The sequence below is a fragment of the Candidatus Cryosericum terrychapinii genome, from assembly GCF_003570925.1.
GTDB classification, from domain to species: domain Bacteria; phylum Caldisericota; class Caldisericia; order Cryosericales; family Cryosericaceae; genus Cryosericum; species Cryosericum terrychapinii.
Genome location: NZ_QXIS01000004.1, coordinates 1 through 57671, shown reverse-complemented (window position 1 = coordinate 57671; position 57671 = coordinate 1). Strand labels below are relative to the sequence as shown.

At 54.9% G+C, this 57671-nt stretch carries 54 protein-coding genes, 2 tRNA genes, 1 other RNA gene and 1 pseudogene (1 of these 58 running past the window's edge); 35 read left to right on the top strand and 23 right to left on the bottom strand.

Going from position 1 to position 57671, the window contains the following annotated elements; genetic code table 11:
- The 9 genes from fabG to dnaX all read right to left on the bottom strand — a co-directional run.
- Positions 1–728 carry the 5' portion of a 3-oxoacyl-[acyl-carrier-protein] reductase gene (fabG, locus tag SMC7_RS00830; RefSeq protein WP_119088495.1) on the bottom strand. It extends 16 nt beyond the left edge of the window, so 728 of the gene's 744 nt are visible here — the first part of the coding sequence; its start codon is at positions 726–728; the stop codon falls past the left edge of the window.
- The gene (fabD, locus tag SMC7_RS00825) at positions 725–1624 is read right to left on the bottom strand and encodes an ACP S-malonyltransferase (protein WP_119088488.1); all 900 of its coding nucleotides are present in this window, start codon (positions 1622–1624) and stop codon (positions 725–727) included. Before fabD ends, fabG begins: the two co-directional genes overlap by 4 nt.
- 212 nt (positions 1625–1836) lie before the next feature.
- The gene (locus tag SMC7_RS00820) at positions 1837–3579 is read right to left on the bottom strand and encodes a 30S ribosomal protein S1 (RefSeq protein WP_165845024.1); all 1743 of its coding nucleotides are present in this window, start codon (positions 3577–3579) and stop codon (positions 1837–1839) included.
- A 99-nt stretch (positions 3580–3678) separates the two neighbouring features.
- Entirely contained in the window at positions 3679–4029 is a 351-nt protein-coding gene (locus SMC7_RS00815) for a hypothetical protein (protein WP_279386252.1), read from the bottom strand.
- A gap of 347 nt (positions 4030–4376) precedes the next feature.
- Positions 4377–4754 (bottom strand): hypothetical protein, encoded by a 378-nt coding sequence (locus tag SMC7_RS00810; protein WP_207798672.1) that lies wholly within the window; start codon positions 4752–4754, stop codon positions 4377–4379.
- 37 nt (positions 4755–4791) lie between these two features.
- Positions 4792–4941 (bottom strand): lmo0937 family membrane protein, encoded by a 150-nt coding sequence (locus SMC7_RS07585; RefSeq protein ID WP_119088485.1) that lies wholly within the window; start codon positions 4939–4941, stop codon positions 4792–4794.
- A 157-nt stretch (positions 4942–5098) separates the two neighbouring features.
- Positions 5099–5701 carry a recombination mediator RecR gene (gene recR / locus SMC7_RS00800; protein WP_119088484.1) on the bottom strand — a complete coding sequence of 201 codons (603 nt, stop codon included), beginning with the start codon at positions 5699–5701 and terminating at the stop codon, positions 5099–5101.
- A gap of 3 nt (positions 5702–5704) precedes the next feature.
- Positions 5705–6016, bottom strand: coding sequence for a YbaB/EbfC family nucleoid-associated protein (locus SMC7_RS00795; protein ID WP_119088483.1), 312 nt, complete (start codon positions 6014–6016; stop codon positions 5705–5707).
- A 20-nt stretch (positions 6017–6036) separates the two neighbouring features.
- On the bottom strand, positions 6037–7638 hold the full coding sequence (dnaX, locus tag SMC7_RS00790; protein ID WP_119088482.1) for a DNA polymerase III subunit gamma/tau: 1602 nt from the start codon (positions 7636–7638) through the stop codon (positions 6037–6039).
- 93 nt (positions 7639–7731) lie between these two features.
- On the opposite strand from dnaX, the gene SMC7_RS00785 reads away from it, so the two are divergent.
- The 8 genes from SMC7_RS00785 (at position 7732) to SMC7_RS00750 (ending at position 11526) form a co-directional block, all read left to right on the top strand.
- On the top strand, positions 7732–8328 hold the full coding sequence (locus tag SMC7_RS00785) for a YdcF family protein (protein WP_119088481.1): 597 nt from the start codon (positions 7732–7734) through the stop codon (positions 8326–8328).
- 362 nt (positions 8329–8690) lie between these two features.
- Entirely contained in the window at positions 8691–9956 is a 1266-nt protein-coding gene (gene hisS, locus SMC7_RS00780; protein WP_165845023.1) for a histidine--tRNA ligase, read from the top strand.
- Positions 9957–10021: 65 nt separating this feature from the next.
- Positions 10022–10197, top strand: a non-coding RNA gene (ssrS, locus tag SMC7_RS00775) — 6S RNA.
- A gap of 30 nt (positions 10198–10227) precedes the next feature.
- On the top strand, positions 10228–10674 hold the full coding sequence (locus tag SMC7_RS00770; RefSeq protein ID WP_119088479.1) for a SoxR reducing system RseC family protein: 447 nt from the start codon (positions 10228–10230) through the stop codon (positions 10672–10674).
- A complete protein-coding gene (locus SMC7_RS00765; RefSeq protein WP_119088478.1) occupies positions 10665–11060 on the top strand; it encodes a hypothetical protein in 396 nt (131 codons plus the stop codon). Before SMC7_RS00770 ends, SMC7_RS00765 begins: the two co-directional genes overlap by 10 nt.
- The gene (locus tag SMC7_RS00760; protein ID WP_119088477.1) at positions 11057–11302 is read left to right on the top strand and encodes a YtxH domain-containing protein; all 246 of its coding nucleotides are present in this window, start codon (positions 11057–11059) and stop codon (positions 11300–11302) included. Before SMC7_RS00765 ends, SMC7_RS00760 begins: the two co-directional genes overlap by 4 nt.
- A gap of 70 nt (positions 11303–11372) precedes the next feature.
- Positions 11373–11446 (top strand) — tRNA-Gln (locus SMC7_RS00755).
- A 5-nt stretch (positions 11447–11451) separates the two neighbouring features.
- A tRNA-Glu gene (locus SMC7_RS00750) sits at positions 11452–11526 on the top strand.
- Here the strand turns inward: SMC7_RS00750 and SMC7_RS07580 are convergent.
- From SMC7_RS07580 to SMC7_RS00730, 3 genes are all read right to left on the bottom strand, one after another.
- Positions 11486–13012, bottom strand: a complete 1527-nt coding sequence (locus SMC7_RS07580; RefSeq protein WP_413814579.1) for a recombinase family protein — start codon at positions 13010–13012, stop codon at positions 11486–11488. The two genes, SMC7_RS00750 and SMC7_RS07580, sit on opposite strands and share 41 nt — an antisense overlap.
- A complete protein-coding gene (locus SMC7_RS07305) occupies positions 13005–13181 on the bottom strand; it encodes a hypothetical protein (protein ID WP_165845022.1) in 177 nt (58 codons plus the stop codon). The genes SMC7_RS07580 and SMC7_RS07305 overlap by 8 nt, the downstream gene beginning before the upstream one ends.
- Before the next feature lie 306 nt (positions 13182–13487).
- Positions 13488–14987 (bottom strand): hypothetical protein, encoded by a 1500-nt coding sequence (locus SMC7_RS00730; RefSeq protein ID WP_126850683.1) that lies wholly within the window; start codon positions 14985–14987, stop codon positions 13488–13490.
- Between the two features lie 1218 nt (positions 14988–16205).
- Here SMC7_RS00730 and SMC7_RS00725 point away from each other — a divergent pair.
- Positions 16206–16481 (top strand): hypothetical protein, encoded by a 276-nt coding sequence (locus tag SMC7_RS00725; RefSeq protein ID WP_119088474.1) that lies wholly within the window; start codon positions 16206–16208, stop codon positions 16479–16481.
- A gap of 368 nt (positions 16482–16849) precedes the next feature.
- Here SMC7_RS00725 and SMC7_RS00720 read toward each other — a convergent pair whose 3' ends face one another.
- Positions 16850–17254, bottom strand: coding sequence for a hypothetical protein (locus tag SMC7_RS00720; RefSeq protein ID WP_119088473.1), 405 nt, complete (start codon positions 17252–17254; stop codon positions 16850–16852).
- A gap of 340 nt (positions 17255–17594) precedes the next feature.
- On the opposite strand from SMC7_RS00720, the gene SMC7_RS00715 reads away from it, so the two are divergent.
- The 9 genes from SMC7_RS00715 to SMC7_RS07300 all read left to right on the top strand — a co-directional run bounded on the left by SMC7_RS00715 (position 17595) and on the right by SMC7_RS07300 (position 27139).
- Complete coding sequence (locus tag SMC7_RS00715) at positions 17595–18620, top strand: YaaC family protein (protein ID WP_119088472.1); 1026 nt, start codon at positions 17595–17597, stop codon at positions 18618–18620.
- Positions 18621–18686: 66 nt separating this feature from the next.
- Positions 18687–19730 carry a hypothetical protein gene (locus tag SMC7_RS00710; protein WP_119088471.1) on the top strand — a complete coding sequence of 348 codons (1044 nt, stop codon included), beginning with the start codon at positions 18687–18689 and terminating at the stop codon, positions 19728–19730.
- Positions 19731–20354: 624 nt separating this feature from the next.
- Entirely contained in the window at positions 20355–20720 is a 366-nt protein-coding gene (locus SMC7_RS00705) for a hypothetical protein (RefSeq protein ID WP_119088470.1), read from the top strand.
- 815 nt (positions 20721–21535) lie between these two features.
- The gene (locus SMC7_RS00695) at positions 21536–22138 is read left to right on the top strand and encodes a hypothetical protein (RefSeq protein ID WP_119088468.1); all 603 of its coding nucleotides are present in this window, start codon (positions 21536–21538) and stop codon (positions 22136–22138) included.
- Between the two features lies 1 nt (position 22139).
- Positions 22140–24461, top strand: a complete 2322-nt coding sequence (locus tag SMC7_RS00690) for a hypothetical protein (RefSeq protein WP_119088467.1) — start codon at positions 22140–22142, stop codon at positions 24459–24461.
- Between the two features lie 252 nt (positions 24462–24713).
- A complete protein-coding gene (locus SMC7_RS00685) occupies positions 24714–25394 on the top strand; it encodes a hypothetical protein (protein ID WP_119088466.1) in 681 nt (226 codons plus the stop codon).
- A gap of 103 nt (positions 25395–25497) precedes the next feature.
- Positions 25498–25857, top strand: a complete 360-nt coding sequence (locus tag SMC7_RS00680) for a hypothetical protein (RefSeq protein ID WP_119088465.1) — start codon at positions 25498–25500, stop codon at positions 25855–25857.
- 10 nt (positions 25858–25867) lie between these two features.
- Complete coding sequence (locus SMC7_RS00675) at positions 25868–26647, top strand: helix-turn-helix domain-containing protein (RefSeq protein WP_119088464.1); 780 nt, start codon at positions 25868–25870, stop codon at positions 26645–26647.
- A 327-nt stretch (positions 26648–26974) separates the two neighbouring features.
- On the top strand, positions 26975–27139 hold the full coding sequence (locus SMC7_RS07300) for a hypothetical protein (protein ID WP_207798671.1): 165 nt from the start codon (positions 26975–26977) through the stop codon (positions 27137–27139).
- Positions 27140–27438: 299 nt separating this feature from the next.
- Here SMC7_RS07300 and SMC7_RS00665 read toward each other — a convergent pair whose 3' ends face one another.
- Both SMC7_RS00665 and SMC7_RS00660 read right to left on the bottom strand, forming a co-directional pair.
- Complete coding sequence (locus SMC7_RS00665) at positions 27439–27792, bottom strand: DUF6884 domain-containing protein (protein WP_119088462.1); 354 nt, start codon at positions 27790–27792, stop codon at positions 27439–27441.
- A 12-nt stretch (positions 27793–27804) separates the two neighbouring features.
- Positions 27805–28587, bottom strand: coding sequence for an iron-sulfur cluster loop (locus tag SMC7_RS00660; RefSeq protein WP_119088461.1), 783 nt, complete (start codon positions 28585–28587; stop codon positions 27805–27807).
- A 498-nt stretch (positions 28588–29085) separates the two neighbouring features.
- On the opposite strand from SMC7_RS00660, the gene SMC7_RS00655 reads away from it, so the two are divergent.
- The 8 genes from SMC7_RS00655 (at position 29086) to ptsP (ending at position 36902) form a co-directional block, all read left to right on the top strand.
- On the top strand, positions 29086–31143 hold the full coding sequence (locus SMC7_RS00655; RefSeq protein WP_119088460.1) for a BglG family transcription antiterminator: 2058 nt from the start codon (positions 29086–29088) through the stop codon (positions 31141–31143).
- 355 nt (positions 31144–31498) lie between these two features.
- Complete coding sequence (locus SMC7_RS00650) at positions 31499–32977, top strand: PTS transporter subunit IIC (RefSeq protein ID WP_119088459.1); 1479 nt, start codon at positions 31499–31501, stop codon at positions 32975–32977.
- A 27-nt stretch (positions 32978–33004) separates the two neighbouring features.
- Complete coding sequence (locus SMC7_RS00645; protein ID WP_119088458.1) at positions 33005–33367, top strand: hypothetical protein; 363 nt, start codon at positions 33005–33007, stop codon at positions 33365–33367.
- Between the two features lie 64 nt (positions 33368–33431).
- Positions 33432–34067: a class II aldolase/adducin family protein gene (locus SMC7_RS00640; RefSeq protein ID WP_119088457.1), complete on the top strand. Its 636-nt coding sequence runs from the start codon at positions 33432–33434 to the stop codon at positions 34065–34067.
- Positions 34021–34407 carry a hypothetical protein gene (locus SMC7_RS00635; protein ID WP_126850681.1) on the top strand — a complete coding sequence of 129 codons (387 nt, stop codon included), beginning with the start codon at positions 34021–34023 and terminating at the stop codon, positions 34405–34407. The genes SMC7_RS00640 and SMC7_RS00635 overlap by 47 nt, the downstream gene beginning before the upstream one ends.
- A gap of 24 nt (positions 34408–34431) precedes the next feature.
- Positions 34432–34878 (top strand): PTS sugar transporter subunit IIA, encoded by a 447-nt coding sequence (locus SMC7_RS00630; RefSeq protein ID WP_119088455.1) that lies wholly within the window; start codon positions 34432–34434, stop codon positions 34876–34878.
- A gap of 138 nt (positions 34879–35016) precedes the next feature.
- Positions 35017–35286: an HPr family phosphocarrier protein gene (locus SMC7_RS00625; RefSeq protein WP_119088454.1), complete on the top strand. Its 270-nt coding sequence runs from the start codon at positions 35017–35019 to the stop codon at positions 35284–35286.
- Positions 35283–36902, top strand: a complete 1620-nt coding sequence (gene ptsP / locus SMC7_RS00620; protein WP_119088453.1) for a phosphoenolpyruvate--protein phosphotransferase — start codon at positions 35283–35285, stop codon at positions 36900–36902. The genes SMC7_RS00625 and ptsP overlap by 4 nt, the downstream gene beginning before the upstream one ends.
- 1781 nt (positions 36903–38683) lie before the next feature.
- On the opposite strand, the gene SMC7_RS00615 is transcribed toward ptsP, so the two are convergent.
- From SMC7_RS00615 to tsaE, 5 genes are all read right to left on the bottom strand, one after another.
- On the bottom strand, positions 38684–39430 hold the full coding sequence (locus tag SMC7_RS00615) for an alpha/beta hydrolase (RefSeq protein WP_119088452.1): 747 nt from the start codon (positions 39428–39430) through the stop codon (positions 38684–38686).
- Positions 39431–39546: 116 nt separating this feature from the next.
- A complete protein-coding gene (gene tsaD, locus SMC7_RS00610) occupies positions 39547–40584 on the bottom strand; it encodes a tRNA (adenosine(37)-N6)-threonylcarbamoyltransferase complex transferase subunit TsaD (RefSeq protein ID WP_119088451.1) in 1038 nt (345 codons plus the stop codon).
- The gene (gene rimI / locus SMC7_RS00605) at positions 40565–41041 is read right to left on the bottom strand and encodes a ribosomal protein S18-alanine N-acetyltransferase (RefSeq protein WP_119088450.1); all 477 of its coding nucleotides are present in this window, start codon (positions 41039–41041) and stop codon (positions 40565–40567) included. Before rimI ends, tsaD begins: the two co-directional genes overlap by 20 nt.
- Positions 41038–41739: a tRNA (adenosine(37)-N6)-threonylcarbamoyltransferase complex dimerization subunit type 1 TsaB gene (gene tsaB, locus SMC7_RS00600; protein WP_165845020.1), complete on the bottom strand. Its 702-nt coding sequence runs from the start codon at positions 41737–41739 to the stop codon at positions 41038–41040. The genes rimI and tsaB overlap by 4 nt, the downstream gene beginning before the upstream one ends.
- A complete protein-coding gene (gene tsaE / locus SMC7_RS00595; protein ID WP_119088448.1) occupies positions 41711–42235 on the bottom strand; it encodes a tRNA (adenosine(37)-N6)-threonylcarbamoyltransferase complex ATPase subunit type 1 TsaE in 525 nt (174 codons plus the stop codon). The genes tsaB and tsaE overlap by 29 nt, the downstream gene beginning before the upstream one ends.
- A gap of 204 nt (positions 42236–42439) precedes the next feature.
- Between tsaE and groES the strand changes: the two genes are divergently transcribed.
- The 5 genes from groES (at position 42440) to SMC7_RS00570 (ending at position 48984) form a co-directional block, all read left to right on the top strand.
- The gene (gene groES, locus SMC7_RS00590) at positions 42440–42730 is read left to right on the top strand and encodes a co-chaperone GroES (RefSeq protein ID WP_119088447.1); all 291 of its coding nucleotides are present in this window, start codon (positions 42440–42442) and stop codon (positions 42728–42730) included.
- 12 nt (positions 42731–42742) lie between these two features.
- Complete coding sequence (groL, locus tag SMC7_RS00585) at positions 42743–44359, top strand: chaperonin GroEL (protein WP_119088446.1); 1617 nt, start codon at positions 42743–42745, stop codon at positions 44357–44359.
- Between the two features lie 1094 nt (positions 44360–45453).
- Positions 45454–47043: an ABC transporter substrate-binding protein gene (locus SMC7_RS00580; RefSeq protein WP_119088445.1), complete on the top strand. Its 1590-nt coding sequence runs from the start codon at positions 45454–45456 to the stop codon at positions 47041–47043.
- A gap of 60 nt (positions 47044–47103) precedes the next feature.
- Complete coding sequence (locus SMC7_RS00575) at positions 47104–48108, top strand: ABC transporter permease (RefSeq protein ID WP_119088444.1); 1005 nt, start codon at positions 47104–47106, stop codon at positions 48106–48108.
- 9 nt (positions 48109–48117) lie between these two features.
- Entirely contained in the window at positions 48118–48984 is an 867-nt protein-coding gene (locus SMC7_RS00570) for an ABC transporter permease (protein WP_119088443.1), read from the top strand.
- Positions 48985–49140: 156 nt separating this feature from the next.
- Here SMC7_RS00570 and SMC7_RS07510 read toward each other — a convergent pair whose 3' ends face one another.
- The gene (locus SMC7_RS07510) at positions 49141–49269 is read right to left on the bottom strand and encodes a hypothetical protein (RefSeq protein ID WP_279386251.1); all 129 of its coding nucleotides are present in this window, start codon (positions 49267–49269) and stop codon (positions 49141–49143) included.
- 259 nt (positions 49270–49528) lie between these two features.
- Between SMC7_RS07510 and SMC7_RS00565 the strand changes: the two genes are divergently transcribed.
- Positions 49529–50977, top strand: a complete 1449-nt coding sequence (locus tag SMC7_RS00565) for a glucose-6-phosphate isomerase (protein ID WP_119088442.1) — start codon at positions 49529–49531, stop codon at positions 50975–50977.
- On the opposite strand, the gene SMC7_RS00560 is transcribed toward SMC7_RS00565, so the two are convergent.
- A complete protein-coding gene (locus tag SMC7_RS00560) occupies positions 50949–51929 on the bottom strand; it encodes an ROK family protein (protein WP_119088441.1) in 981 nt (326 codons plus the stop codon). The two genes, SMC7_RS00565 and SMC7_RS00560, sit on opposite strands and share 29 nt — an antisense overlap.
- A gap of 93 nt (positions 51930–52022) precedes the next feature.
- Complete coding sequence (locus SMC7_RS00555; protein WP_119088440.1) at positions 52023–53243, bottom strand: ROK family transcriptional regulator; 1221 nt, start codon at positions 53241–53243, stop codon at positions 52023–52025.
- 227 nt (positions 53244–53470) lie between these two features.
- Here SMC7_RS00555 and pheS point away from each other — a divergent pair, with 227 nt between their 5' ends.
- The 3 genes and pseudogenes from pheS to SMC7_RS00540 all read left to right on the top strand — a co-directional run.
- A complete protein-coding gene (gene pheS, locus SMC7_RS00550) occupies positions 53471–54475 on the top strand; it encodes a phenylalanine--tRNA ligase subunit alpha (RefSeq protein WP_119088439.1) in 1005 nt (334 codons plus the stop codon).
- A gap of 9 nt (positions 54476–54484) precedes the next feature.
- Entirely contained in the window at positions 54485–56914 is a 2430-nt protein-coding gene (gene pheT / locus SMC7_RS00545) for a phenylalanine--tRNA ligase subunit beta (RefSeq protein ID WP_119088438.1), read from the top strand.
- 65 nt (positions 56915–56979) lie between these two features.
- Positions 56980–57671 (top strand): annotated as a pseudogene (locus SMC7_RS00540) (hypothetical protein); the annotation flags it as partial.

The following is a 57671-nucleotide window of genomic DNA, read 5'->3' as shown; positions in this document are numbered from 1 at the left end:
CCGTCGACCACGAGCACTTGGCCGGTAATGTACGAAGCGTCTTCACTTGCAAGGAACGCCACAACTTTGGCAACGTCGCCCGGTGTCCCGGCCCGCCTGAGTGGAATACTGGCAAGATACGAGGATACGGCCTTATTGTCAAGCGGGCTCGTCATGTCTGTCTCCACAAATCCAGGCGCAACGACGTTGACGGTGACCCCGCGTGGTCCTAGCTCCTTCGCTGCTGTCTTCGCAAGAGCTATAACGCCTGCCTTGCTCGCAGCGTAGTTGGCTTGTCCGGCGTTCCCTCCCAGCCCAACTACCGACGAGATCAGCACAATGCGCCCGGATCTCTGAGACATCATATGACGGGCAGCTGCCCGCGTTACGTTGAACGTGCCGGTAAGATTCGTTCGCAGCACGTCGTTCCACTTCTCATCCGTCATCCGGACAAGCAAGGCGTCTCGGGTGATACCGGCGTTGCTGACCAAGATGTCCAGCGAACCTGTCAGCATGATACTCCGCGCAACCAGGCTGTCGGCCTCAGCGACGTCCCCGACGTCCGCTTGGACTGCTTCACAGACCCGACCCATCGCAGTGATAGCCGTGACGACTTCTTCTGCCGCCACGCGGTTCTGGTGAAAATCGATGATGACAGTGGCTCCCTGCGTGGCCAGCTCGAGAGCAATGCCTCTACCGATGCCTCGGGATCCACCCGTAACCAGGGCCGTCTTTCCTTCGAGCGTCATTGCCATATCTCGTCTTCCACGGCTCTGACGTTTCCTCCAGGAACCGCCTTCCGACCAAGCGCCGTCAGCACACCTTTCGGCCCGACCTCCAAGTACTCGCTCGCTCCCATGCTCTGGAGTGCCTCCATCGTACGCACCCACTGCACCGGGCTCTTGAACTGCGCAACAAGGCACTCCCTGATTGCCTCGGGGTCATCTTCTGATAACGCTGCCACATTGTTCACAACGGGAAAACGAGGCCGGGAAAACGGGATATCATGTACAATCGCCTCAAACTCGGCGGCACCACCAGCCATGATGGACGAATGAAATGGGGCACCCACCCGGAGCTTGATCGCACGTCCTCTGCCGATCTCCTTCACGGCCCCAACGACGCGGTCCACAGCAGCCATCTCGCCAGACACGACCGTCTGGTCGGAAGCGTTGTAGTTGGCGACTTCCACGATTCCGGACCGACGTCCCTCAGCAAGAACACACTGCAGATCGTTGTCGTCCAATCCTACGACGGCAGCCATCGTACCCGGCGACCCAGATACAGCTCTTGCCATGATCTCTCCACGTTGTCGCACGAGTCGAATGCCATCTTCAAACGTGAAGACGCCGGCACAACACAGCGCGCTGAACTCCCCCAGGCTGTGACCGGCGGCAACATCGCAGCTCATACCCCTGCTCGCAAGTGCCTCGACCCATGCCATCTCGGTCGCAAAGAGGGCAGGCTGGGTGTTCTCGGTACGAGTCAGCGCCGCCTCGTCACCTGCTTCGACGAGGTTCCATAGGTCAAGACCAAGCACGTCACTTGCCTGTCCAAACAGCCTGCGACTCAGAATCGGGTCGATTACTTTACCGGCCATTCCCACGTATTGCGAACCCTGCCCGGGAAACAGAAATGCTATCATGACTGCCTCCTTCTGTTGTCAGCGCCCATTACTACTTCTTACACCAAGGAACCGCGAGGAGGCCAGAACCCATCATTCGTCGATGCCACCCACGGTAAAAAAAGACAGAGTCCAGTTGCCACACATCTCTGCGTGGTACTGCGACCCCGTCAATCTGAACCTATCTGGAAGTATTCTTCTGGAGAAGCAGACCAAAAGGCCAGGGTCGCCAGTTAGGCCTCTGCAGGCCCTTCTGTCTCTTCGTGCCGGACAGCCTCTTCGGTCGACATGGGTTCGGCTGCCCCGGACTCGACGGGTTCGACGACTTCGGGCTCGACATTGTCAACGGCGGGGGCTTCGGGCTGGACGACTTCGGGTTCCACGGGCTTGGCCTCGACGACTTCGGGTTCGACATTGTCAACGGCGGGGGCTTCGGGCTGGACGACTTCGGGCTCGACATTGTCAACGGCGGGGGCTTCGGGCTGGACGACTTCGGGTTCGGCCACCGCGGACTCGACGGGTTCGACGACTTCCGGCTCGACATTGTCAACGGGGGGGACTTCGGGCTCGACGTTCTCAACGGCGGGGGCTTCGGGCTGGACGACTTCGGGCTGGACAAACGTGCTGCCAGTTGCATCCGTATCCGAACCAGTTTCCACCGACGGCGTCTCCTGCCCGGGCTCACGTCCGAACAAGCTCTCGTTGCCTTCCACGCCCTTCATGCTGAGCTTGACCTTGCGTTCGTCCTTCAGGACCTCGAGCACACGAACTTTGAGAATGTCTCCCACATTCAGCACATCCTCGACCTTGCGAATTTTGTCGTTGGAGATCTGTGAAATGTGCAGGAGCCCGGTAACTCCTTCTGAAAGTTCGATGATTGCTCCAAAGGTCAGGATGCGAATCACTGCCCCCTCGAGGATCATGCCGACGGGATAGTCTTCCTCGATGGTTTCCCAAGGATGTGGCTTCGTCTGCTTGATGCTCAAGGAGACCTTTCCCGTCTCCGGGTCGACCTTGAGAACCTTAACCTTGACCTTGTCCTTCTTCTGGACGACCTCCTCGACAGGACGGCGGCGACCGTAAGTCAGCTCTGAAAGATGGACCAGACCTTCGACCCCGTACCCGATGTCCACGAACGCACCAAACTCAGCGATACCGTTGACAGTGCCCTCATAGATATCTCCTGGCTGGATCTTTGTGAAGAACTCCTTCTTCTGCTTCTGGCGGATAACCTGCATCGCTGCACGATGAGAGGCGATAATCCGGCGAAGTTTCTTGTCGAACTCGGTGACCTTGACAGGAATGTCCTGGCCAACCAGTGAAGGCAGGTTATTGCGGTAGTCGCTGGCGACCTGTGATTGAGGCAGGAAACAGGGCACCCCGATGTCAACAAGCAGACCACCCTTGATGGCCTTGGTAACTTTGGCAGTGACGATCGTCTGTTCGTCGAAGTACTTCTCGACATCGGCCCAGACCTCTTCCTGATCAGCCTTCAGCTTGGAAAGGACTGCCGTACCTTGTTCATCCTCTTCCTTGACGACGGCCACCTTCATCGTTTCGCCAACGTGCGCGATTTCGCCGACAGCTACATCGGTTCGCATAGTCAAGCGGTTGAGCGGGATATAGTAGTCTCCCTTTCCACCGGCATTGACCATGACCCCGTCACGCTCGAGCTTGACGACGGAGACGTCAATGACGTCCCCACGCCGTAGCAGGCGTGGCGCGTATCCCGCCTTGGGTGACAAGTCTGCGGCAAGGGCTGCCTCACGCTCGGACGCCTTGATCTCGTCATCTGCAGCCTCGACTTGTTCGGTCTCGGTTTCGGCCTTCTCTGGTGTGGCCGCTTCTTCTGGAGTCTTTTCCTCTGCCACGTCGGCAGCCGGTTTGATCGGCTGTGCGATTTCGTCAAGCAGGTTTTTCACATCAAAGAGTCCGTCCGTTTCACCTGTAGTTTCTGTTGCAACGTGTTTATCCATGTCCACCATGTTAACCCCTCTAGATTAAGGATGAATGAAAATCAGTCTTTGAGTATAAAGCAAAAATGGATGCTTGTCAAACCCTTGAAAACCGCGTCACTACCCGCTGACATTGGATTTGTCAGCAAGAACGGTCGTGCCGGAAAACCGGGCAGCTCCGCCAAAATCATCCTCGATCTCCGGCAACCGATTGTATTTCTCGATACACTCCGATCTCGACAATGACCCAGTCTTGATCTGCCCGATGTTGAGACCGACGACCAGGTCAGCAATGAATGTGTCTGACGTCTCACCGGAACGGTGAGAAATGACAGCCTTCCAACTGTTGCTGACCATCATCCCAGTCTTGTCCGGCGTTCTGGACAGCGTCCCCGGCCAATTGAGTTTGATAAGGACTGCGTTCAAGGCGTTGTCTGCAATGTCCCGCGCCACACGCGGGGGTGAGACCACATAATTGATGCCAACTAAAACTTCTTATAGGTGGATTGACGCAATAGATGTATGTTGGACCTTTTCACATCATTCATGTGCCTTGGACAGGTAAGAAAAGAACTTATCTCTGCATCTAGTCCTCCAAGAACACGGACCTCTGCATCCGTTCTGCAGAGACATTCTTACTAATGCCGATTCTTCTCGAAATTATACCCAGTTGAGTCATTATCTGGTGTTCATTCTTAGAGGACCGGGACACATTTGACCTATAAACAATAAAAAGGCAGATTGGCAAAAAGCCCACTCTGCCTGGCTACTACTCAGTGTCAATCTCGTACAAATCAGCGACTCGTTTGACTAGGCGCTCACTTTCCCTGTACGTCGTGCCCGGTGGTCTCCGTCCTCTCCACGCGGGTTCCTGTGTGCGGCGTCATCAATCTCAGGACTCCCCATGCAATCAGGCCAATGACTACCATCACGATGAGAGTTGCAGGCTCAAAGATCGCCGTGGTCTCTGCGCCGGCGGTAGTGCCCCGGGAGAAGATGCCTTCAAAGATGCTCACAAGAAACTGAGTGACACCATAGATGCCACGTACAAAACCATTGTTCGGGTTTGCTCCAAGCCCTTTGAAAATCAAGCGAAAGGCCAGAACAACTTCAATTACAGCGAAGATTACGCCAACAATTCGTTTTGAGGTATTGCTTTCGGCTTTGGTATCTTGTGTCTCCGTCTGCTGGGTCACTGTTCTACCTCCTGGTAGCTAGAGTGTCCTCTTCCCGCTAATCGTGTCTATTCCCTCTAATCAGGTTTACCACAACTGCAATGATCGCAAGTACGAGGAGAATGTGAATCCATCCGCCCAACGTATACGAAGAAACCATACCGAGGATCCACAAGACTACGAGAATAACCGAAATTGTCCATAACATACTGTGTCACTTCTCCTTTGTCGATATTCTGCGCAGAAGGTTCTTGCGCGCTGAATATTTTGGCCAATACAACTTTGTTAATTGTACCACTAAACTGGAGAACTTCCATTTTATCCCATAAACCTGCATCCACATACATTCCTGACAACGCGAGATTTCAGGTTTGGACGTCTGTCCTCTTCTCGAGCGCCTGAGTCAGCGTGAATATATCAGCAAACTCCAGGTCACTCCCCTTGGGGATACCCGTGGCAATGCGCGTGACGCGCACTTCCGATGCAGCCAGCAACTTTGCGATGTACATCGCAGTGATGTCGCCGTTGAAGTTGGGATTTGTGGCAACAATGACCTCGCGCACATCGTCCAGGTGTATGCGTTCGACAAGGCGGCCCAGCTGCAGTTCTCCGGGCCCCACACGAGCTATCGGGTCGATCCGGCCGTGCAGAACATGGTAGAGGCCACGGTAGGCCCCGGTTTTCTCAATCGCAGAGAGGTCGCGTATCTCCTCGACAACACACAGCACTTTCGCGTCTCGCGACGAATCTTGGCACACTTCACACAGATCGCCTTGAGCAAAATTGCCGCACCGTCTGCAGAAGGTTATCTCGCGCTTCGCAGCCATCAGAGATTCAGCAAGGGCACGTATGTCGTCCTCGGGCTGGTCCAGTAGATAGAACACCAGCCTGTCAGCAGCCTTCGGTCCGATGCCGGGCAGACTGCTCAGTCTGGCAGAAACCTCGATGAAACGCTTGGGCAGGAACACCGCTTACCCGAGTCCGGGAATATGGGGCATGCCGGCCGTGACTTTCTTCATGATCTCTTCGGCCTGACGGTCCGCCTCCGTCTGAGCTTCGCGCACGGCAGCGACGACAAGATCGGCAGCCATCTCAGCGTCGCCAAGATCGAAATCCGCCTGGATGCTGATACCGATGAGGTCTTTCTTGCCATTGACGACAGCCGTGACGGCACCTCCCCCGGAGGTGGCAGATATCCTGCGATCCAGCAGCTCCTGGTCGGCGTGTGCTGCATCTTCCTGCATCTTCTGGGCCTGTTTCATAAGATTGTTGACGTTGTACATATGGCTCCTCCCGTATCACCTCAGGAGTCGAACAGCGACTCCGTCGCGTCGAACGTCTTCTTGAGCAATTCCAGCTTGTCGTCCACCGGAACCTCTGCCACGGGTTCCTGCTGCGCAGGCTCCTGGGATCCCTCCTCGACCAGCCTGACCTGGTCGACTGCATAGGCGGACCGCGCCGCTGGGACAAGAACTTCGTCCTGCTTCTGCTCGAGCATTGTACGGAACAGCTTGGTCTTGGGACCGAGAACAATCCGCAGGACGCCCTGGTCGACCCCGACTTCGCGAACATCGAGCGCCTGCAGCATCACCCCGATGGGCTTGCTGGCGTCAGAGACAAGTGCCTTGAAGTGCGTCCACTGGTCTGCAGGCCCCCCTGCGGATGTGCTTCTGGATTCTGGAACTGTATCGTCAAAACCGTTGGAAGACACTTCAACAATCTTCTGTACAGTCTCCATCTGCCGAACCGCAGGCCTCGGCGCATCCTGACTACTCGTGAACTGCACTCCACGGGAAACCTCTTCATGCGAACGATCGAGACCCATTGGCAGGTCGAGGGCTATTGCAAGTAGGAACGCCTGGACAAGAGGGTATGGATCCGACAGGTAAGCTGACTGCTGCTGGATTCGTGCAAAGGCCGCTGCAAGGTCCACCAGAGTTGTGTCCTGGAACGCCTTGAGACGATTCGTCGAAGCGTCATTTGAACTCCGAGTCCGGAGCGTCACCCTATCAAGAATGTACCCGCTGATGAGAGCAATTGTCCTCTCAAGTAGGTCAGCAGGCTCAATTCCGCTTCGTTCCAACTGGTCGAGAACGGAACTGACTGTCTTCGGATCGCGAGAGAGCAGAGCCTCGACAAGCAAGGAAATGTTCTCTTCAGTTGGCAGCCCCAGCAGGTCCAGCACCGCCGCGCCAGACACGGCTTCGGCCCCAAACACGGAGAACTGGTCGACAAGACCTATAGCGTCTCTCATCGAACCCGCGCTCAGCGCAACAATCTGGTGAAGGGCCTCGTCGGTTATGTTTGGAGCCTCAATGTTCCGAAGGCCCTGAAGGTATTGGAACATAGCCGTTTCCGAAATCCGCTTGAAGTCGAACCGCTGACACCGGGACAGGATCGTCTCGGGCAGTTTCTGAGGTTCCGTCGTTGCGAGGATGAACACGACGTAGTCGGGCGGCTCCTCGAGCGTCTTCAGAAGTGCGTTGAATGCCTGGACGGTGAGCATATGGGCCTCGTCGATGATGAAGACCTTCTTGCGACTGCGAGCCGGCACGAACCTCGTCGACTCGCGCAGATCCCTGATCTCGTCGATACCCCGGTTGCTGGCGGCATCGATCTCGATGACGTCGATGTCCGTCCCTGAGGTGATCGCCCTGCAGTGCTCGCACTCCATGCACGGATGGCTGTTCGGTCCCTTGTCACAATTCAGGGCTTTGGCCAGAATACGGGCAACGGTCGTCTTGCCGGTACCCTTGGGACCGGCAAACAAGTATGCATGGGAGGTCCTGCCAGTGTCGACAGACCCTTTCAGTATACGTACGACCGTCTCCTGACCAATGACACCGTCAAACGTGGTGGGACGATACTTTCGGTATAGTGAAACGTAGCGCTCAGTGGATTCCATGGTGTCTGTAGTATATTACCCGCACACGTCATTGCAAGAAAAGCTCCGACCACGACTTCTTGAGGCGCTGAGGCGACAGCCTATACTATTTGAGTGAAACGATTCTTCCAAACACTCATCATACTCATATGTACGGCAGGCGCCGTTCTCGCTCTGACCTACGCGGGCATCGACTTGTATGGGTACAAACAGCAATCCGAGCGGGCTGACGTGATTTGTCTGTTCGGAGCTGCGGTCTGGGGAGACAATCCATCGCCGGAGCTCGAAGCGCGCATCTTGTGGGCAGCTCGGCTGTATCGCGAAGGACGCGCTCCGCTGCTTTTTCTGTCCGGAGGCCCTACGGGGTCCAATCTGACCGAATCGGACGTCATGGGGGCTGTCGCTATCGAGCAGGGGGTCCCTCGCAGCGCCCTGATATTCGACAACGCAGGCGTCACCACAGCTCAAACGCTGATAAACCTCAAGCGCTACATGCAGGGGAACGCCCTGACCTCTTGCCTGATGGTCTCATCGCCCTTCCACATGGCGCGAATCATGGTGCTGGCCCGCCTGAACCGCCTGCAAGCATTCACCTGCCCACCCGCTGAGACACCTGTCTGGCTCAGTGTCCACCAGAGAGCAAGGGCAATAGCCCGCGAGGAGCTTGCACTGTTCAAGGACCTGCTTGTCTTCGCCGTGTCGCCTGATTAGCGGAAACGCCTTGTCAATGCGATACGGACAAAGCCCGGATGGGCAGCCCCAGCAAGCGATACGCCACGGCTGACCCTCAGTGCTCCTAGTAACTCCCGCGCCGGTTGCGAAGCGGCCGTCATGTCGAGGCCCTCAAGCCGTCCTGCATGCCGTCGAATGTCGTCGGGCAACAGAGATGGCGCCCGACCCACTACAATACTGGTCGGCAGCGGCTTCCAGACTGAATAATGCTTCCCGTCTCCACTGTGGTTCCTCACGTGTTGCAGTCAGCAACTGCTCCAGGCTGCTTCCCCACAAACAGGTCGGTTTTCTTTTCGCACCCAGCAACTATACTGACTAGCATATACGTTTGGAGGATCGTCATGATCAAGTCAGTCAAGGGAACCAGCGACATATTATTACCTGAAGTCCTTCTGTGGCAGTATGTGGAGAGAACCATGGCTAACACTGCCAAAGTCTATGGCTACGAAGAGATCCGCACTCCGACCATCGAGATGGAGGAGCTTTTCTCCATGTCGGTTGGGCAAAGCACCGACATCGTCGAGAAGGAAATGTATGCCTTCCCGGACAAGAAGGGGCGTCATCTCGTGTTGCGCCCTGAAGGCACAGCTGCAACGTGTCGCGCATACATAGAACACCAGATGAATCTGCAGCCTTCTCCGGCCAAGTTCTACTACATGGGGTCGTTCTTCCGATATGAGCAGCCTCAGAGTGGGCGCAAGCGCGAGTTCCACAGCTTCGGGGTCGAGGCTCTCGGCGAGCAATCGCCAGTTCAGGATGCAGAAGTCATCGACATGGTCATGACGATGTTGTCAAGACTCGGCCTGGCGCATCTGTCCGTTGACATCAACAGTATCGGCGATGACAACTGTCGACCCGCCTACAAGGAAGCCCTCCGGGCTGCGCTGGCAGCGCATGAGGGCGAGTTGTGTGAGGACTGCAAGAGACGCATGAGCGACAATCCTCTCCGCGTGCTCGACTGCAAGCGCGAAGATCCGTCACTCCTGGAATCGCTGCCAAAGTCCGCGGACTATCTGTGCACAGACTGCGAGGACCATTTTCACCGCCTGCTGTCGACTCTCGACGCTCTGAAGATTCCCTATCGCCTCAACCACAAACTGGTCCGAGGCCTTGACTACTACACCAAGACCGTATTTGAGGTTATCTCTGAGGATCTCGGTGCACAGAATGCCCTCCTGGGAGGTGGCCGCTACGACTATCTCATCCGTCACCTGGGAGGACCGGCTACTCCTGCCGTCGGCTGGGGTCTTGGACTTGAACGCCTGACTTCTGTGCTGACAGCGCGCTATCCGGAATTCACTGGTTCACTGGCAATCCCCCTGGCATACATTGTTCACTCGGAAACAGCCATGGCTGTCGCCTTCGAGTTGAGACGCACCTTGGCCGGCGCGGGCTGGGCCCTGGATCTGGATATGCGTCAGGATGGGTTTGGAAAGCAACTGGCACGAGCGTCCAAGAGGGGAGCGCGCATGGCACTCATCCTCGGTGAAGACGAGATTGCGGCGGGTACCTGCGCGGTGAAAGACCTGACGTCAGGTTCCCAGTTGACGGTAGCATTGGCGGACGTGGCCGCTTGCCTTGCCAGTGCTGTCCAGAAGCAGAGCTGAAAGCATTCAGATGTGCCCGGGGGCTTGCGTTGGTTTTCCTGTGTTTTCAGGTATAATAGTGTTGTGTCACCCTGCGATGCCCGTGAACCACTTGACGGGTTTGAGCCAACACAAATCACTCGGAAGCAGATGCCCTGTGGATACGAGCGCTTCGCAGTGTTCTTGAAGCAGGGAACTTTATGCTCCCACCTGCTTAGGCAGGTTCAAAAGCTTCGTCAAGGCACGACCTTGTGGGGTGGCCTCTTGATACGTGAGCCAGTGCAGGATTTATATGCAGACTGATCGAGGTTTGGTGATCGCGCGCCATGGAGACGCCGTCACGATTCGACTGCTGCCACGGGACGGATGTGCGTCATGCTCTCTGACCCAGTTCTGTATAGGCAGCAAGGAGAGCAGCCCGACTGTCAGGGCGACTGCTTCCCCCGAGATTGCTCAGGGAGACCTGGTTGAAGTGTCGCTCGACGATTCGATTATTCTCAGGGCCTCTGCGATTATGTACGGGGTTCCACTGGTTGCCTTTCTAGCAGGAGTATTCGGCGGTTATGGATTCTCATCCTTGGCAGGACTGAGCGGAAGCCTGTCCATGGCCCTTCCTGTTGTGGCCGGATTCGTCATGCTGATCCCCGGCATTATCCTTTCACGCAGGGTTGCCATACGGTTGAACCCCACTGCCACTGTTGTAAACAAACTCGATCAGGAGGTGGCCATATGCCAGTGAACATGAATGCAATCTGGGTACTAGACATTGTTATCGTCCTCGGCATGATCTCCGCAGCCATAGCCGTCCTCGTCCTTGGACGCAAGCTTGGGGAGTTCTCAAAGAGCTTTTCTGCCACGATGGTCGACGTGCAGAAACAGGCTAACGATCTGAAGTCGGAGGCAGTCAGACTGATGCAGTCGACCCAGGTCTCAGAGCAACACTTCGACCAGTTGGCAAGACAACTGACGAAGCTCACGGCATCTGCCGATAAGGCTGTGAGAGTATTGCCCGCGACAGCTTCCAGCCGAGATAGCGGCCTGCTGCCAAGAATGATGGGCACTGCCATAAGTGTGGTGTCGGCGTACAAGATTTTCAAGTCCATCTTCCTAAGGAGGAAATCATGAGTGGGCGCAATGATTGTGGATCGTTCATGGGCGGACTGCTGATGGGTGGCATTGTTGGAGCCTTGGTGGCGTTGGTCCTCGCCCCCCAGAGTGGAGAAGAAACGCGCAAGTTGCTGAAAGACAAGGCTTTCGAACTGGGTAAGGAAATTAGCGATCAGACCGAAACCATCAAGGAGAAAGGTCGCGAACTCCTGACGCAGGATGGAATCGAGATCGAGGAATCCACAGACACCAATCCCTGAGCTCCTCCAAGAAATTTCACGCCCAGGCATCTTGATTCAGGGCAAGTTCTTGATATACTCTCGGTTGTGTTGGGGAATCGTCCAACGGTAGGACAGTAGCCTCTGGAGCTACCGATGATGGTTCGAATCCATCTTCCTCAGCCAAGTATGGCGCTGTAGAACAGTGGTTAGTTCGGGGGGCTCTCAATCCCCAAACAGGAGTTCAATTCTCCTCGGCGCTACCATCTTGCTTCTTTGCATTGAGAATACCGTCTTCCGCTGTATGCAGAAGGCGGTTGTGCAGGTTCCAAAACCAGCCTCGCCAAACGTAATTCCTTCTGGGAACAGGAACCTTTGGAACTGCTGCTTGGTCGTTAGGCTAGCCTTCTGCCAGAACGTCGCCATGTCCTGAAGCACTGCCAATCCCCTCTTAATCACTTGCTCGGGCACCGTCTCTGAGCCTTCGGTCGCAGCTATCTGTCTCTGGATGTTGTCGCTCTCCTGTTCGGCCTCAGAGATGAGCCTCTTGGTGTCTGAATCGGAGAACACTCCTGAAAGGGACTTGTCCAATATCTGCCGGTGGCGCGTACCCAGCGCTGCGAGCCTCGCCTTCAATTGTGCCATATGTTTCGCGCCCATCGACCTCTTGGATGTCAGGTTGGCCTTGATTGCTATGTCTAGCATCTCTGTCAAAGCCGGCTTGAGGCTCAGGTCACGCAGGAGCTGGGTGAACCGACTCTCCACCTCTGCTTTACCTAAGCTCCGTTCCCTGCACCGAGAGCAGCGGTAGTAGCCGTAGCTGCCTCCGTGGCCGGTCGAGTTACTGGCTGTGAGCAGTGCCCCACATGTCGCGCATCTCACCATGCCGCGCAGGGGAAAGTCGGGGTTATTGATGCGGTAGACCACCACCCTTCCTGTGCTCTTCGCCCGGTGCAGCTTCGGTTGTACTCTCAGGAACAACTCCTCAGGGACTATGGCTTCGAAGTCGCCATGCACGGTCTCCCCGAAAGCCGTGAAGGATCCTGTATACGTCCTGCGCGTCAACAGCTTCCGGAAGCCGTTGACGCTCAGCGTGTTCCTCTTCCGGGTCCTGAGACCCTCCCTTGTCACCTGTCGCCTAGCCTCCGGGACAGAGAACCCTGCATCGACCAATTCGAACGACTTGCGTACGAGCCGAACGACCTCGGGAGCATCGAGAACGAGGCTCGGAAGGTTCCTCGAACCACCTTTGACATATCCTAGGGGAGGTCCTGTAACATACCTGCCTGCGGCTACAGCCGCGACCATCCCGTTCCTGCACCGTTCACTCCGAATGTCATTGTCAAACTGCGCAAACCCGGCGAGCTGATTCTCCATGAGCTTGCCAACGGGAGTGTCCTCGAGTCTCTCAGTGGCCGAGAGCAGGCGCAGCCCGTAGCGCATAAAGAGAAGTTTGAGCTCGGCATGGTCCAACGTATTGCGCGCCAAGCGGTCCACCTTGTAGACGATGACCGCGTCAAGATGCCGTGAGTTGACTGCAATGTACTTCAACATGGTCTGCAGTTCGGTCCGGTTGGCGTTTTTGGTACTCTCCCCTCGTTCGACGAAGACCCTGTTGATGTCATAGCCGAGACGGCCTGCATAGTCGCGGCAGCATTGCTCCTGGGTATCTAGGCTGAACCCTTGGGTCTGCTCTTTCGACGAGACGCGTGTGTAGATGACAACCCCCTTTCTTTCAGTTGCCTCAGTCATTGAACCTCCCTTCTTCTGTCGCTTCAATTAGCAGGCACGCCAAGAAATTGAGTTCCCTGACTACCTGCTCGGCCAGATCCCCGGTGAGCCCCATCCTGTCGAGCTCTGCCTGCATTTTCGCACGAAGGACCGCGTCGTCAACCATGCCCTGCTCAGCTTCCTTCCTCATGGCACTTCGTGCACCAGGTCCCAGAGCGATGCGTCACCACTCTACACCGCTCGCTGATTGATGTGCAGGGTTGCGTGACACATGTGTCACATGTTTTCCAGTGTTCTCTATTGCCCTTCATATATCTCTCCCTCTCTTCTTCCTTTCCTCTTGTTTGGAAAGAAGGAGTGAGTGCAGCACGTGCGGCACGACTATGCTTAACGATTCTTCTAGACTTGCTGCAGGGTGTGTCGGACATTGCTCGTTCTGCGGCACGGATGCGGCACACTCGGCACTCGCAGGCTTGCTCATTTCCGCACCAAGAGCTCATGATGGCTCTTGCACCCGTCTCAGCTCCACGAGGCGACCTTGGTTGGAGCGGCTCCGGGTGATGCTGATGCCACGTGCTCGCTCCAAATCTGGTGCCAGCCTCGTCAGAGCGTTGCTCAGGGCTCGAACGGTGTTCGGGAACCAACTCGGAATAGGCTTCATCTTGTCGCAGCCTGCTTGCTTCTTCAGTGCAACATGGAGTTCTGTGATCGTGCCCATCCAATTCGATCCCTTGCTCACCAAGGTCCCTAGCAGGCCAACCAGCTCGCTCTGTTCATCGACGGCAACTCGACTCGCAGAAGAACGGTTCTCGGCGTACGCACGCATAAACGCGCCTTTGTCGAATCCAAGTACCTCCTCCGCCCACACAACCCATTGGGCGAAATCCGCCATACGAGGTTTCGCTTGCAGCTGGAACCTAGGATCGTGCTTGTGCTGAAGAACACTGACCATCGCATCAAGTAGTCCACCAAGAATGAGCGGGTGCAGCTGTGTGAACATACCCCGCAGCTCGTCCTCCGCCGTGCGGCCCCTGAGAGGCTGTAGCCGAAGGATAATGGCTCGGTCCAAAAGGTCGCCGCGAGTCGTCAGGTCGTCGATCCCGTTGAGGACAATGGGGCGGGCGATTGTCAGCCGGCTCTCGCCCCAATTCGTGTACAGCGTCCTCGCCGCAAAAGACCCTCCGCTGTTGAAGTTGCATAGAAGATCTGCTAGCCACGACGTCAGGTGTGACACATTGTTGAACGCAATGACGTGCTGTCCATATGTGGCAATCGCGACGTTCTCAGCCTTGTCGGGGCATGTCCGTAGAGGTGTCGTCGTTGGGTCCACGGAACTCTTCAGGAACAGCGTGGCAGTGCTCTTCCCTGATCCTTGCGGGCCCAAGATCATGAGCACCGGATACGGCCCCGCCGGCATCAGAGTGCCGAACAGAGTCCCCACATACAAGACGAGATCGTCCCCATCCATGTTCACCAACGGAGCGATAACCTGCTTGGCAACGTAACCGCCTTGGGGCATGGGCAGGGGTAGCTGCCCCTTCGGGTGGATGAATCGGATGTTGGTCCCTCGTACGACCGTCCAGCCACGGCTGGTGACCTCGACTGTATCTCCGGAGAGCGTGGCGAGATCCAGATACACGGTCTCTCCGTCTTCTGATGCGCCCACGCGGTTGAACACGGGGTGAACGACACCCGACGTACGGCACATTGCGCCTATGCTTTCGATGCAAGTTCCGATCTCGCCGGAAGAAGCAGGCTTGCGGGTCTCCTGCAGCACGAGCATAAGGAGCATGTCTGCCAGATCCCTGGATTCAACTGGCAACGTCTTGCCGTCCATCGTCACGTACGCTTGACCATCAGGGTCAATGTAGAACTCATTGATGCGGCTGCTTATGAGACGATAGATCGCAGGCAGTCCAGCAGGCTGTGACGATCTTTCAGTCCCAGACTGTGCAGACGCTGTCTTGTCCTTGTCAAGGCTCCCGATAGCATTCATGTCCGAACTATAGTGACGCATCGTAAGGCGTCAATGCTGCAAACTCGCATGAATACCTCCGTTCGGGGTCAACGGCCCATGTCAACGGCCCGTGTCAACGGCCCGTGGCGTTGCTCATGTGCAGCGTACGGGACGTCATGGATAGCAATGGCGCGCCGTGCTCAGTGTCTTATTAGTACGTATTCACATATGTCGAGGGTCTGGAGTCCGGTTGTGACCAACAGGGATCCGGTATGTGCCAACCACGCACCTGCTGTCCAGCCTGTCCACCATGGCCTAGTGCCGATGGTCAAAGTCCCCCCGGAATGTGCTGCGAGAATGTGCCCGAATCCCGGCCAAATTGGGTAGCTTTTTCGCCTCCGAAAGGCTTGCTTCCGTGGGTAGGAATAACCGGCCATTTGTTCACGATTCCTTCAACATTGTTGCTTCTCCGTCGGGTTGGGATTCGTTTCGCAGATTCCCCCGCTTGTTCTTCGTGGGGACAGAGTGAGTCTCGATAGGAACGAAGGCGTCAGCCGTAGGAGCGACTGGAGGCTTAGGGGCTCGAGTCCATCACTATGGCGCGAGCGAGTGTATTTCGCTTCTTGTAGCGGAACATAGAAGCGAGTGAGAAGGCCGTGGATAATGTCTAACTTGAGCTTGGCCGGCCGCGTTTTCGACCTACTCCCCCTGCCGTGGGAGACGGTTGCGCTGGTTCACGCCCGTACTCACCACCGTTCGGAATACGGTTGTTCCCCGGTTGGTGCTCGCGCCAGATCTCCTCTTGCAGATAGCTCGGTGAAATCCTGTCGCGAGACGAACAACCATGATCAGGAACCGCTGTCCTACGCCCGCAACCCATAAAGATTCTAATCCCCCTCTCTTATTCTCTCCCCCTTTGTTTGATCTCGTGACACTCATGTACTCCATCATGTCTGGCGAGTTCCCTGGGTCTGAACTGGACGACAGCGTGCCTCCTGCTCTGAACGTAAGTGCAGCAATGGCTTGCACAAGCTACGCCTGGAGTTCTGCAACTGCGGCCAGTTCCAGCCACACGGCTGCTGTCAAGGCCTCTTGCAGCGAAGCTGCCAGTGACTAAGGCATGCATGGTTGCGACAGGCTAGTGTTGGTCACTCCTAACAAACGCGAGTGCAAGACAGCCTTCCACAGGGAAAAACGTCGAAAAGCCGGACAACGTTAGTTGTCCAGAAGGACACTGCGTATGCGAGGGAGGTAGAGATGGACCCAGAGGAAATCAGGAAAGAAGAGATGAGATTGGCTCAAGAGATGTTGGATGGTGACTCCGCACAAGCCAAATGGCTGATAGCGCTCCTGGGCAAGGATGTTGAAGTGACACTCGTGGTTGGCAGGCCTACCAGAGGAAAACTGGGCAGCTTTGACGGTGAAACACTCGTCATCGAGCTCGACACTGGAACCAACGAGACGATACTCGTATTCAAGAGTGCCATCCTGTCTGTGGAAGAGTCTCTGTCGGAGCCGGGACTGTTGGCATAGTACTCGGCTGCCCCGTTCGCCGCCAGGTTGCTGAGAAGAAGGCACTGTCCTTCATTCTGCCAGATGAGAACTCGACGTCAACCGCTAGAAGGGCGACTCGGACAAGGTCAAGAGCCACCAAGGACTGCTCGCTTGGTTATTCGGGAAAAGAGTGCGAACCAGCTAGGCGCGCTCCGCGGGCGTTGTGTACGTTCAGACGCACCCGGGAGTTGCCTGCACGCATACCCGACTCGACGCTCGATACGTCAGAGTATTCGAGTCTTCAGAGTCTAACTGGGGCTAGCGGGCGTCCACTCAGAGGCATTGCGGGCAGCGAGAGAAAGGGCTGCCCGCAATGCTTTCGTGAGCTCGGACGCGATTGAGACTGTCTAAGAGCCGAGCAATCTGCGGACGAGCCATTCGACTACTGCTGTGGCTACTGCGCCAGCTAGGAAGATAAGTCCTGCGGCGAGCCAACGGGGAAGAACCTTGCGGGGAGATGGCAACTGTTGTTCACGGACGTGGGCACGGCCGGCGTCTGTCAGTTCGATATCCAGAATGCCGAAAATGGCTCCATCGCCCTCAGCAGGCCTACAATCAACGAGTCCCTGTCCGAACAGCCCTGCTTTGGATCCTACGATGTTCAGGAGAGTTTGCTTGTCCGCACCGTCAAGCCTGGAGTTTGCTAGGCGTACAAGATCGTCAATCCCTCTTGCTCTTGCTCCAATGTCTTTCGCGTAGAGGGTTTGCAGTACTACGTCTGCGTATTCCTGATTGCTCTGTTTGCGTGCCATGTCGCCTCCTTCAACGACTGCATCGGAAACGTGTCGACTCCTCCAGTTCCAAACAATATCGTGGCATCGATGGCAAGCCACGCATAGCGAGACGGAGCAGAACAAACAAGTCGACTGAAGACCCCAGGAGCTTAACTGTTCAGGGAATTCGCAAGCTTGACGATGTCGGCATGGGCGCGCCAACGGAAATCGCGCAACTGATGACGACGATGTTCCATCTTGCCCCTTTGGCGTCCTTCTTATCTGACCCCCTTCCATGGCTGGAATTCCCTAACGATGCTACACTAGTAAAGTAAGTGACACCACGGCTGTCTTGGTAACTGACGCTGAAGGGGGCAGTATGGACGAACGAACCGTCTACTCTGAGCATCCTGAAACTACACAGTGGGAAATGCTAATGCAGTATTCCTATGAGTTGAACGTTGCCAAGGAGCTGTCGAGGAGAAGGCACAGTGGCCCAGAGAGCTTGCCAGCGGCCATTGCAGGTGCTTTCTCGCAAGCATATGAGTACTTTCACACATCGAGCGCGTCTTCGCTCTACACATCGCCGCTTCTCGTCTACTATGGCATGGCAAATCTCTTGTCTGGTGCGTGCCAGATGATGGCTGGGAGTCTCCTAGAAGTCGAGGGACACGGTATGTCCATGTTGCCGATCCCGAAGGATCGGCCACCGGAACATCTTGCAGATGTCACGATCTGCCCCAGTGCGAGTGCTACAGGAGCATTGTCAGTCTTCGGCCACCTCCTTTGTCCACAACTGGATATCAGTCGATTGGGCGATTGGACATTGAGCGAGCTGTTTGCACGTATACCCGACCTGTATGACGAGTACTACGGTTTCTATAGGGCATCTTTCCCGGGTTTGATTCCTGTTGCGAGGGGCACGGATGGGCGCGTTGTCGTCGATCGCGTGGAGCCAGAACTGCTCGAGAGATACCCGCAGTTGCCCGAAGCCCTGGACGCAATTCCCGGCTTGTCCAGTGCCTATCTGGATCCTCAGGATGTCAACATGGGTGGCCACCGCATCGTACTGTACAGGAGATCCAGTGGATCAGACATTACATTGCGAGCCGTGTCTGGATCTCTCTTTCTATGCACAGGGCATGGACCTACGCACGCCAATCCCGCTCCAATCCAGGAAATCTTGCTCTATATGACTTCCTTTGCTCTTAGCTTCCTGAGCAGATACCACCCAGAGCTTTGGAATCCATTTGTGAAGACAGATTTCACCGGCGAGAGGCTTGTCTTCGCAAAGTGCGTCGACGTTACCAGAAGGACGTTTCCAAACCTCGTACTCAACCAGCTATTGGGATACTCGGTCGAGTTTGGCTCAGAGCGGGAACAGCCCAAGGCCATCAAGATCTAGCACCGTACGCGACCATGTCAGGCCACCACGGGCATGAAGCACACCTCACAAGAATAGGAGATAGGCATGAGTAGCGTGAAGACCGTGGCATTCCAAGTTTGCGACATAGTCAAGGGAACGGAATTGCGAAACGGCGTTTTCGATGTGCTGAAGCAGCTTGAGACCGCGAGCCCACCCGACAATGTCGCGACAGTACCACTGTCCTATATGGCGCAGCGTCGGTACAAGCAATTCCTAGGTTATCTTGAAGTGCACTTTCAGCGTCAGGTCTTCATGGAGGCACACACTGACATCCGAATCCCAGGTCTCTCAGATGGCCAACTTGGAGCGTTGGCAACAGCACACAAGCTATTGAACTGGATTGTCAAGAACGTGGCTAGCGATGTCTTCAGGGGCCGGCTAGACCTGGCATCGACAGTAAGTCCATACTACGGAGCAGATCCAAATTGGTGGGCTGCGGCACGACCACTTGACCAATCGTTGCGCGATGCGATCCGTGAACTTGCTGAAGCCATCGTGCAGGACGTACCCGCGAAGATTGTCGCGCGGAGCGTGGCAGATCTCCCAAGAACAATGTTCGTTGGTGAATTGGACCTTATTGTGAGGACCATAAACGGAGTGGAGATGAACATAGGCAAGGCTGGCGTCGATGATGCCCCCAGCGACCTGCGTGACACTGTTGAGAGGGGAAGAAAGAGAGATGCAGAAGGACTGGTGACACTGTTCTCCTTTGGAGAGCTGTGTCTCAGAGCTCAAATCAAAACCGCTCTGCAATTGCTGTATCAGCAGTTCGCTACTTCGAAGCTCGCCGCTCTGAGCGAGAAGAACATAATCGATGTGACATATGATGGTTCGACCGTGGTAGGTCCTGGCCTCATCGTAAAGGCGCAAGCATCAGCGGAAGTCATGGGGGTTCCAGCTGGAGATGTAATCGTAGTAGAACATAAGGATTCCCGACCGCATGCCTTTGCGAGCGTGGAGGCATTCAACATGTCCCTTGACAGTCAAACAGGAGGCGTAGACACTTTCAACCTACGCGTATTGGACGATTCGCTTGAGCCCTATTCGGGACTGGTTGCATCGATTCTTCGAGTCCAGCGAAGAAACTAGGTGATTCGCCCAGGCAGTGATAGGGCCTACCTGCCTATGACATGAAGCTGGCATGACGGGAGCGCTGTGTCGTGGCGTTTCCACTGCCCCAAGCAACTATGCGGGCTTGCAGCCACGAAATGTCGCGACTTTGCCTCCTCGCATGAGTGTACGTTGACAAGGAGACTCTCCCCTAGGCGGAAGAGCAAGCACCTATGTTTATTGCTGGCTCTCTGGACAGCCAACGCGACAGAAAAGTTGTTGGGGAGAATGTGGCAGATGATTCGCAGATGGCGCGACTCAACTGCAGATGTCGCGCCGAGTCGTGTTTCGGGCATACCTCTCTTCTCGGACGCGACACCCAATGTCGTAGCTGGAACCCGGGAAATAGCCTCGCGTGTTCACGGATGCCGCCGGATGACCCGTCGACAAGCATCAGACCAAGGCTCCGGCATCTCTCCATGGGACGCTGAGCCTCCAATGCTACATGAAGACCATCGCGCCGCCGCCTCACTCCAGATAAGCCTGCAGCGCAGACTTCATGGACCTCGTCGATAGGGTTGGGTCGCTCTGCAACGCTCTCTTCGAGAGCAACGCAGGGTTTCTCCTCGTCTCCACTGATTTTGCGCCCATAGAGTGAGTACGATGCCCTTTTCCTGGAGTGACTTCCTGAAACTGGCGGACCAGCTTGTCAATAGTGATGATGCGGAGGTGGCTGAGGCGTGTGTACGGGCAGCGACCAGCAAAGCATACTATGCAGCCTTCTGTGAGTGCAAGCTCTACGCCATGGATAGGTACGGACTCACTCCCGGGAATAGCTTTCGTGACCATGACGGGGTCCGGAAGCAATTCACCAAGCATGGCATGTCCTGCGTGGCTGCTGACTTGGAGATGCTACGCAATTGGCGAAACGCCTGCGACTATGATGAAGAAGTTGATGGTGCTGTTACCATGGCTCCGATTGCGATACAAAGAGCGACGACTCTGCTCAAGGTACTGAAGAAAAGCTGAGCCTCCGCCTGCAACAATTGCCTGGGTGTATTCGGCTCGTCTTGCGCGGCCTTCTTGCCCCCTCCACTCCTCCCAGAACGTCACTTCTTCGAAACCATGATATGGCCCCTCCCATTGAATGTTGCATGTTTCCAAACAAACCCTTAAGCCAGGACATCTCGCCCTTCCAACAGACATTTCGTCTTCCGGGAGTAGTCTGGTACAGAAGGGCTATAGATTCAAGAAACGATGTTCCTCTCGGACAGAGACATCGGCCTACCTCCAGTACTAGGCATTGACCAGCCATGGTCAGAATCCCTATGTTGCTCGTTCAGACCGTGGTTCAGGTCGAGTGGATGGGGTTAGATCGCGTCCCTAGGAAGGACGTCCAAGGTGTAGACGGTCTCGTTGCATTCGTGTCGCACCGAGAACTGCCGAGGCCACAGCCTCTCTCAGCAGCAACACTGCAGCAAAGCCTCGGACTGAACAGCGGCCGGCCCCCGATGGTCGCGATGCGTCTCGGGGAGAGGCTATTCAGTTAGCAGCGAGAGGACTTGCGACAACCGCTGAAGCGGCCTTCATGGGCCAAGCTTCAGTAGATTGCCAGAACACAGCAACAGTTCGCAGTGCACTCACAGTCTGGCAGATCATTGGGTACAGGAGTAGGTCCAGATGGGACGGGCATGACATGTCGGCGCTGGCAACCCCGCGGCCGCCCAGGGGCGACTCGTCACCTCTGCCGTGTCCACATCGCGGGATCTTGCGAAGACTGTGACTCGTGGTAGTGTGTTGTCACTGCGTGCTAGCAGCACAAGAAAGGCGTTGGGGTGTGAATTATGGGAGATACGGGATTTCGAGAGGAAGTTCTGAACGTCGAGCTTGCCCGTTTGCTTGCTGAACGGGGCGAAGTCACGCTTCCCGAGACAATATTCTCGCTTCATGCACGCAGGAACATGCCCGACGTATTCCTGCGATTCAACGGGTTAGGAGTAGTGATTGAAGGGAAAGTTGACGACAAAGCCAACGCCATGCGCGAGGTAGAGCAAAACGCACGCCAGCGAGTTGAAGTGGGTCTAGCTCACATTGCTGTCGGTTTGATCTATCCGGCGAGTCTCCGGACAGTTGGTAGCCTGAAGGAGCTGGGAAAGGCTCTCAAGACCGCCGATTTCCGTGTCTGCGTCGTGACTGAAGTCAATGCTCTTCCTGACGAACCAGCTGTCTGGCAGACAGGCAACATCGATTTCCTACAAAGTCTCTTCCACCGAGCCTTTGAGGATCTCGTGAAAGAGGATGTCGTTGTCCGTGCTGTGGTTGTTCTCGAGGATGGGATTGCGAGGTTTGCACGCTCTGTCCTCCCCCACCAAGCGGTTCTGGAAAGGTGTGCTCGCACCCTCGGGATTGGGGAGCCTCCAGACAGCAGGAACGAGCGGGAGGAGTAGGGTGGCTTCGGCGAGTTCGTTTGGTCGGAACGAGTCAATCGCCAAGATAGCTGGATTGACTATCGCAAATGCGATGATCTTTCAGGAGGTACTCTCTGAGCAAGACGAGAGGGTTAAACCCCTGCGCAGTCTGATTGATGGTCCAGACCTGCCTTCGGCACTAGTTGACCACTGGACCTACATTCTTGACAGCATCGACTACAAGCCGATCTTCGCAGTCTCGAGAGATCTGCTGCGTGACTTGCCAGCAAACAACGATGTGTCCGAGGCAATCCGCTCCATGGGGAAGAAAGCTCTTGAGATCGTTGGAGAGAGGGCTGCGCTCAGGCACGATCTGATGGGAAGAATCTTCCACCGACTCCTATTGCAAGCAAAGTACCTAGGAACCTACTACACCTCAATACCTGCAGCGACGCTGCTGTTGAAGACGGCACTCCGGCCTGCGATTTGGGGAGTCAATTGGAGCACCCTTGACGGAGACCCTGAGTTCCGCGTCGGCGATTTCGCGGTTGGCACAGGGACGCTTCTCATGGCTGCCGCCGAGTCGATAGTTGACAACTTCGTCGAAGCCTGTGGAGTATCGGGCATTATGCCGCGACTGGGGCATCTGCACCGGAATCTCATAGAGAACACACTCTACGGATACGACGTGGTTCCCTCAGCGCTACACCTGACAGCCTCCACGCTTGCACTTCGTTCTCCTGACGTCTCTTTCAACAAGACACACCTGTACTGCCTTCCCCTCGGATCCGACAATGCAGGGGAAGATGCTAGGCTCGGAAGCATCGAGTTTCTGGAGCGACCAGAAATCGAGTACAGCCTTGACCTGTTTGCCGTCTCTGCCGCCTCACCACGCGCCAGTTCAGCCGAGGTTGTTGGAGGTGGTGGCGATGTCAGTCGGGAAGTGGTTACAAGACCCACACTCGACCTCTGCGTCATGAATCCTCCTTTCACTCGCAGTGCCGGTGGAAACCTCTTGTTTGGGAGCCTCCCCGCCTCTCAACGTAGCGAGATGCAGAGGAAGTTGAGGGAGATCTCGCAGCGTTCGGGCTCTCTCTTCAACAGTACAGCTGGACTGGGATCTGTTTTTGTAGCATTGGGAGACAAGGCCGTAAAAGAAGGTGGACGGATGGCTCTCGTTCTTCCAAAGGCCTTGTTGTCTGGTATTGCCTGGTCACGGACGAGACAACTGCTGGCACGGAAGTACGAGCTCGAAACGCTCATTGTTAGCCATGATCCTGAGCGGTGGAACTTCTCCGAGAACACTGACCTCAGCGAGGTCATGCTCGTCGCACGCAAGAGGCGTCAAGAGGAGAACGGACAGCAAGGCGACGTCGTCTGCGTCAACCTGTGGCGCAATCCCCGTACCGGCCTGGAAGCCCTTGGCGTCGCCAACGCACTTGAGAGAACGAGACCGGCCAACCTAGGGCAGGGCCAGGGTTCTGGAACGCTCATTGTTGGGGGCAGGGACGTTGGACAATGCGTCTCCATAGCATCAAGAGAGTTGGTAGGCCTGCCAACATGGTTGCTTCCGTGTTCATTTGCTCAGTCAGAACTGACACGAGTGGCACATTCTCTCATCAATGGCCACGTGTGTCTGCCCAAGTCGACAACGGATGCCAGCGTTCCGCTGTGTCCGATGGGCGATATTGCGTTATTAGGTCCAGACAGAAGGGATGTACACGATGCATTCCGCCTCGCAAGCCACGAAACGGAGTATCCGGCTTTCTGGGGGCATAAGACTGATACCAATGTCTCGATGGTTTCGCGTCCGAATGCCTACCTCGAGCCTCTCTCAGCGCCCGCGAGCGGCCGAAAACTACGGGCAGCTTCGGACATATGGCCTCGTTCTGGCCGGCTGATGATGTCCGAGAGGATTTGGCTGTACACAACTCGAGTAGTCTGTGTCCTGCTGGATCGACCTGCTCTCTCCAATGTATGGTGGCCCATGGTGTTGCGTGGAGACCAAGAAGACGTTCTCGCCAAGTGCCTCGTGACGTGGCTCAACAGCACGCTTGGAATAGTCTCTCTATTGACGTTTCGCGAGGAGACTCGTGGACCTTGGGTGTCCTTCAAGAAGCCAATGCTGGAACTGACACCCGTCCTGGATATCAGGAAACTGAACCAGAAGCAGAAGCTCATCTTGAGTGATGCGTGCGACCGCATGGCAGATCAGAGCTTACTGACACTTCCGCAGATAGTCCAAGATGAGGTGAGGTCGTCCCTGGACTCTGCCATCGAGGAGGCTCTTGGTCTCAGTGGTCTGGCAGATTTGCGGGCAATGCTGTCTCGAGAGCCAGTGATATCTCAGGTCGCCTTGTAGTGAAGCTGTGACGGCAGAACTGGGGGCTGCAACTTTTCTTGATGATGTGATTGCCTATTCAGTCACCTACGGCTACGGGGTCGTTCTAGGAGTGTCCAGCACATGGCAAATGGGATCGATGAACTGGAGCGTTGCAGCAGGGAGTGGCGCTGGCACAAGCACAGAGTCCTGCCTCATCACGCAACTTGACCCCGATCTACACCTGGCCAAGGTGAACGTGTCACTCTTTCCACGAGGGAGGTGCAGTCTAACATGAACGATGGTGTCAATATCGTGAACATCGTCTCCAGTCTGAAGTCGCTCCGAGACGCCGTTATAGAGCTGTCGACGTTCTCTAGCACCAGAGTGTGGGCAGAAGTGTGGCCGGCGTTGATTGCAGCGCTAAGTGGCGCCTTCATCGGAGCCTTCCTTGCGTTCCTTCTCGAGTCCAAACTGCAACGTACTACCATCCGTCTCCAGACCGAAGCGCGCGCACTCTCCGAAACCACGGCCGCTGCTGACTTGTACGTCGATTGGCTCGACTGGGTCGCCGATCCCGCCGTGCTCGCGAGGAACCTCTTCGGTGTCGGTTCGCAGGTTGACGAGATCTCTATCCGCCTGACGATGGAGCAATGGATGATCACGAATCGTAGTTTCGATTCGCTGCACAGGAAACTCGAGCAGTATTTGGTCCTGTTCGGCCCCCGCGGCACAGTCACGGCCAAAGAACTGCGCGACTTTCACAATGCAATATTGGCCGACGTGACGGCCTTTCTTGATGACAAACACAACCAGCTGAAGCTGATGAACGTCGTCGCTTTGATCAGGCATGACGGAAACGATCCACACCCGGCCTTGGATACAGATGTCCGGGACAGCGTGTTGGCGCAGAGGGCCCGCGTGCTGGACATCCTGAAGCAGTGGCAACAGAAGTTGGTCAGGGAATTGACCTGACGTCTAACGTGTTGAGGTGACCGGGTAGAACTGGGCAACGATTGATATAAGAAAGCGAGAGTCAATCTTGACAATTACGACAATTTTGATATAAGGAGGGTGTGTGCCGATTGGCGTCGATTCTGGTTTCTGGTGCCCTCAATACATCAAGGACACAGTGCTCGAGATAAGGGCCTCTGAACGCAAGGAGTCCTGCAAGATTGAGGACAAGTTCTTCCAGATTGGAGAGGCACTAGCTGAGGACGGCGACATCCCGCAGGGATTCGCAGTCCTCTTGGACGGAACTTTCTCGGCGAATTTCCAGGGATACGCTTTCACTGAGCACGGCGAGACTTGGGAGGGCTTCTTCTGGACAGACATCAAGACCAGAGAGGTCATCTGTATATATCTGGCGAGACCCGCTGGAGGCAATGCCTTGGCTGCCGAGTCCAATTTGAAGCAGTTCAAGCTGAACTGGAAGTAAGGGGTGTGACATGAACGATTCACGCGACATTCAGCATAGTCGTTCCGACGAGAAGAGAAGTTGGATCGAGTTCTCCAAACAGCACGACGCGGAACTCGAGCGAGCTCGCGAGACAGATCCTGTGAGAGCCGAGCACAACCTGACTCTGGATGGGCAGATCGAGATGTCGCGCCTGCTATCCTATTTGCGCAAGTTGAGCGGTCTCACGCAGGAGAATGTCGCAGATCGTCTAGGGTCAAGTCAGGCTCAGGTGTCCAGAATGGAGAGCCCTGGGTACTCCGGGACCTGGCGGAAGATCCTGGAGTACTCTGAAGCATGCAATGTGGAGCTGCAGGTATCGATCAAGGAGAGAGGCTCGAGTGCGAGCGCGTCCCAGAAGACTCCGAGGACTCCCTCAAGCGAGAAGCCAAGCCTTTTTCGGACGGTCAAGGAGTTCCTCGACGCCACAGAGAGTCGCCTCAGCAATTCGTTGAGTCTTCAGACGGATCACAAGAACTACGTCATCATTAGTACTCCTAGTGCCGCTTCATCGGTGAACGTATATGCCTGTAAGAGTGGAGTCGGACGCCCGGGGCACACGAAGAAGTCTTCTTCGGTGCCCTACATAGGGATACGGCAACCTTATGTGCTTCTGTCGCCAAAGAAGTCGGGCGCAGAGGGCGTAGAAAAGCAGGTTCTGGGCCGCGACCAGAATGGGAGATTCATCGCACATCTTTTCGTGCCAAAGACGAAACCCAAGAAGGGCAAGGAACCCAGGGGATCCGTCGGAAAGCTGAAGCCAGCGAGGTAGACATCGAAATGCTCATTCGCCCCGAATGCAGAGCGGGCAGCCGAGGCGAGGAACTACGAGGGACGAAGCATAGAGTAATCTGGAATCGGGCTGCCGGAGAGCAACAAGGGGATGCAACAGATCTGTGGGATTCATTCCTCTCAGTCGATACGGACGAATCCCGCAAGAAGAACCTGGTGGGGTAGCACAGGATAGCCGTCAACCTGGAGCTCACGTTCAGTCGGATGTGGCTCGCAGTAGGGGAGTGTATCTATGTCTGCCGCGGGGCCTTCGTGGCCTGTCCCCCGTCTGGCCGCCAGTGCGCCGATCCGGTCAAAGAAGATCCGGATGCTGAGTCCCCGCGCTCAGTCTGACCTGCAGCACGCGCTCTACCTCGGCAAGACGTACCGGATCGTGAGTGTCGCCCCTCTCCCTTTTGGCGGGCTGGCCATTGCCTTGTCACCTGGTTGCATGGCCTTCCTCATGACATCACAGCAGATAGGCATCTTGTGATTCCTTTTGGGATATCCACCCACCAAGCGGTGCAACTCGCCTGACGTAACATCCACGAAGCTGGCCCTTGAGTCATTGAAGATTTGCCTCAACGCCTCGCAGAGTGTTTCCGTATTAACCGTAGCCGCTGGTTGTGCATCTGTCCTCGCTCGATGGCGTGAAACAGCATGTTGCAGCGTTACTGTCTTGGACCCTCCTCATCGACCAGTGCCCTCTCCACGCTTTGTACCGTTCATCATTGCCATTTGCTGACCGTTACGATAGCCCGCGAAGGGAGTGTCAATCTTCACTCTCATACCTTAGAAAGCCTCTCTAGTTCTCTCAATGTACTTGCTGCCTCCGACAACCGTAATCTCATCATATCGACCGAGTCCCTGCTCTTGCACTTGCTGCTTCAGCTCCGGCACAGATATCGGGCAAGTGGACGGGTCGTCGAAGGTCACGTTATAGGCGTTTGGGATGATGAAATCAGGGCGAATGAAACCGTACTTGGCCGACAGAATCATCCCATCGCACCCTTGGCTTTGAGCATACTTCCTCTTGACCGTGGCATACGAGCTGGTGTAGACATCTTCCGCCTTGTGTGGACCCGCCTCAGCGTGTTTCTTCCCCCAGATTTTGCTCTTGCCGCATCCAATAATGACAAGTCTCATGCCTGTCCTCCCCTATGCCAGCGATGTATGGTCGCCTTTTGCGTAGGCACAATGCGCGGCCCACTCGCAACTCGTACATGCTGGGTTCTGTGGTCTGCATTTCGTGCGGCCGAGATCCCATAGAATCAGGCCATAGATTCCCGGGTACTCCGGGTACATCTCCCGCGCGTGATAGATGACATCTTCAATGGAAGCGTCCTGTGGAACGAACCCCATCCTGGCGTAGACCCGCGTGACCTGAACGTCAGCCGAAATGTCGATTGAAGAGCAGTCAGCAAGCTCCACACGAAGGTCACGGTACAGTATGTTTACAGCCATGTTAGCAATCTTGGGGCCCATGCCACGGAACTCGAGGAAGCGGTGTACCAGGACCCGACTTGACGGTCGTCCGGCCCAGATTGCCCTGGCGTTTCCGTCGTATTCGTCGTTGATGCGGTGAATAGCTGCGTACATACTCGTGGCCATGAGAGCATTGAATCGGTGGAGGGGGCGTGGATGCAGCATGGCATACTCCAGTCTCTCCTCCGACTGCTGGAGGAGAAACGAGAACTCGAACGAACCCAGCCGTTCCTGTCTCTGCAACTCAAAGGGTATTCCCCACGCCTTCTCTGCGTTGACCTGTCGGTCCATCATGCAAGCAATGACGTACGCATGGGGATGTCCTTTGAGGTCTTTGACCAACTCATCCGCGGCGGCCGGCACTGCAAACGGATAGGAGATGGCCGGTTTGGAGAGTATGTCGAGAGCCTGTGCAGCCAATCCGTCATGGAGAATCACAAGATCTGCTTGTCCCACGATTGTTTCACTCCTTTGCCGGGCGCTCGCCGCGGCAAGTGCTACTCGTTCAACGACATGCGTTCGTGGATAATGTCCTGCAGAACCTTCTTGCATGCCTCGAGGGTCGTAAGGCTCATCCCTGTGTGATGCCCGGCGATACTAAAGGATGAGCTTCGAGGCGAAGCAGAGAGCCCCCTGGAGATGCTGTGTCCAATATGAGCATCTACATAAACCATCAAGTCGCGACTCGCTGGGGATGCTGTGATGCTGCCGCATGTCATGATGCACGGATGTTGGCCCTTCTGGAGATGTCCCCAGTCCTCCGTGCTTCAAGATGCTCCCGTGCTGTGGTCATGACGGGCCGAGTGTTCAGCATCTTCTTCTGACCTGCGGGTCGGCAGCGTGCCGTTATGCCGCAAGCGGCCTCTCACACGAGTTGGCAGATCCGGCATAGTCCTGTTCGAAGGAATCAACGAGCCCGTACCCGAACTCGCCAAATGTGGTATATTCTTGACTATGGTCGGAGTGAAAGGTAGGCACATAGAAGTCATTCTCTACCTTCTTGCACAGAAGTATCCAGTTTCCGCGTCCCGAGTATCTCAGGATATTGATGTGAGTATCAACACTCTCAGAAAGGACCTCCCTCACTTGAAGGACTTCCTAGGGGAATATGGGTTGTCGCTCCAAGTCAAGCCAAGGTTGGGCCTAGGAATAAGTGGCTCTCCCGAAGACATGGACAAGCTCAAGAAGAAGCTTGACACCCTGCGGAATCGAGTTCTTTCCAGAAGAAGGAGAATCTGGTCCATAGCAGGGAGTTTCCTTTCTGCAGAGAGAATCCCGACGATTGAGGATCTGTGCGGAATGCTTGGCATCTCCAGACCCACCGCGCTCAAGTACATACGTCAAGTCGAGGAGTGGCTTTCAGGAAGGCGAATCGAGGTATTCGCAAGACCTGGTTTTGGCTATTACATCCAGGGAGACGAAGAAGACATAAGAGACGCCACAATAGAATCCATCAAGAAGTTCCTACAATTCGATTTCCAGGCTACGGCTTTGGCGTTCGCGCAACGAAACCCGGGAGTTGCCCTGCCTGGAGTTCTCGAGAGTACAGACCTGGATTCAATCAGGGGCTTCCTGGATGAGGTTCAAACGCTTTCCGGGAAGAGATTTTCCCGAGAGGATCTGCTGAGCCTAGCGGTCTCTATTGCAGTATCGATTACGCGCATACAGGGAGGCCACGGAGTGCGCCTTGAGGCGAAGAGAGTTGCTGGAATCCTCTCCGACCCAATCTCGCCGGTCATAAGAAGGTGTGTTCGTACTATCGAGGATCGGTCTCAACTAAGGTTCACCGACGACGAGATCTCGTACTTGGTGCTGAAGTTCGTCGGCTCAAGAACCGAGGATATGGATGACACAAGAGACTCCGCAGTAATCTCGCAATTCGGGCAGATCGCAGAGGAAGTCGCACGGTTGACCAGTGGGTCATTGGGTTTGTCACTAGACAACAAGAATGAACTTGTCTCAATGCTTGCTCATCATCTCGAATCGGCAGTCACGAAGATCAGAATGGGCGCCAGAATAGAGAACCCCATACTCGGAATGGTCAAGAAGGAGTACCCCGTTGCATACGCTGTTGCAGTGGGAGCCTCGAGAATGATTGGGGACAGATTCCATCTAGGAATCCCTGATGAAGAGACAGGCTACATTGCGATGTACATCGCGGCGTCTCTGGAGAAAATGAGGCAGCCAAGTAAGAGACGAGTTGTGGTCATCTGCCCGATGGGCATTGCGACTTCCAGAGTATTGTGCTACAGACTGGCTGCCGACATCCCCAACATCGAAGTAGTTCAAGTTGGCTCCATTAGGGAGCTTGAAGATGGGACACTCACTCAAGAAGTGGACCTCATAATCTCTACGGCGCGGTTGCCAGCAACAAGGACTCCCTCTGTCGTTGTCTCTCCTTTCCTGAGAGCAGAGGACCAGAAGCTGATCAAGGGATTACTGGGCATGGGAAAAGCGGTACTGAACAGCGGGACAAGAGATGGGGGTATCTTCAGAGATGGGGGTATCTTCAGAGATGGGGGTATCTTCAGAGATGGGGGTATCTTCAGAGATGGGGGTATCTTCAGAGATGGGGGTATCTTCAGAGATGGGCTTGTCTTCCAGGGCACGAGGGTTGGTTCGTCACACGAGATCATAGAACTCCTCGGAAATGCTCTCATAGAAGGCGGCTTTGCAGAACAGGGATACGTCAAAGAAGTCCTATCACGAGAAAGCAGATTCCCAACGGGCATGAACACCGAGATCCCTATTGCTATCCCTCATGCTGGGTCAGAATTCGCAATCAGGGGAGGGCTGGCAATTGCGACTCTGGAGCATCCCGTGAAGTTCAAAGAAATGGGGCATCCAGAGAAGGTCCTGGATGTGCGAATCGTGGCAATGTTCGTCCTGACACCAGAGGGAGGGGGGAAAGAGACTTACGAGGTGATACGAAGACTGGGAGATCGTAGGGTGGCCGCTGAACTGCTGCAGTGCAGTTCCTCTCAAGAGATCAGGAAGCTCATCTTTCGATGATTTCTCTGTAGTCAAGTAAATACGGTATCCTTCGCTTCTGCATTGGTAGAATCTTGGTTGACAGTTCAGCGCGAACCGGCATCCTCTCAATCAGGAGCGTGATACGGATTCCGATGACGGCGGTGGTGCCAGGCAATCGGCCGGGTTGGCCGACCCAACAGAGTGGGCTTGGTTGCCGTTCGACGATGGAGTGCGGGATCACTGGGGGAGGCCCGCGGCGTTGAATGGCCAAGTCGCGACAGGGAGGTGAGGTTGGCTAAAGAAGGCATCGATGGGCACTGAAGAACAGCGAGCTGGACCAAAGCCACATAGTGCGTGAACAGAATCAGCCAACGCGAGACCAAGGAGGTGTAGCGTGAATGCAGTTAAGACGTTCGTAGACAGTGTCTTCGCAATAGGGCCTGTCGTGGTTATGCCAATCATTCTGTTTGTCCTCTCACTCATCTTCAGGCAATCAGTGGGCAAAAGCGCGAGAGCGGCTCTGATTGTTGGAGTAGCGTTCGTCGGGATAAACGCTGTCTTGGGGGCAGTGTTCGGAGCCATTATACCCGTTGTGAACAAAATGGTCGAGGTCTTTGGGCTAAGCCTGCAGGGGCTGGACGTCGGCTGGCCTTTGGCAGCTGCGATCATATGGGGTGTAGCCTTCTCCGTTGCTGTCATTCCTATTGCCTTTGTCGTGAATATCATATTGCTCCTCCTGAAGTTGACAAAGACCTTTGATGCAGACGTCTGGAACTTCAAGTACTGGGCTTTTGCAGCAGTCATTGTCTATCTGTGGACCAAGAATATGTTTCTTGCTTGGGGTGTAGCCATAGCTATCGAGATTATCGTCCTTAAACTGGCAGACTGGACGGCCCCCTTGACCCAGGAATTCTTCGGGATTCCGGGCACTTCATTGCCTCACATAGAGTCCGTGAACTGGGCTCCGATACACCTTGCAGCTGAGAAGCTGATTTTTTCAAGGATTCCGGCCCTTCAGAGAGTGAAGGCAGACCCTGGGACACTGACAAGGAAGTTCGGAGTCTTTGGTGAGCCAGTTATGCTGGGCTTCTACGTGGGCATTCTGCTGGGCATACTCGGAAGGCAGACTGTCTTAGGGACATTCACCGCTGGGATATACCTGGCAGCACTAATGTTCCTTCAAGGCAGAATGGTAGGAGTCTTGATGGAAGGGCTAATTCCCATTGCAAACGGGATTCACGAGGCCTTCTCAAGGATGAAGGGATTCGCGGGGAGAGAGATCCTTATCGGCATAGATGCAGGTCCGATTGGACTCGGCAATCCAACTGCAATCTTCGCTGGCTACTTGCTTCTACCCGTCGTAATACTGCTTGGATTCTTCCCTGGAAACAAGATCCTACCACTGGCAGATCTGGCTCTTCTGCCTTTCTTTGTCATGTTTGCTGCGGCGGCATCTAAGGGCAACATCGTGAAGACTCTTCTGAATGGTCTGATATGCTTGGTGGGCATTCTCTACATGACTAACGGTTTTGCTGTTCCGCTCACGGAAGCTGCGCACTTGGCCAAGTATGTCTTTCCCGTTGGCGTGGTATTGCTGTCCGCGCTTGATGTTGGCGCCAATCTTCTGATATACATCATGGTCATGCCGATTATCGCCTTTGCCACCGGGAAGCCAGCACTCGCTATTGTGCCGATCATAATGGGAGTAGTCTGGTGCTTGGCATGGTACTATGCGAAAGATCAGCCCGTGAAACTGGCGAAGGAACTGGAGGAAGAGCGGCAAGGCATCGACAATCCTCAGTTAGGCAGTGACAACGCTCAGCTAGGCAGTGACAACGCTCAGCTAGGCAGTGACAACGCTCAGCTAGGGTAGCAGTGGTTCAGGAAACCGCGGGAAGAGATGAAGGAACGAAAGTTCATCGTGTCTTTTGGCTCTGATGTCCTCAGAGGGAAGGATGCCCTTGACGTTGTCGACGGTGTCTTCGAAGGACTTAGGTACAGACGACTCGCAAACACTGCACACCAGAGAATGACTTTCGAAAGGGGCAGCAAAATTGCCACCTACATGGGACTTGTGAATACGGACTTGATCTACAGAAGGGTAGAAGTCGAAATGGTACGCGATGAGGGCAGAGTCATCTTGTCCTATCTCTTCTCGTGGTTCACGAATGTCGCAGTGCTCTTGACTGCGTCTATGCCAGAACTGAAGTTCTTGCAGCAGAAGTTCGGAGCAAGAACCCTTAAAGTGGAGAGGTTCAGGTAGCACTTCTCCCTGACAAGTGACTCGCCAGGGAGAAGCAAAAAGCAGAGCAAGCTGGGAGGATCGGATGTTTGAAGAACAGAGATACAGAGAAGAGCTTTGCGAAGTCATGAATAGACTGTACATGAGAGGACTTGTGTCTTGCTTGGGCGGTAATGCCAGTGTCGTCTCAAGAGAAGACAACTTCATTCTGGTGACACCCACGCACATTGACAAGATGAAGATAAGACCGGACCAAATTGTCAAGGTCGGCTTGGACGATGGGCGAGCTGTTGGCCCGGGGACCTTCTCCAGTGAGACGATTAACCATTTGAGCATCTACAAGGCAAGACCCGATATTCGGGTCATCCTGCATGCGCATCCTGCAAGTGCAGTTGGGATGGTCACCGCTGGCTACATACCAAGAAGCATTACCTCAGAGTACGTAATGCTCATACGTGATCTTGTCGCAGTTGACTTCGGAACACCGGGAGAGAAGTCTATTAAGGGCTTGACTGATGCATTTGCCAATACCAACATTGTTCTCCTCAAGAACCATGGCGCATTCAGCGTTGGCCTGACACTTCTAGAAGCCTTGTCAAGAATAGAAGCACTGGAGGAAGCTGCAAAAATCGCAGTTGCAGGTCGCGCTTTTGGCGGAGTCCCTGAACTGACAGATGAACAGAGAGAAGAATGCATATGTGCGTATTCGAAGAAGTCGTGACTCCCAGGAGCTCAGAGAGGATACAGTGGGACACCAGTATTTGATTTACGTAGCATGTGGCAACGCGGCAGCATCGGCGAGTCTCGTCGGAAGCAGGCTCTCCGAGCTACTGAAGGCCGAGAAGATCGAGACAAGGGTAGAGACCATGAGAGTAGTAGAAGTAGCTGGGCACGTTGCGACCAAGAGGCCTGCCTTGGTTGTTATCACTGCCGGTAGTGTCTTCTCCAGAGAAGGGCTACCAGGAGATCTACCCGTCATGTCTGGATTGCCTCTCATGACGATGGTGGGGGTTGGTGACTTCATTAAGAAAGTCAAAGAGGCTTTACACCTAGGAGCCTGAATCTCGCACGTAGGAGCCAAAGAAATGAAGCTGATGACGTTGCACGTCAAGGGTACGAGAGAGGAGGCACTATCCTCGTTAACAGACAGATTGAGAGAGCACGACTATGTCAAGGAACCATACAAGGAGTCTCTGCTTCTACGAGAAGAGAAGTATCCGACAGGACTGGCTCTTGCTAACTCAGTGAACATCGCAATTCCACACACTGAGCCAGCACTTGTCAACGAGAGCGTCTTTGTCATGGGGGTTCCGGACAACGTGATCAGATTCAGGCGAATTGACGCTCCATCAGAGGATGTATCCGTGGATCTCATCTTCCTACTTGTGATAAAGGACCCTGAACGATACCTGAGATTCCTCTCTGGGCTCACGCAGAATTTCGAGAATGCCGAGTTCTTGGAGCAGATAAGGCATAGGGACACCGAAAGCATACGGCAGTTCCTGGAAAGCGGCGTTCTCGAGTCTGCCTAGGCTCTCTATTCGGCCAGCAGAGAGCACATGACATTGGCACCCCGAAGCTGTGGCAAGGCTCTTGAGAATCTACGAGGATTCCATGACAGTAGTCCGTAGTGCGTGGCGGTTTTTCGGGAAGGACAGTGAGACTAGAAGATGATTGTCAGAGAGTTCACAGTGCTGAACAAGGTCGGACTACACGCTCGTCCTGCAGCGGTCTTTGTGGCAACTGCACGCAAGTTCAAGTCAGACATCGTTGTAGAGAAAGGCAGAAAGAGGGCCTCTGCAAGAAGTATACTCGGTCTTTTGACTTTGGGTGCAGGGCATGGAGCAGTAGTAGCTATCACGATTGAGGGCGAAGACGAGCAAGAAGCCATGAAGGCGCTCGCAGAGCTTGTTGCAAACAAGTTCGGTGACGAGGAATGAAGGAACTCAGGGGAGTTGGGGCTTCCACAGGAATAGTAGTAGGCCCCGCAAAGATCTGCCAATACGCCGAACTCGAGGTCGCGGAAGCGAAGGACGAGCTCCCCTTCAAGGACAAACTGGAAACCCTGAGAGATGCACTAGAGAAGACAACAAACGATATTCGACAGTCGTACGCACGTGTGGAGGCAACTAATCCCAAGGGAGCAAAGATCTTTGAGGCTCACGTCCTCTTCCTTCAAGATCCAACCCTGCTGGAGAGAATTGAATCAATGCTGCGGGAAGGCTATGGCGTTGCGTATTCTGTCAAGAGGTCTTTTGAGGAAAGCGCGCGGCAGTTGGAGCAACTTGAGGATGGATACCTCAGAGAGAGAGCAGGAGACCTACGCGACGTTTCGGAAAGGGTCTTGGGGACTATTCTACACAGATCCAAGACAGGTGCTGTACTGCTGTTAGAGCCCTCGATAATCGTGGCAAGTGACCTGACCCCATCAGACACGGCACGCTTGGATAGAAGCAGTGTTCTGGGGTTTGTGACCGAGAAGGGGGGGGCCACGTCTCATACTGCGATCCTGGCCGAAGCCCTGGGAATCCCGGCAGTTGTAGGAGTGAAGAACGCACTCCGAGAAATTCGGGATGAGGATGAACTAATCATCGATGGAAGGCAGGGGCTGGTAATCGTAGGGCCAGAAGAAGAAACGATCAGAGCATATGCAAGAAGACGAGAGGAGCTCGAACGAGAAAGTGCGACACTCAGAGAGAACGCGACGCTGACGAGGCCTAGGAGGAGTAGCAAGAAGGTTGAGGTCACCGCGAATATCGGTTCTCCAAGGGATGTGGAGAAGGCTCTGCAGGTGGGAGCAGATGGGGTGGGCCTCTATAGGACTGAGTTTCTGTTCCTCGATAGAGACTGTCCTCCAAGCGAAGAGGAACAGTTCGAAGCGTATAGAATTGTGTTGGAGCAGTTCAGCGGCAAACCCGTGACTATCAGAACGCTTGACATCGGGGGAGACAAGGAGATTCGCTACTTGAACCTGGACAAGGAACTGAACCCTTCCCTCGGAGTGCGCGGAATACGTTTGTGCCTAGAACACAGAGACCTATTCAAGACTCAACTGAGGGCAGTTCTTAGGGCAAGTACGTATGGGAGGGCTCGGATTATGTACCCAATGGTCGCGGTGAGAGAAGAGATAGTAGAGGCCCGTGCGGTACTGGAGGAAGTGAAGAAGGAACTGACAGAAAACGGAACAACCTTTGACAAGGGCATAGAAGTTGGGATTATGGTGGAAGTCCCGTCGGCAGCCCTGAACGCGGAAGAACTGGCTGATCATGTTGACTTCTTCAGTATTGGCACAAATGACCTCGTGCAGTACACCTTTGCTGCTGACAGAACAAATGAGAACCTCTCGTATCTCTATCAGCCGCAAAACTCCGCGGTTCTCGGTCTTGTCAAGATGACTGTGGATGCATCTCACAGGAGAGGCAAATGGACCGGAGTCTGTGGGGAGCTTGCGGGAGATGCGGAGGCAATTCCAACTCTTGTGGGGTTGGGGGTTGATGAACTGAGTATGAGCTCCCAGAAGATACCCTTCGCACAGAAGATACTGTTCGAGCTATAGAAGCGTGCTTGACTCTTCTTCAAGTCATCTTCCCTGCTGGCTAGGACCACGTTGGCGGCTGATGAGAGCGCTTCGGCGATCGGGCCCCATGGTCGCCAACCGCAAGTGTGAGGGGGTCTCGCCTTGGATCATGGTTGGCTATTCATGCGCAGTCAAGACGTGAATTGAGATGCTGTGCCTGGAGCACCCTTACAATTGTCTTTCCTATGGAGAAGGGCACGTCTGTTGACGTCATTTGCACCCATTCGGGGAGTCCACGGATGAGCCCCGTCGTAGGTAGGGGCAACTGGTTGTGACGTAGAATCATTGCAGCGTATGTCCGGGGGCTACACCCCTCCCCTGGTACATCAGTGAAGCAAAGTGAAGTCCGCTATTCGATGACATGACGGCGTTTCTGTCCGCCACAAGTGACTGCACCCTTCCTACATATGACGCGAAGTGTCTCCCTTGGGTTCGTTCAGGGTTTGTGTCAGTCTCCATGGCCCTCATCCACCATGTGACGTGTAGCTTGGTCCATATTGGATTCCACTATCAGAAGTGGGAGGAAGCTGCTTGCTCTCAGGTTTGAAGTGGAGGGGCTTCACTGGACGGTCCGTGGGGTACAAATGCCAAGATGAAAACGATGGCATGCGTGCCACAAGATGGAGCGGCCGTCTGAGATGACCCTGTCTGATTGGTGTCTCTCACCCCCTCTGGTATTGTACGGCTCGGAGTCCACTCGGTGGCCTTCTGTACCGCTGTCGACAGGCGTATGCCCTGAGGGCGTGTGCGTACCAGGATGAATGGACGTTTGAATCGGAGACTTCAGGGACATTACCATCTAATACCTCCCGAGACAGATTGAGTCCAATGGGATCTCTTTCGTGTTCCGGGAACCCTAGGAAGCGAGCTATTGGGTTGAACATGGACAAGGGCGGCTCCTCTCACGAGGAACCGCCCTGCTTCCTGCCTAACAGACAGGTCGGGAAATCATGATGTCACTGCAACTGGCCTATGTCGTGCGTGCCCTTCGGTTGTCGAATCCGATGTCGAGCCACCGCTGCACCAGCTCTGCAAACTCATCTAGTGTCCCCAAGTGCTTCTCTGACTCAGGACGGGCGCCTACCCACCGAGAACAAGCTGACCATTCTGACCTTCCTGAACCTCTGACACGCACGATTGGCCAGTCAACTGCATCCTGCGCCTCTGCTCAGTCCGGTTACAGTCTCCAACACGAGCCTGAACAGCAGTCTAGCGGACGGACCGTAAGACCGCCTGTTCGCCCCTATCTCCACCGCCTACTCTCGCCCCGTCCGGAATCCCAAGGACTACCTCCAAGACCAGTCAAAGGCGGGTCATAGCGGAACAACTACTGAGCACATCCTTGCATCGACGGTCATCGCCACATTCGTGGCCAGCCTAGTGACCTTGTTCCCCAAGAGACACGACCAAGACTGGGAACCGACGTCTCTCCCCGGCAGGCAATTGCAGAAGTACATAGGGCCACCCACAGGAGTAGTTCCGGAGACTACAGGTTAGTCTTGTCCGGGACGGCTAGAGCCTCGAATGGTTGCTCACCGGCTGTTTCTGTCGGACAGTCGGAGCAGCCGGCTTCTCGTCTGCGGTGTTCTCTTCCTCCTCATTCTCTACTATGACGCTCAACTTCCTCAAATCGGCAAGCAGCAGGTTCCAGTCTAGACTCGCTGGGTCTACCATGTATGCAGATGGCAAAATGACACAGCGGATGGCTACCAAGCCATCCGCTTTTCTTCTTCTACGATTGTCTCTTCCCTCGTCCGTGTTCAGTGCGAGAGTCGCTGGATGAATTTCCACGCACTGTCAACCACACCATCCTTGTCATAGTCCATTGTCACGACATGGGCTGATCTCTCGAGAACAACCATCTCCTTGTCTGTGGAAGCGGTATGCTCCATGATAAACGGACCGCACTCGTGGGGGACGACATGATCGTGCGTTGAACGCATGACGAGTAAGGGTTGGGCAATGAGTCTCAGGTCCCTGCGCGTGACTCCGAGCAGCTTCACCATCTCGTGAGCGCCTGCGGTCGGCGTCCTGTCGTACGCGGGTTCGATGATACCGGGTTCCATGATGTCAGACGCGATCGCCGGCGTCGATGCTATCAGATGCTTGAGGATGGGCAGAAAAGGCGCACGCTTGTCGGTCATGAAGACAGGTGCGTTGACGGGGATGACGCCGGAAATCTCTGGATGATGCTCTGCAAGATACAGGACAAGCGTTCCGCCCATCGAGAGTCCGGTGACGAATACCTTGTCACACTGGCTGGCCAGCAACTGATACGCCTGTTCGGCGTCACGAATCCAGTCTGTGTAGCGAGCCTTGTTGACATCTTGCCACTGCGTCCCATGACCTGTCAGGCGTGGAGCCTCAACGGAGAGCCCTTTTGCCGCGAGCTGCTCCGCATAGTAGCGAATACTCCCCACTGTCCCCGTGAATCCCTGCATGACGAGACAACCAACACCGCTCGTGCCTTTCGCGCTGAACGGTCTCCCTTCTTCGCGAATGTCCATTTCCCGCCTCCGTTTCAAACGTGTGGCATGCACATCAATTCCATTATCGGCAACCCAGACCTTGGTGCAATTGCGTAGATGTTACGGCATCCCGGCCCGGATGCCACTGCCTTCCGTCAAGTGTTCAGCGAACTGTCCTCTATTCCCAGTGAGGAGCATGCATCAAGATCGATGGCCGCCCGTACATCCAGCATGGCCCGCCGTGTCCCAGCGTAGGCGATCATCGCGCCATTGTCCGTACAATACTTCATCGGTGGGAAGTAGACCCGGACATCCCCAGCTCTCGCGAAGCTATCTCTCAACCGCTTGTTTGCGGCAACACCGCCCACGACCGTGAGGGTGCGGGGGGAGAGGTCGCGGGCCGCCCGCAATGATTTCCCTGCGAGCTCACCGACGACCGCAGACTCAAAACTTGCCACGATGTCAGAGAGATGAGCTTTGAGTTCCTCCGATGTCAACGACTTCACATAGTTGATGCCGGCAGTCTTGAGGCCACTGAAACTGAACTCATACCCTTCCCGGCTGAACGTCACTCTTGGAAAAGAGTGGTACGAGGGATCCCCGGTTGCGCCAATCTTCTGGACCACCGGCCCTCCCGGATAACCAAGTCCCAGATACTTCGCGAACTTGTCCAGCGTCTCCCCTGCCGCATCGTCGCGCGTTGTACCCAGAACTCGATAATGAAGCCATCGGTCAGCATAAACCAGCTCCGTGTGCCCTCCGGATACAATCAGCGCCAGCAACGGAAAGTCGCCCCCCGTCAGCGGCTGCAGGTCGCTTCCTGAATCATGGAGGAATGACGCCATCACATGGCCCTCCAGATGATTCACGGGGATCAGAGGTTTTCCACTGGCATATGCAAGCCCCTTTGCCGTTTCTACGCCTACAAGAAGAGAACCAATCAACCCGGGTCCGTAGGTGACGGCAATTCCGTCTACGTCCCTGATCCGCATGCCTGCCTGAAGCAGAGCTTCATCTACAGAGGCGATAATCGTCGCGGTATGTCTGCGAGAAGCAATTTCCGGAACAATGCCGTCATACTTCCGATGGAACGAATCCTGACTCGAAACAACCGACGACAGGACCAGACCCGTATCATCTACAACAGCTGCAGCCGTGTCGTCGCAGGACGTTTCAATCCCCAGTATGCGCACTGCGTAGCTCCTTTCTCATGACCAGCCCGTCTTCCATGTTGTCAGGATAGTACATCGGTCGCAGATCCGTCACTCCAAAACCCAGCCCCTCATAGAGCTTCTGAGCTGCGACATTGGACCTCCGGACCTCAAGGAAAGCGCTCTCCATCTTGAGATCCCTTGCCAGGTCGAGGAGAAACAGAACGAGCTGCTTTGCCACGCCAGATCCGCGAGAGGAAGGGTGGGTAGCGACATTGACGATGTGCAACTGTCCTTCCTTGAACCAGCCGCCGATGAATCCGACGATGCGTTTATCGACTGTAGCGACGAAGTACTTTGCATCTGCATTGAACGTAATGTCCACGAAAAAGGTCTCTTTGGGCCAGGGCGCCGCATAGGACGCTTCCTCGATCGCCCAAATAGCCTTGAGATCCCGGACACTCGCCGCCCGGACTATGATTGACGGCGCGGACGTCACAACGCCGCCTTCGGGTGATCGAACAGTTCCTCCGTGCTGCGGAGGTACAGCGGCTCAAGTGTGAACGGGTCTTCATTGCAAGCACCGGCCGAAGCCGCAAGGATACCTGCGCAGCTCGGATACTCGTTGAACGACCACGCCACGTTCTCATATTCTTGCGGGCGCTGGCTCTCAGGAACTGCAGCAGGCGAGAAGGCGCAGACAGCAAGCCCGCCCACGTCACGGACAGCATCGAAAGCTCCCGGTCCCATGCACACTGCATCCGCTTGAGACACGACCGCCCCACCACGGACGGCAAACTCCTGCACATAGAACTCGTGACGCCGAGCATCCAGAAGCGCCCACACGGGACCGCCAGTCACATTTGGTGTGCTCGTCAGAAAGCCACTCCAGGCAACCGCTTCCAGCGTGGTGACTGAGACGAGCGAGCAGGGAGTCGCGTAGGCGATTGCTTTGGCAATGCTTGCGCCAACCCGCGACCCCGTAAAGGTTCCAGGACCCTTGACCAGCACGATGCTCCTCACGTCATCGAGCGTGCATCTTGCCTCTACAAGGACGCGGTCGACCGCAGCCACGACAGTATTGGACGCAGTCGCCAACTGCAGTGAAGCCTGTGCCAGTACTTCATCTCCCCGCGCAAGGCCAACGATCCCAGAAACGGTGGCCGTGTTAATGAGAAGAAACGCCTGTCTCGACACCGAAACACCTCGCAATAATGGAAGGCTGGTAGAAATCGCGCAGAACAATGCGTCTGACTTCTTCGCCCAGGACTTCGAAGTGGACCTCAATACGCTCGTACATCTCGAGGAATCTTCCGGACCGTTCAGCCCACTCGATTACCGTAACACCGCGCTTGTCCAGTTCTTCCTCGAAGCCCATTTCGACCAGTTGTCGAGGGTCCTCGATGCGATAGAGGTCAAAATGCCTCACCGGTTCCTTGCCCAGATAGTTCCGTTCCAGGACAAAGGTGGGGCTGGCAATGCTTGCCCGATCAACGCCGAGCGCTACCGAGAGCGCACAAGTGAGAACCGTCTTGCCGGCGCCCAGGGGACCGATGAGTCCAACGACCAGTGAGCCGCGGTTCCCCTGTGCAAGCGTCTCCAGTAGACAGCTCCCGACCAGAATGCCAATGCCCTCAGTAGATTGGTGGCACCGGCTCAGGAATGGTATCTCTATGCAAGTTTCGTAGGTCATGTTCGGGTAGTCATCTTAGCAGGAACCCGGCTTTTGTACAAGACTGATGTGGTATTCGGTTTGCTCCCCGTCCGGAGGCTCGGAGGTACCGCGCCAGACCCTTCCGATACTTGACAGCTCACCATGCCCTCCTATAATGACTTAGCACTCATGCAAAGAGAGTGCTAATCCATCAAGATTTTCTAGTACAGGAGGTATGACAATATGGCAAAGCTGGTACCAATCGGTGATCACGTCGTCATTAAAGTGGAGATGGCCAAAGAGACCATGAAGAGTGGCATTGTTCTGCCTGACAGCGCCAAGGAAAAACCTCAGCAGGGCACCGTCATGGCAGTTGGCTCCGGCGTTATGCTGGACAACGGCACCAGGATTCCCCTTGAGGTCAAGAAAGGTGACAAGGTTTTCTATTCCAAGTACAGCGGCAACGAAATCAAACTCGACGACGAAGAGTACGTTGTGCTGTCTCAGCACGACATCCTCGCTATCGTCAAGTAAGGAGGAATGACCATGGATGCAAAACAGATCATCTTCAATGAGGAAGCATACGAAAAGATTCGCACTGGCGTTGATAAGCTCGCCAATACGGTCAGGGTTACGCTGGGACCAAAGGGCCGCCATGTTGCACTCGAGAAGAAGTTTGGTTCGCCGGTCCTGTCCGACGACGGCGTCAGCATCGCCAAGGAAATCGAACTCCAGGATCCGAACGAGAACATCGGCGCACAGCTCCTCAGGGAAATTGCCCAGAAGACTGAGGACCAGGCTGGTGACGGTACAACCACAGCCACTGTCCTTGCCCAGATCATGATTCAGGAAGGTATCAAGAACGTCACTGCCGGCGCAGACTCCGTCGCACTCAAGGCCGGCATGGACAAAGCGACGACAGCTGTTCTCGAAGAGCTCAAGAAGCTGTCTCGCCAAGTCAAGACTCGTGAAGAAAAGGCACAGGTTGCCACTGTCTCATCCAAGATGCCAACCGTCGGTGAGGCAATTGCGGACGCCATGGAGAAGGTCGGCAAGGACGGCGTCATCACCGTGGAAGAGTCTCAGGGTCTCGAGATGAAGGTTGAGACCGTCGAGGGTATGCAGTTCGACCGTGGCTATATCTCGGCGTACCTCGTGACTGACCCCGACCGCATGGAAGCCGTGCTGAAGAACCCTCTCATCTTCGTCACTGACAAGAAAGTCACGTCCATCCAGGAGTTCCTGCCCGTACTGGAGAAACTCTCCCAGAAAGGCCGTCCATTCCTGCTCGTCGCCGACGACATCACGGGTGAAGCGCTCGCGACCATCGTCCTCAACAAGGTGCGTGGCACGTTCTCGTGCATCGCCGTCAAGGCACCTGGCTTCGGCGACCGGCGCAAGGCCATGCTCGAGGACATCGCCATCCTTACGGGCGGCAAGGTGCTCAGCGAGGACCTCGGCCTCACCTTCGAGAAGGTCACCGAAGACATGTTTGGCTCTGCTGACGAAGTCAAGGTCGACAAAGACAACACGACCATCGTTGGCGGGAAGGGAGCCAAGGAGGAGATCAAGTCCCGCATCGGCCAGATCCGCAAGCAGATCGAAGAGACCAAGTCGGACTACGACAAGGAAAAGCTTCAGGAGCGTCTGGCAAAGCTTGCCGGTGGCGTCGCCATCATCAAGGTCGGCGCACCCACCGAGACAGCCATGAAGGAGCTCAAGCACAGAGTCGAGGACGCCGTCAGTGCTACCAAGGCAGCCGTGGCAGAAGGCATCATCATCGGCGGCGGGGCTGCGCTGGTGAAGGCAGGAAGGGGAATCGACGGACTCAAGCTGACCGGTGACGAGAAGACCGGCGCCGAGATCGTCCGCAAGTCACTTCGTGAGCCGCTTAAGATCATTGCAGACAACTCTGGCTATGAGGGCGTCATCGCGGTTCAGAAGGTTCTCGATGGCGACGACAATCTCGGGTTCAACTCGCTCAACAACAAGTTCGAGGACCTCTTCAAAAGCGGCATTGTTGACCCGCTGAAGGTCACACGCCTCGCGCTGCTGAACGCAGAGAGCATCGCGAGCCTGCTCCTCTCGACGGCGGCTATGGTCACAACCGTTCCGAAAGCGGAGAGTTCGGCACCTGCTGCTCCGGCCTACCCTGACTACTAGAACTCTGCTTCGCTCATCGTCTGTCAACAGAACCCTGGCCTTCTGGCCAGGGTTTTTTCTATGGCTCAAAACGCATGTTCCTCGACTCAAGTGCTGATCATCGCTCTCAGGTAATGGGAACATACCTTGAACCATGCTGAAACCGTGTCGCCTCACCTCAGAAATGGAGGTGAACCATCAGGTCGCAAACTCACTGGAAACGGAGGCGGTGCTGCCACGTTTCTTGATGACCAGAGGTTGTCTCCTCTTAGGGGTCTCATCCAGGTGATCCTGACAGAGAGATCTCGTGGAGGAGGGTTGTCACGTCCAGCGCTGCGCATGTTGATCGCAACTGTTGCTTCGTCTGTTCCGATACATCTTGCCGCGCCAGTATCCGTGCACAGAGGGCCTGTGCTTGGTCCTCCACCTTGGTGACGTGGCTCCCATTTCTCTCCTTGTGGAGGAGCTTCTGACTGGGAAGGAACCAGTTCACCAGGAGGTGCAGGAAGCTGTACAGCCGGTTTAGGAGGCCAACCTCTCCCTGACTGTTATGCCGGTCGTACCCTACGAATGTGCGAATGATGAAGTTGTTTTTTCTTCCATATGGGCATTGTCGTTCTTGTGATAGGGACGGGAACGGGTGAGATGTCCGTTCATGAACTCGCTCCCATTGTCGGAGTGCAGTCAGATCACACGACCTGGATACCTGCGGAGACAGGATGCCGGGGCAGCAACCACAGAGATCTCTGCTTTCGTGGGCACGGCCCCTGCCTGGGGGTGTCCCACTGCTCCTTTCTCATCCGAAGGATCAGCATTCTTCTGTCATCCTTCACTTCCATTTTCTCATGAGTTTGCGGAGACGTCTCACCTCAATGTTGGATCAGTCGATGCCGAGCCTTGACACGGGAGGCGGCATGACGTATCTTACAGGAAATCGGGTATGGTACAGAAAAATGTACTCACAAAACCAGCAATGTCTTCAAAAAGGTACTGGGGTTCTTTGACGATAAAACAATCGCTCAATCTTGGCAATATTTGATCTAGTAGGGGAGACTGGAAACCAGGAACTTTAGAAAAGTGTTAACATAAATTAACCAAGAGGAGGTAACAATAGAATGAAGAAAACGTTAGTTTGTGCGCTTGTGCTCGTGCTAGGTGTAAGCCTTCTTGCTGGATGCAAGCCTGTAGCGAAGCAGCCAGTAACGTTCGTGTTTGCTAAGGGAGATGCGGTCGAGCTTGACCCAGCGGACGTAACGGACGGTGAATCTGTAACAGTAATGAACAACATCTTTGAAGGGCTTGTGAGGTACAAATCTGGTTCGACAGAGGTAGAACCCTGCCTTGCAACGAGCTGGGATACATCTACGGATGGGCTTGTCTGGACGTTCCACCTCCGGCAGAACGTGAAGTTTCAGGACGGGACTCCATTCAACGCAGATGCGGTTGTGTTCTCCTATGAAAGGCAGAGGGACCCAAATCATCCATTCCATCAATACGGAAAATGGGAGTATTGGGGATGGTGCTTTAGCGAAATCGCGAAAACTGAAAAAGTTGACGATTCAACAGTAAAGATCACCTTGTCGCAGCCATTTGCTCCGTTTCTCAGCACAATGGCGATGTTCACTATGGATGTTGTGAGCCCTACAAACTGCAATCAGTGGAAAGACCAGTGGTTTGCCCATCCAGTCGGAACAGGTCCTTTTAGCTTCGTGGAATGGGTCAAAGGTGATCACGTAACTCTTGAGAAGAATCCCAATTATTGGGGAACTGAACCGACGATCGATAAGCTTATTTTCAGGGTCATAGACGATCCGTCCTCGAGATACCTTGCTCTTCAAAAGGGAGAGGTACAAGGGATGGAATTCCCTAACCCAACGGACCTTCCCAAGATTACGCAGGATTCGAACCTTACTGTGTTGAGCCAGCCAGGACTCAATGTCGGCTACCTTGCAATGAATATGGGTGCTGACACCCCAGGTTTCCAAAAACCATTTGCAGATGTCAGGGTAAGGCAAGCGATAAATTACGCAATTAACAAGAAAGATATTGTGGATCAACTTTACAAAGGCACAGCAACGCCCGCCGTAAATCCAATTCCTCCTACGCTTTGGGGTTATAATGACACAGTCCAAGACTACAGTTATGACCCAGCCAAGGCAAAAGAGCTCCTGAAGGCGGCTGGATATCCAAATGGTTTCAAAACGAATCTCTGGGCAATGCCAGTGTCAAGGCCCTATATGTTTGATCCGAAAGCAATTGCAACTGCCATACAGGCAGATCTAAAGCAAGTCGGCATTGATGCGGAGATCGTAACATACGACTGGGGCACGTATCTAACGAAGACCGAGGCCGGAGAACAGGCAATGTGTTTGCTCGGTTGGACGGCCGATTACGCAGACCCTGATGACTTCCTCTATGTCTTGCTTGATTCCGATGCTGCGAAAGTCGGGTCAGCAGGCAATGTTGCTTTCTACAGAAACCCAACAGTGCATGCGCTAAACAAAGAAGCGCAAATGACAACAGACCTCAATAAGAGAATTGACCTTTACAAGCAAGTCCAGCAAATTGTCCATGATGATGCGCCTTGGGTTCCACTTGCGTACGCAACACAAACTCTCGTCTTTGCCAAAAATGTAAAAGGTTTTGTTCTTTACCCAACGGGAGACTATCACTTCGATACAGTTTCCCTTGATACCAGCAACTAGAGCAGGTAGGCAAGCAAGGAGGGGCGGGCGCCCCTCCTTGCTGAACACTGGAGCTCCCCAATGAAGTACTATGTCGCAAAGAGAGCTGTTAATGTGCTTCTCATAGTATTTGCAGTGTCCATTATTATCTTCCTCCTCATAAGACTTGCACCTGGTGATCCTGCAATTACGATGGCAGGAGAACATGCCTCGGCTGAAGCGCTTGCACACATGAGAACCGAGTGGGGCCTTAATAAGCCGGTCATTGTGCAATACTTCATTTGGTTAAGACACGCCCTCAGGGGCGACTTTGGCCAGTCGATTCTTACGCATCAATCGGTGCTCGTGGAGCTTGTCCAGCGTTTTCCAAATACACTTGAGCTGTCAATCTTTGCAATGACATTCGCTACTATTATTGGACTGCTTGCCGGTATTGTTTCGGCAGTAAGGAGATACTCGTTTTTCGATTATGGAAGTATGATAGTCGCCTTATTCGGAGTATCAATGCCCATTTTTTGGTTAGCAATTATGCTCATTATGATCTTTGGCATTAAACTTGACCTTCTCCCAACTGGCGGACGTCTGAGTGTGATGTACTCAATCAGACCTTTAACTCATTTGTACCTTCTAGACAGTTTACTTGAATTGAACTTTCCCGCATTTCTGGATGCTTTGAAACATCTTATATTGCCCTCGCTTGCTCTTGGCACCATACCTATGGCATTTGTCGCGAGGATTACACGCTCGAGTATGCTTGATGTCATGAGTCAAGATTACATCAGAACCGCACGCTCCAAAGGACTTAGTGAGAAGGCCGTTGTCATCAAACATGCTTTAGGAAATGCACTGATTCCCATACTTACCGCTTCAGGAACGGAATTTGCAGGACTTATGGGAGGTGCTGTTCTGACAGAGACCATTTTCTCATGGCCCGGCTTAGGTACGTATATCGTGCAAGCTGTTTCTGCCAGAGATTACCCTGCCGTTCAAGGTGCTGTAATTTTCATCGCCTTGGTGGTTGCATTAATTAACCTAATTGTTGATATTGTCTACTCCTATGTTGATCCACGTATTCATTATGAGTAAGGGAACTAGATGAAAGATTCTGTTTTGATAGAAACGTTTAGATACGTTCGAAGAAGCAGATCTGCCATGTTTGGGCTGTTCGTGATTTGTTTTTTTGTTTTTATCGCTGTTGCTGCTCCTCTGATTGCTCCGCACAATCCACTTGTCCAAAATCTCAAGATAAATTTGCAACCCGGATTTTGGGCTGACAAAAGAACATATTTTCTTGGAACCGACAATTTTGGAAGAGACATTCTGAGCAGAATTATCTACGGTGCAAGAATTTCACTGACAGTGGGTTTTATTGCCGTTATCATAGGAGTTTTGCTTGGAATGACCGCAGGAGTAGTTGCTGGATTCCTGGGTGGGTGGGTTGATAACGTCATTATGAGAATTGTAGATATCATGTTTTCCCTTCCTTCTATTCTTCTGGCGATAGTTATTGTTGCCATTCTTGGAAGGGGACTTGATAAAGCCATGATTGCAATTGGAATTACGTATGCTCCTCAAATTGCAAGAATAGTACGCTCTCAAACTATTGTCGTTAGCAATAGCGAATTCATTGAGGCGGCAAGAGCAATTGGTACACCGAGCCTTAGAATTATGGTAGTTCACGTTCTTCCAAACATTCTTTCTGTTTTGATTGTATATGGGACCCTTAGTATTGGAAGTGCTATCCTTGATGCGGCAGCTCTCGGTTTTCTTGGACTTGGAGCACAACCGCCGACGCCCGAATGGGGAGCGATGCTTGCCGATGGTATTCACTCGATTACGGGAGGGTACTGGTGGGTGGAAACGTTCCCTGGTATTGCAATTCTTTTGACAGTTCTCGGGTTTAACCTCCTTGGCGATGGACTAAGGGATGCCACTGATCCAAGACTGAGAAGGAAAGCTTAACTCCTAGCCACCCTGAGCGAGTCTCGAAACTCCCCTTCTGTTCTTCTTGGATAGAACATAGATATGTTATGTATCTTGAGCACATAGGAAAAGGTAGCACTCACACTTACTGGGCGATGGAGCCGTGTCACCTCACGTAAAAATGTTCGTGAATCATCAGGTCGTGAACTCACCAGAAATGGTCGCGGTGCTTCCACCTTTTGTGATCACTAGAGGTTGTCTCCTTTTGGCAATTGCATCCAGTCGATCCTGGTAGAGCACAATCTCGTGGAGTAACGTTGTCATGTCCAGCTCTGTACGGGTAGAGATCGTCTGCTTCCGTCGTCCCCGCGCATGCGGGAATCCATCTTTGCATCACCGCATGGGTCCCCGTCTGCGCGGGGACGAAAAGAAATCGCCACATCCGTCATTCCCACTGCTCCTTTCTCATCCGAAGGATCACCAGTATTCTGTCATCCTTCACGTACATCTTAGATGAGTCGATGCGGGTGTTGCACCACTGTCGCAGACCCCTACAATGCTGGAGATACACGGAGGTGTCAGAATGAGTGGACCAATACGACTGGATAGCACATGGGCTCTCGATCACATCGATGCCGAGGAGATCGACCGAGGAATGAAAGGGGCGGCGCTGCAGCTCCAGCTCCTCGTCAACAGGAAGGGCGCCGGCTCCGAATACACGGGATGGCTCAACCTACCCGTCGACGCTCCTGACAGTCTCTTGGCCAGAATCGAGGATGTCGCTGCCGGATTCCGTGAACAATCGGACACTGTCGTCGTCTGTGGTGTCGGAGGTTCCTATCTTGGGGCTCGAGCGGGTCTGGAATTCCTTGCCGGCCTTCCATCCCGCTCAGCAACCGACAGCTTGCCCGACATACTGTTCGCCGGCAACAGCCTCAGTTCATGGCAACTCCGAAAGTTGCTGGACAGGCTTGCGGGCCATCGTTTCTCCGTCGTGGTGATCTCGAAATCCGGCACGACGCTCGAAACCGCGGTTGCCTTCCACATCCTGAAAACAGAGTTGGTTCGACGGTTCGGCACAGAAAAGACACGCACCCGTATCGTGGCCATAACGGACTCGGAGCATGGAACCCTGCGCGATCTTGCCAGGGACGAGGGCCTGGTCACATTCGATCTGCCTCGCGACGTTGGGGGACGCTATTCAGTACTCACTCCAGTCGGTCTCCTTCCATTCGCGATCGCAGGCCTGAATATCCGTGCGATGCTGCAAGGCGCCGCAGAACAGCGCACTGCCAGCCTTGGTTCGCCTGCAGCGACTAACGACGCTCTACAGTACGCTGTTGCCCGACGTCTTTTGAACACAAGTGGAAAGGGCATCGAACTGCTTACAAGTTTCGAGCCCTGCCTGCACTTCGTCGGCGAATGGTGGAAACAACTGTTCGGCGAGAGTGAGGGCAAGGACGGCAAGGGGATCTTCCCTGCGTCGGCGGAATTCACAACTGATCTTCACTCGCTTGGGCAGTTTGTCCAGGAAGGAACTCGCTCCCTCTTCGAGACGGTCGTCGATGTGCCCGCCCCAGCCGACGTCCCATTCCTCTGCGATACGGACTCGCCAGACGAGCTTGCTTATCTCAACGGCCGAAGCCTGTCTGCCATGAACCACGATGCCAGGGTCGGCACTCTTCTTGCTCACCACGATGGCGGCGTCCCTGTACTTCAGCTGACCATGCCCGATGTCTCAGAACGCAGCTTCGGCGCCACTGTGTACTTCTTCGAGGTCGCCTGTGCGGTAGGAGGCTATATGCTTGGCATCAACCCCTTCGACCAGCCTGGTGTAGAAGCGTACAAGCACAACATGTTCGCTCTCCTGGCCAAACCGGGCACAGAGGTGGAAGCCGCGGACATTCGCTCACGTCTTGCCAGGGGGCAACTGACCAGCATCGAGCAAGACACCACCCGCAGAAATGGTCGTGGAGGAGCGTCTCCAACGGCGTCAGACGAACTTACGTCGAGTAGACAGTCTGCCCTTTGAGAAGCTGATCCGCGAGAAGAGCCGCACCAACGGCGGCGGCATCGTTCCTGTAGTGTGCCATCGAGAATTCGATACCCTCAAACACGAGCGGCAGAGAACGCCGCTGAGCAACGCGTTTCATTTCATCCATGAGCAACCCTGATTCGGCAACTCCGCCACCAAGCACAACCATATCCGGGTCGAGTGTGTTGATGAGTGCCGCTGCCGCCCGGCCGAGGTAGCGGGCCGCCCGCTTGAAGGCTTGCTGCGCCAGCAGATCTCCATTGTGAGCAAACTCGGAGATTGTCCGGGCCGAGTCTGCATCTTCCATTTTCATAAGGCTCTTCGACCCTCGAGCCAGTGCGCTTCTGACATACCGCTCAATGCCGGTTCCGGAAGCAATGGTCTCCAGGCAACCATGCCGGCCGCAGCCGCACAGCAGGCCTCGGTCGACCATGGGAAGGTGACCCATCTCGCCTGCAAAGCCGTGACGACCAACATACAGATGCCCGTCCACGATGAGCGCTCCTCCAACACCAGTCCCGACAGAGAACATCACGACATTGCGGCGGCCGACGGCAACCCCGCTGACCCACTCGGCGAAGAGCGCGCAGTTGGCATCGTTTTCCAGATACGCTGGAGCACCGGTGACCCCACCGACGATATCCACAAGCGCCACATCTCGCACGCCGGGCATGTTGGGAGGGAACAGCAGCACGCCGCGCTTCTGGTCGACCATGCCGGCACACCCGATACCGGTACCCATGATGGCAGCTCCTGCATCTGTCGCCCGCCGATGGAGGTCGCTCATCCCTTTCAGAATCAGCTCTGAGAACTCACGACTGGACCGAGCAGCATATGGCCGTTCCACCCTGTATGCGATGGCATCACCCGACCAGAGAATGAACGTGACCTTGGTCCCGCCTATGTCCACACCTGCTACAGTGCGCGCCGTCGCCCTTGATGTCTCCACTTCGCCAACCTCTCAATCACTTTTGTACGCAACGTTACAATTCAAGTAATTGTACGATTGAAGCAGGAGCTGTCAAGCTGTCGAACAGCTTCCTCAATGACGGCGTTCCTCTCGAACGGTCAGGAAATCATACGGGTTCTCGAGGAAATCGTCCAGCACAACCGTCATCGCCCCGAGAAGAGTGCTGTTTTCTGACAAAGAGGACAGCGTGATAGAGATCTGATCGGCGGTGTGGTAGAAGCAGCGTTCGGTGATGATGCGTTTCATGGGCTCCAGAATCGGGGCGCCCAGAGCCGCCACCTGGCCCGTAACGATGATGCGCTGGGGAGCAAGAAGGTTCACCAGATTGACGATGGTATACCCAATGAGCTCGCCCTTCTCTTTCAGAACCCCCAGCACCTTGGCGTCTCCCTCGGCACCCAGCTGCTGGAGCTCCGCAAACGACAGCTGCCGACCGATCTGAGCGGAAGCGTCTTCGAGAATACCGCGCAGCCCTGCATACAACTCGACACACCCACGGTTTCCACAGTCACACCACTTCCCGTGACGGCGGTCGACCGACGTGTGGCCGATTTCGCCTGAGACTCCGAAGTTGCCCGTGTACAAGCGCCCCCCGACAATGATGCCGGCGCCGATACCATAGCCAAGGTGCACCAGAACAAAATCGGAGGCATCACGACCTTGACCGAAGAACTTCTCGGCAACGGCTTCAGCGTTTGCATCATTGATGACGAATGTTGGAAAACCGAAACGCGTCTGCAGCAGCTGCCGGGCCTGGAGGTTGCGGATCGATGGGAAGTTCGGAACACTGATGACGACGCCCGCCTCAGAGTTGATGAGACCGGGCGCGGAGAAACCCAAACCGATAACCTTGACACCCCGGTGACGGTTCAGCAGTTCCTGCACGGTCTCCAGCACTCTCTCGAACTCCGTCTTGATAGAGCCCTTGGGATCGATAGTCCGCTCCGTATGGTCGAGAATACCACCACCCAAGTCCATGAGCGCAGTGCGAACATGCGCCCATGAGAAATCGATGGCCACAATGTAGCGCGACCTCCCGTTGAAGTGCAGCACGACGGGTTTGCGCCCTACGCCCACACTCGCTCCCGGCGATTCCGTGACGACACCCTGCTCGACAAGAAAGGAGACGATACGTGAAACCGTCGGAGCGGTCAGCCCCGTAAGTCGAACCAGATCCGCTCGCGAAGTATTGTTTGTCCCATGAACGGTTCGGAGAATACTGGAGGTATTCTCCGCCTTGATACTGGTCTGGTTCTTGCCAATGTGTTTGCTTGCCTTGGGCTTTGTGGTCATGACATCTCCTCGTTGCCGCAATATGCGCGGACCTCTACCAAGAGCAAGTATAGCAACAATCGCATGAGAGTCGTATCGGCGCCAGCCAGCCCTTCTTCGACTGACGCAACGCCCCCACGCTTGTCTCCAAGCGACTCGTGTGAACTGCACGCACGCTTGTAAACAGGGCGAATCAACGTACAATTCATATGATAATCGCTTGATTGACACTGAACGAGGAGCAGCACATGCCAAGCACGATAGACGAAATCCGTACAGCCTTGGAGACGCGGTTGACTGCCGCTCGCGATGCTCAGGACGTTCGAAGTGCACAGATCGAGTACCTGGGAAAGAAGGGCACGGTCACGGCGTTGCTCAAACAGATTTCGGGTGTGGCCGAGGACCAGCGCAGACAGTTCGGCGAGCAAGTCAATGCACTCAAGCAATGGGCAGCGCAAGCGATCGAGCAGAGGCTGTCCAATCTGTCTTTCACCACGCGCAGGTATGACATCGACTTTTCTCTGCCGGGGCAGCTCATGCCTGCCGGCAAGAAACATATCCTCACGCAAGTCGAGGAGGAGGTCGAGTCCGTCTTCCTTTCCATGGGATTCGACATAGAAGAGGGTCCGGAAATCGAGCAGGAATACTACAATTTCGAGGCGCTCAACATCCCCGCGGACCACCCCGCGCGCGACATGCAGGACACATTCTACTTGGCGCCCGGCATGCTCCTGCGTACGCATACGTCGCCTATTCAGGTCCGGACGATGAAACGCGAGAATCCACCCATACGGATGATTGCCACCGGCAGATGTTATCGCCGCGATGCGGTGGATGCAAGCCACACTCCCGTGTTCACACAGGTTGAAGGTCTCGTCATCGACAAGGACATCACCTTCGCAGATCTGAAGGGAGTACTCCAGGAATTCGTGAGAGGAGTATTCGGCTCATCCACCAACGTCAAGCTCCTTCCTTCATTCTTCCCATTTGTCGAGCCGGGTGCTGAGACCGCAATCTCATGCCCCATCTGCGGAGGCAAGGGTTGTCCAACCTGCAAGAACTCCGGATGGATCGAAATGGGCGGCTCAGGCATGGTCCACCAGAACGTACTGCAAGAGGTCGGATACGATCCCAGCATCTATCAGGGATTTGCGTTTGGGTGGGGCATCGAGCGGATAGCCATGATCAAATACGGCATTCGTGACATTCGCATGTTCTACGACAATGACCTGGATTTCCTGGGTCAGTTCTGAGGTGACTGGATGAGAGTCAAGCTTTCTGCGCTGCACGCCGCGATCGATTTTGACTACACCCCCGAGGAGCTGGTGGCAAAATTGGGTGACGTCGGTATTGAAATCGAATCGACGGAAAGAACCGATGTCCTGTTTAGGGACGTCTTCGTTGCGCGGGTCATGCATACTGTACCCCACCCGACACGCCACAGGCTTCAGCTCATAGACCTCGACCTCGGTTCGCGCGGAACGACCAGTGTATGCACAGCCGCCACCAATGTGCGCGAGGGCGACATCATCCCAGTGGTGATTCCAGGTGGCAGGACGGCCGACGCCATGGACATCGCGACGCGCATGTTCGGCACAGTAGAATCGTTCGGTATGCTGTGCTCCTGGAAGGAACTGGGACTCGATAGTGACCTCCTGTCCTCCGAAGAGAAGGAAGGTATCTTGCATCTGGGGTCGGGAGCGATTGTCGGGAGTCTCTTCGAGGAAGCCTGGCCCGTAGGAGACACCGCCTTCGAGGTGAGCGTTACACCTGACCGGGGCGACGCCCTGTCGGTTCTCGGATTGGCTCGGTGGATCGAAGTGCTCAAGGCAAGAGAGGCGAATCAGCCGTTCGATATGGGCGACATCAAGCTACCGCTGCCCTCAGCCCTTCCACACGCCCGGAACGACGGAGACCTGGCTGTGACAATCAACAACCAATCCCTGTGCAGTTCCTACATCGGTGTCCTGGTACAGGATGTTGCCTCTGGCCCATCGAGTCACGCTTTCCGGACTCAGCTTTACCAATTGTGCGTCCGCCCTGTCAGCAGGATTGTCGATATGACCAATCTCTGTCTGAAACAATACGGACAGCCGACTCATGCGTTTGACTACGACCACCTTCAGGAGCATCGTATCATCGTGCGGACGTCTCTGCCCGGCGAGACCATTGTCACACTGGACGGCGTGTTGCGCTCCCTCGAACCAGGCACACTCGTCATCGCAGATGCTGCGGTTCCAGTGGCCGTCGCCGGCGTCATGGGCGGACTGGCATCCAGCGTCACGGCTACGACGACCCGCATCGTCTTCGAGATCGCACACTTCGCTCCGAGGGCAGTCGCACATGCAAGCAGGCACCTCGGCATCAAGTCAGATGCAGCTTATCTGTACGAGCGTGGCACCGATCCAGGGCTCACTGTCAGCGCCGTCCCTTCCGTTCTATCGGCACTCGTCCGCGAGCAGTGTCTCGGTTCCTACGTCTCACGTGTTGCTTCTGCCGGAATCCCTGTTCCTTCAAAGCTACCGCTGAGTCTCGATCTGGATCGGGTGAACGGCTACCTGGGTTCCAACCTCGACACCGCAGACATGCAACGACTCTTCGGCTATGAAGGAATCGCGTCGAGGGTCACGGGAACGACCCTGTCGGTGATACCGCCATCGTTCCGTGGCGACCTGACATCCTGGCCGGAATATGTCGAAGAGATCGTCAGAATGGAGGGTTATAACGAGTTCCCCTCGCACACGCCGAACCTCGTCCTGCGCCGCGGTTCAGAGTCTCCCCTCAAAACCCTCTGTAAGCGCCTGCGCCAGATTCTCGTCGGCATTGGGCTCGTTGAATCACGCACTGTCAGTTTTGTGCGGGAGAGCACGGTAACCGCGATGGGCTTGCCTCCGGCACCGCTCCTGCTCAACCCGCTCACCGTAGACTGGGATGCTCTGCGCCCCACAATGGCTGTCGGCCTTGCAGGAGCCGCGGTGCGGAACCTGTCGCGAGGCCGCGAGGGTTTCGCCTCGTTCGAGATCGGCAAGACGTTCAGCGTCAGCGACCACTCCTTTGACGAGGAGACGAAGCTTGGCATTCTTCTTGTGGGGAGGTGGCAGGATACCAACTGGACGACGCCCACCATCAACTCAAGCATCTTCGTGTTGAAGGGCATCATCGAGTCAGTCCTTCGCGATCTGCATGTACCCTGTAACGTCGTGTCATCGGATAGTGCAATCCTGGAGACTGGCGCAGGCGTCCTGTTTTCCTCGGAGACCACGGCACTGGGTACACTCGGCATTCTCAGGCACGACGTCGGTGTTCTGCTGGGTCTGGAACGGGAGGCATTCTACGCCGAGTTTTCTGTCGATGCCCTGCTGAAAAACATCCCAACTATCAGCTTCAAGGAGTTTTCCAGGTTCCCGTCGGTTCGGCGTGACATCGCTGTCCTGGTGGACAGCGGCATGACGGCCGGCCAATTGCAGGCGATCGTTGCTGAACATGGTGGGCCCCTACTCAAGGCAATTGTCGTGTTCGACAATTTCCAGGGGGGCGGTCTACCGGCAGGCAAGAAGAGCGTGGGCTTCTCGATGGAGTTTGCCTCACCCGACCGAACATTGTTCGGCGAGGAGGTCGATGTCCTTGTTAACTCCGTCGAGGCCGCCCTCGCGACTCATGTAGGGGGCATACTACGAAGAACCCGGGTATAGAGGCTCAGCAGGCGATTCGCGAATACACGTATGGCAAGGTCGGTTTCGACCGTATTCAGGAGAACTTGGCATCACAGACCGAGTCGGCGCTGGGTGCCGAAGAAGCACGCAGGCTCGCTCCGCTCGACAGCATTGACGCCATCAGAGCAGCCCAGACCGAGACTGATGAAGCGTCTTCGTATCTGGAGCGATTCGGCGATCTGACTCTCAGCAATCTTCTCGACGTGAGAGCCGAACTGGACAAGGCCAAGGTCCGTCTGCAGCTCGCCGGACAGGAAGTGTGGAGGGTTTGCGTCGTCCTGAACGAGCTGTCACGTGTGCGAAAGGCGTTCGTGACAATCAAGGACCTCTATCCCACACTGTTCAGTATTTCCCAGGATGTCAAGCCGTTTTCATCTCTGGCACAAGAGATAGAACGATGCGTCAATCAGGATGGAGACATCCTTGACGACGCATCAATCAACATCGCAGCCATCCGTCGTGAGAAAATCGAGCTGCAGAAAACGATCAACAAGGTGCTCCAGGATATCCTCGGGAGCGAAACCTACGGCCGTGCCGTTCAAGACCGCATCGTAACGATGCGGAACGACAGGTACGTGATCCCAGTGAAACGAGAGTTCAAGGATGCAATTCAGTCGGTTGTCCACGACCAGTCCGACAGTGGCATGACCCTGTTTGTCGAGCCCACTCGCGTGATCGATCTCAACAACCGGCTGCAGATCCTGCAGTCCGATGAGAAGAAGGAGATATCGCGCAT

Bases quoted from the DNA above. Each gene is read 5' to 3' on its own strand.
- fabD (WP_119088488.1), bottom strand. From the start codon at position 1,624: ATGATAGCATTTCTGTTTCCCGGGCAGGGTTCGCAATACGTGGGAATG.
- SMC7_RS00820 (WP_165845024.1), bottom strand. From the start codon at position 3,579: ATGGATAAACACGTTGCAACAGAAACTACAGGTGAAACGGACGGACTC.
- SMC7_RS07585 (WP_119088485.1), bottom strand. From the start codon at position 4,941: ATGTTATGGACAATTTCGGTTATTCTCGTAGTCTTGTGGATCCTCGGT.
- SMC7_RS00795 (WP_119088483.1), bottom strand. From the start codon at position 6,016: ATGTACAACGTCAACAATCTTATGAAACAGGCCCAGAAGATGCAGGAA.
- dnaX (WP_119088482.1), bottom strand. From the start codon at position 7,638: ATGGAATCCACTGAGCGCTACGTTTCACTATACCGAAAGTATCGTCCC.
- hisS (WP_165845023.1), top strand. From the start codon at position 8,691: ATGATCAAGTCAGTCAAGGGAACCAGCGACATATTATTACCTGAAGTC.
- SMC7_RS00770 (WP_119088479.1), top strand. From the start codon at position 10,228: ATGCAGACTGATCGAGGTTTGGTGATCGCGCGCCATGGAGACGCCGTC.
- SMC7_RS00765 (WP_119088478.1), top strand. From the start codon at position 10,665: ATGCCAGTGAACATGAATGCAATCTGGGTACTAGACATTGTTATCGTC.
- SMC7_RS00760 (WP_119088477.1), top strand. From the start codon at position 11,057: ATGAGTGGGCGCAATGATTGTGGATCGTTCATGGGCGGACTGCTGATG.
- SMC7_RS07580 (WP_413814579.1), bottom strand. From the start codon at position 13,012: ATGACTGAGGCAACTGAAAGAAAGGGGGTTGTCATCTACACACGCGTC.
- SMC7_RS07305 (WP_165845022.1), bottom strand. From the start codon at position 13,181: ATGAGGAAGGAAGCTGAGCAGGGCATGGTTGACGACGCGGTCCTTCGT.
- SMC7_RS00730 (WP_126850683.1), bottom strand. From the start codon at position 14,987: ATGAATGCTATCGGGAGCCTTGACAAGGACAAGACAGCGTCTGCACAG.
- SMC7_RS00725 (WP_119088474.1), top strand. From the start codon at position 16,206: ATGGACCCAGAGGAAATCAGGAAAGAAGAGATGAGATTGGCTCAAGAG.
- SMC7_RS00720 (WP_119088473.1), bottom strand. From the start codon at position 17,254: ATGGCACGCAAACAGAGCAATCAGGAATACGCAGACGTAGTACTGCAA.
- SMC7_RS00715 (WP_119088472.1), top strand. From the start codon at position 17,595: ATGGACGAACGAACCGTCTACTCTGAGCATCCTGAAACTACACAGTGG.
- SMC7_RS00710 (WP_119088471.1), top strand. From the start codon at position 18,687: ATGAGTAGCGTGAAGACCGTGGCATTCCAAGTTTGCGACATAGTCAAG.
- SMC7_RS00705 (WP_119088470.1), top strand. From the start codon at position 20,355: ATGCCCTTTTCCTGGAGTGACTTCCTGAAACTGGCGGACCAGCTTGTC.
- SMC7_RS00695 (WP_119088468.1), top strand. From the start codon at position 21,536: ATGGGAGATACGGGATTTCGAGAGGAAGTTCTGAACGTCGAGCTTGCC.
- SMC7_RS00685 (WP_119088466.1), top strand. From the start codon at position 24,714: ATGAACGATGGTGTCAATATCGTGAACATCGTCTCCAGTCTGAAGTCG.
- SMC7_RS00675 (WP_119088464.1), top strand. From the start codon at position 25,868: ATGAACGATTCACGCGACATTCAGCATAGTCGTTCCGACGAGAAGAGA.
- SMC7_RS07300 (WP_207798671.1), top strand. From the start codon at position 26,975: ATGCTGAGTCCCCGCGCTCAGTCTGACCTGCAGCACGCGCTCTACCTC.
- SMC7_RS00665 (WP_119088462.1), bottom strand. From the start codon at position 27,792: ATGAGACTTGTCATTATTGGATGCGGCAAGAGCAAAATCTGGGGGAAG.
- SMC7_RS00655 (WP_119088460.1), top strand. From the start codon at position 29,086: ATGGTCGGAGTGAAAGGTAGGCACATAGAAGTCATTCTCTACCTTCTT.
- SMC7_RS00645 (WP_119088458.1), top strand. From the start codon at position 33,005: ATGAAGGAACGAAAGTTCATCGTGTCTTTTGGCTCTGATGTCCTCAGA.
- SMC7_RS00640 (WP_119088457.1), top strand. From the start codon at position 33,432: ATGTTTGAAGAACAGAGATACAGAGAAGAGCTTTGCGAAGTCATGAAT.
- SMC7_RS00635 (WP_126850681.1), top strand. From the start codon at position 34,021: ATGAACAGAGAGAAGAATGCATATGTGCGTATTCGAAGAAGTCGTGAC.
- SMC7_RS00630 (WP_119088455.1), top strand. From the start codon at position 34,432: ATGAAGCTGATGACGTTGCACGTCAAGGGTACGAGAGAGGAGGCACTA.
- SMC7_RS00625 (WP_119088454.1), top strand. From the start codon at position 35,017: ATGATTGTCAGAGAGTTCACAGTGCTGAACAAGGTCGGACTACACGCT.
- ptsP (WP_119088453.1), top strand. From the start codon at position 35,283: ATGAAGGAACTCAGGGGAGTTGGGGCTTCCACAGGAATAGTAGTAGGC.
- SMC7_RS00615 (WP_119088452.1), bottom strand. From the start codon at position 39,430: ATGGACATTCGCGAAGAAGGGAGACCGTTCAGCGCGAAAGGCACGAGC.
- tsaE (WP_119088448.1), bottom strand. From the start codon at position 42,235: ATGACCTACGAAACTTGCATAGAGATACCATTCCTGAGCCGGTGCCAC.
- groES (WP_119088447.1), top strand. From the start codon at position 42,440: ATGGCAAAGCTGGTACCAATCGGTGATCACGTCGTCATTAAAGTGGAG.
- groL (WP_119088446.1), top strand. From the start codon at position 42,743: ATGGATGCAAAACAGATCATCTTCAATGAGGAAGCATACGAAAAGATT.
- SMC7_RS00580 (WP_119088445.1), top strand. From the start codon at position 45,454: ATGAAGAAAACGTTAGTTTGTGCGCTTGTGCTCGTGCTAGGTGTAAGC.
- SMC7_RS00575 (WP_119088444.1), top strand. From the start codon at position 47,104: ATGAAGTACTATGTCGCAAAGAGAGCTGTTAATGTGCTTCTCATAGTA.
- SMC7_RS00570 (WP_119088443.1), top strand. From the start codon at position 48,118: ATGAAAGATTCTGTTTTGATAGAAACGTTTAGATACGTTCGAAGAAGC.
- SMC7_RS07510 (WP_279386251.1), bottom strand. From the start codon at position 49,269: ATGACAACGTTACTCCACGAGATTGTGCTCTACCAGGATCGACTGGAT.
- SMC7_RS00565 (WP_119088442.1), top strand. From the start codon at position 49,529: ATGAGTGGACCAATACGACTGGATAGCACATGGGCTCTCGATCACATC.
- SMC7_RS00555 (WP_119088440.1), bottom strand. From the start codon at position 53,243: ATGACCACAAAGCCCAAGGCAAGCAAACACATTGGCAAGAACCAGACC.
- pheS (WP_119088439.1), top strand. From the start codon at position 53,471: ATGCCAAGCACGATAGACGAAATCCGTACAGCCTTGGAGACGCGGTTG.
- pheT (WP_119088438.1), top strand. From the start codon at position 54,485: ATGAGAGTCAAGCTTTCTGCGCTGCACGCCGCGATCGATTTTGACTAC.